The sequence below is a fragment of the Poseidonibacter lekithochrous genome, assembly GCF_018861145.1.
GTDB classification, from domain to species: domain Bacteria; phylum Campylobacterota; class Campylobacteria; order Campylobacterales; family Arcobacteraceae; genus Poseidonibacter; species Poseidonibacter lekithochrous_A.
Map to the genome: position 1 here is coordinate 1 of NZ_JAHKQT010000020.1, position 57017 is coordinate 57017.

The window sequence follows — 57017 nt, forward strand, 5'->3', positions numbered from 1 at the left end:
AAAATAGTGAGATGATTTCTAAGTCTAATTGTAAGAAGCACATGATGAAGAAGAGTATGACTATTTTCAAAGTCTTAAGAGATTTGAATTGATCTAAAGATCAAAGAGTGCAGGTTAAAGCAATTATGATGGAAAGTAAAAAGAATCGTAATTCATTAAATACTGTATTTACAAAAGATAGTTTTAACAAAGATGAATTTATCAAAAGAATGAGTGAAAAAAGACAGTATATGATTAAATCTAAAGCGGATATGATTGAAAAAGTTTATAATGTTTTAGATACTAAACAAAAAGAACAATTCAAAGTTCTTATTGACATTCAGTCTGAGAAAATGAATAATAGATTTAAATAAAGTATAAAAGTTTTAGATATAAAAAAAGGCCAATCATAAGATTGACCTTTTTTTTGGAAGATTAAGAATCTTACAGTCTAGACTCGTATCGTCTAAGCATGTATAATCTCTTAAGCATTTTCTTTCTAGCGTTAATTTTTTGTTTTTTTCTGATCTCTGTCATTGGTTCAAAAAATCGTCTAGCTCTAGTTTCAGTTACAATAAGATTTCTATCACATTGTTTCTTAAAACGTCTGTATGCTTCGTCGAAAGATTCACTATCTTTTACTTTAATGCCTGGCATGTAAAGTTCACCCACTTTCTTTTTAAAATTTTGTGTTGCATTATATTTAAATTTTACTTAATTCTAATTTAACTAAAACTTTTATATAATAAAAAGATTAAGATAAAGGTATTTTTATGGAATTAACACATTTAGATGATAATAATAGACCAAAGATGGTAGATGTTTCTCAAAAGATTGAAACACATAGAGTTGCTGTAGCTACAGGGCAAATTACCATGTCTTCGGATGCATATGATGCAATTATAGATAATACTACTAAAAAGGGTCCTGTAATACAAACTGCAGTAATTGCTGCTATTATGGGAGTTAAAAAGACTAGTGAGTTAATACCTATGTGTCATCCCTTATTATTAAGTGGAATTAATTGTGACGTGGAAGAGAAGCCCGAACTTCCAGGCTTTAAATTAATTGTAACAGCAAAGTTAAATGGACAGACTGGTGTTGAGATGGAAGCATTAACAGGTGTATCTGTAGGATTACTTACTATTTACGATATGGTTAAAGCTATTGATAAAGCAATGATTATCTCGAATGTTCAATTAGAGACTAAATCTGGTGGAAAAAGTGGCGATTTTAAAAGGGAGTAATAAATAATGATAGATTTAAGTAAAGAAAAATTAGAACTTGATTATCCATGTAATTGGACTTATAAATTAGTTGTAAAAGAACAAATAAATATTAAAACTACAGTAAAAGAAGTAGTATTTAAAAGAGAACATTCTATTGTTGAATCAAAAACAAGTAATAAAGGTAAATTTAAAAGTTATACTTTAGAATTGTTAGTTCATAATGAAGATGATAGAAAAACTTTATTTGAAGTTTTAGGTAAACATGATGACATTAAAATGGTACTTTAAATCGTGACACAAATAAATAGAAGAAAATTTCTTCAACTAACTACTTTTTGTACAATGAGTTTGTCTACTACTTCAAGTTTATTGGCAAATGATAATTCCCATACTAGTGAAGATTTATATATTACAAAAAATGATTATGAAGTTTTTCAATCTATTAGAAATAAATTAAAATTAGTTCAAAGACATATTGGATATGGAAATTTTAATGTTATAAGTTTTGATTCAATGTTAAGTATTTCAAGAAGAGCTTCAAATATTGAAGAATTTACTAAAAGCGAAATTGATTTTTTAGAGTTTATTTTTTATTATAATCCTGCGACTCACGGTTTTTTTGGTGATAGAATTAGCAAAAATATTACTGATACAATTGATAAAAAATTGATTACTAAAATACCTCGTACTGGGCATTATTTGTTTAAAGGTCATGCAGAAAAAACTTATTATGAAATGATAAAGGATGTAGGTGATTCTCTTACTTTAACATCAGGAATTAGAAGTATTGTAAAACAAACTAAACTATTTCTTGACAAAATTAATAGTACGAATGGGAATATTACACAAGCAGCTATTTCCTTAGCTCCACCTGCATTCACTTATCACTCTATTGGAGATTTTGATGTTGGTAAAAAAGGGTTTGGTTATGCAAACTTTACCTCAAAATTTGCAAATACTGATGAGTTTAGAAAAATACAACAATTAAAGTATGTTGACGTTCGATATACAATAAACAATAAGGATGGCGTTAGGTATGAACCTTGGCATATTACAACTATTTAGAATTTTATTAATATTTATATTTTTACAAAATTTAAATGCGAAAGTGAAAAGTTTTGATTTCGATTTTATTAAAAAAGGTGAACAAAACGAAAATACTCTACTAATAATTGGTGGAATCCAAGGTGATGAACCAGGAGCTTTTATGGCAGCTTCTTTAATTGCTACACATTATGATATCAAAAAAGGTTCAGTTTGGGTTATTCCAAATTTAAATTTTTATTCAATTATTAAAAGATCACGTGGTCCATATGGTGATATGAATAGAAAATTTGCAGCTTTATCAAAAGATGATCCTGATTATGATGCTGTTGAGAGAATTAAAAAATATATTAAAGATGATGAAGTTAAATTAATTTTAAACTTACATGATGGAAGTGGATTTTATAGAGAAAAGTATGTTAACAATAATATGTCTCCAAGACGTTGGGGGCAATGTTCAATTGTAGATCAATCTACAATAGATATAGATAAATATGGAAATCTTGAAGAGATATCAACAAAAGTTGTTGAGGGTATTAATACTAATCTTATTAGAGAACGTGATATGTATCATGTTAAGAATACTCAAACTAGACTTGGTGATAAAGAGATGGAGAAAACTCTTACATATTATGCTATCAATAATGGAAAAGCTGCATTTGCAAATGAAGCGAGTAAAGAGCTTAATCTGCAGGAAAGAGTTTATTATCATTTATTGGCAATTGAAGAATATATGAAGATTATGGGTATTGAGTTTGAAAGGAAATTTGATATTTCAACACCTGATATTAAAAATGTGATTGATCATGATATTTTTATATCTTTTTATGATGAGAAAATTAAATTGCCTCTTAGTAAAGTTAGAAAACTTTTAAAATATTTTCCAATTAACAAAGATGGAGATTTAAGTTTTACTGCTTCTAATCCATTAATGACAATTGTTAAAGAAGGTAAAGAGTATATTATTCACTATGGAAATAGAAAACTTGCTAAGCTTCATCCTGATTATATAAAGTTTATTGAAGATGAAAGATATATAAATATGTCTATTGATGGAATTACAAAGAGTGTTAAGTTTGGTGATATTATTTATGCTAAAGATAATTTTAATATTGAATCAATTCCTGATTTACGAGTAAATGTGATTGGTTATGTGAGTAAAACACATAAGAATGAAGTGGGAATAGATATAAATAGAAAAGAAATTGCTAAAAGATTTTCTATTGATAAAGATGGGAATCTATTTAGAATTGAATTTTATAATGGAGATAAGTTTGCAGGTATGATTCTTTTAGGATTTGAAAAATAGAGTATTTTTATACTCTATTTAAAAAAAACTAATTCTTTTTTTATTTTTTCTTGATTTAACTTTTTACAAGCTGTTTTGTAAATTTCATTAATTCTTTCGTCATCATCGTTTACTATAGTTTTTACTTCGTCTATAGATTTACCTTCTGAAAATGCTACAAATACTTTAAACTCTTTTTTTGTAAATTTCTTTTTTAACACTTCTTCTAGTTCATCTTCCTCTTTTAATGTTCCTACTAGTTTGTCTATGTTTAGTTCGATTGCTTCTGTAAAATTCATATGTTTCCTTTTAATTATTTAACCAATTTTCCATGTTATCAATATCTTCATAGGAAGTTAAATCTAACATTATTGGTGTTATTGAGATGTAATTAGCTTTTATTGCTTCAAAATCACAAGTCTTATCTTTTGACTCTTTCCAAATTAATGGATGAAGTCCAATCCAATAAAACTCCTCTCCTCTTGGGTTATGATGTCTATGGGTATCATTACCATACTCTCTATATCCAGCTTTTGTAATTCTAATACCATTACATTCTTCTGGTTTTATTGGTGGGATATTAACATTTAAAAACTTTCTTTCCTCTAATGGAAAGTTATTATTTAGTATTTTCTTTGCTAATGATGCAATTGTTTGACGTGCAAGTGCAAAATCCCAACCATTTTTAATATCTCCACAACCTTTCTTACATACTTGCGATACAGCAATAGCTGGCACTTTATGTAAAACAGCTTCCATAGCAGCTGCAGCTGTTCCACTATAAGTAATATCTTCACCCATATTTGCACCAATATTAATACCACTTATTACTAAATCAGGTTTATATCCTTCTTTAAAAAGATTATTTAAAGAGATAAAGATACAATCAGTTGGACTTCCATCATCAACTTTATAAAAATCATCATCTATACAGTCTAGTTTTAGTGGTCTATCTAATGTTAATGAATGTCCACATGCTGATTTATTACGAGCTGGTGCGACTACAACTATTTTTGCAATTGGTTTTAAAGCTTCAATTAACGCTTCTAATCCAACTGCATCAAAACCATCATCATTTGTTAATAAGATTTGTTTCATGCTACTACAAAAGCTCCTTCAATTTGGTGTACTAAGTTTTCTACATTTGAAGTAACTTTAAACCCACTTTCTAATTCTATATCGGCAAGCTTAGATTTTATTAAGATTTTTAAGTCTCTTTTTCCTTGATTATTTGCAACTATTTCAAATAATTTAAAAATACTAGTATCTTGATTCGCGAAAGGTATAGCAACTGTTAGTGGTGGCTCAATTACAGCTTGTTGCTTAGTTTTAATTTTCTCTTTTTTTGCAGCTTTTAAGTCTTCAATTTTTATAATATTCATTCTTGTAAAGTTTTCATCTTTAGATATTTTTACTTTAAAAGCAATAGGCTTATCTAAATCAAAATCATCTTCAAGCTCTTTAATTCTATCTTCAAATAATAAAAGTTCAATACTCCCATGTAAATCCATGATGGAAGCAATTCCGAATTTATTACCCTTTTTTGACATTTTAGTTACAATATTTTCAATTTTTCCTACAAATAAAGCTTGTGAACCATCTGCTAATTCATCAATTTGAGATGAAAGTGTATATTTTATTTGATCTAATTGTTCTCTATATTCATCAAGTGGATGTCCTGAAACATAAAAACCTAAAGATGCTTTTTCAAACTCCAAGATTTCTTTTGCTTCATATTCTTCAAGTGGTTCTAATTCAATATCAATTCTTGTAAGTTCTTGAGAATCACCAAAAAGTGAACCTGTTGCCATTTTTTTTGCTTTCATTGAGTTTGCAACACATTCTGATATCTTCTCAATCTGCTCTAGCATAGCTCGTCTTGAATATCCAAAGCTATCAAAAGCTCCAGTTTTTGTTAAAGATTCTATTACTCTTTTATTTACTTTACTTCCATCAATTCTTGAAATAAAATCAGAAAGGTCTGTAAAATCTCCCCCTTCATTTCTAGCTTCAATAATAGATTTAATTGCAACATCGCCAGCACCTTTAACAGCACCCATTCCAAACATTACAACTTCATTCTCTTTATCTTCAAGAGTAGTTGCTGAAAATACTAAGTCAGATTTATTTATATCAGGTGGGAATAAATCTAAACCTAATCTTTTTACTTCATCTACATATTTTACAACTTTATCAGTATTATCTTTTTCTAAAGTTAGTAGTGCTGCCATAAATTCTGATGGATAATAGTTTTTTAAATATGAAGTATAAAATGTTACAAGCGCATAAGCTGCTGAATGAGATTTATTAAATCCATATCCAGCAAACTTTACAATTAAATCAAATAGCTCTTCACAATGAGATCGCTGGTAACCTTTTTTAACTCCACCATCTGCAAACTCACCTTTTAATCTATCCATCTCTTCAACAATTTTTTTACCCATAGCTCTACGAACTAAATCGGCTCCACCAAGTGAAAATCCACCGATAGTCTGAACAATTTGCATAACTTGCTCTTGATAAACAATAACACCATAAGTTGGCTCTAAAATAGGCCGTAAAGGAGCATCGAATTCATCATAGAAATAATCAATTTTAGCACGACCATGTTTTCTATCAATAAAGTCATCAAGCATTCCTGATTCCATTGGACCTGGTCTATATAGTGCTAGAACGGCAATAATATCTTCAAAGTTATCTGGTTTAAGTCTTTTACATAAGTCTTGCATACCATCTGATTCTATTTGGAATAGTCCAATTGTATTTCCTGTTTGAATTAAATCATAAACACCTTTATCATTTACATCAGCAGTTAAGAAATCAATTCTTTTTCCATGTCTTTTTTCAATAAGTTTTAAAGCTTCTTCAATAACTGTTAAGGTCTTAAGCCCTAAGAAGTCAAACTTAATTAAATCTACATCTTCTACATATTTTCCATTATATTGAGTGGCTAGTGTATCAAGACCAGAAGGCTTAAATAAAGGAGTTTTGTTCCATAAAGGTTCATTTGAAATAACAACACCTGCTGCATGTGTTCCTGCATTTCTGTTTAATCCTTCTAGCGCTATTGCATATTCCCAAACTCTTGCAGCTTGTGGGTCTGCATCACAAAGCTCTTTTATTTTTGGTTCTTTTTCCCATGAGTTTGTTAAATCAATTCCTAATTCATCAGGTATTAGTTTTGCCATTGCATCAGCTTTTGAATAAGGCATATCTAAAACACGAGCTACATCTCTAATTACACCTTTTGCAAGTAGTTTACCAAAGGTAATGATTTGTGCAACGTTCGCTCGTCCGTATTGTTCAACAACATAATCAATAATTTCCCCACGTCTTGCTTGACAGAAATCCATATCAATATCAGGCATTGATATTCTTTCAGGATTTAAGAATCGCTCAAAAAGTAAACCATAAGGCATTGGGTCAATATCGGTAATTTCTAGTGAAAAGGCAACTAAACTTCCAGCAGCAGATCCTCGTCCTGGACCTACTGGAATTTTCATTTGTTTTGCAACAATAACAAAATCCCAAACAATTAGCATATATCCTGGGAATTTCATATTATTAATAATATCAATTTCAACTTGTAGTCTATCTTTGTATTCTTGATGCTTAGACTCATCAACAATTTTAAGTCTTTTTTCTAAACCTCTCCAACACTCATCAATAAATAAAACTTTATCATTTTCTAATGAGTATTCTAATTCCGGTTCTGGAAGAGTTAAATTATTTACTTCAGATTTTTGACGCGTAAATTTAAAATTAGGTGGTGTTGGGTCTCCTAATTTAATTTCTAAATTACATTTATCAGCAATTTCTTGAGTTGCTGTTATGGCTTCTGGAATATCTGCATATAGTTTTGCAATTTGTGCTGGTGTTTTTAAATAAAATTCATGAACACTATGTCTTAATCTATTTGGATCATCATAAAGTTTATTCATTGCAATACACATAAATGCTTCATGGGCATCGGCATCTTTTTGATTTAAATAGTGTGTGTCATTTGTAGCAACTACTTTGATATCAAGCTCATGTGCTAGTTTTAGAATTTGGTCATCAATAAAGTGTTGATCTCCAATACCATGTCTCATAATTTCTAGATAAAAATCATCACCAAAAATCTCTTTATATTCTAATGCAGCTTCACGTGCTCCTTCATATCCTCTTGCACCATTTTTAACATTTCTTTCATTTTGCAGATTTAAATGCCAGTTCACTTCACCTTGTAAACAAGCCGCAGAACAAACTAATCCTTCTGAATTTTCACGTAATAGCTTTTTATTTATTCTTGGATAGTAGTAAAACCCATGCATATAAGCTTGTGAACTTAAAAACATTAAGTTTTTATAACCCGTTTGGTTTTTTGCATATAAACATAAGTGAAATCTTTTTCTTGTAGTTTTATCTCCAATTTCTTCACTGTTATGAATATAAGCTTCCATTCCAATAATAGGTTTAATACCTTCTTTTCTCATTGCATTATAAAAATCAATTGCTCCAAATAGGTTTCCATGATCTGTCATTGCAACAGAAGTCATTCCCATTTCTTTTACTTTTTTAGCAAGAGGTTTGATTTTGTTTGCGCCATCAAGTAATGAATATTCTGTATGTAAATGTAGATGCGTAAATTGCGGTGTTGTAGACATATATAAATCTTTATAATAATTTTATTTTTTAATAGATTATAGTATATCTAAAAAATGATTTTTTGCCTCTTTAAAGCCTAGTTTAAAACACTCATGAAGTTCTTTAAAAGTGTACAAAGAAAAGTCTCTAATATGTTCACTTCCTATATAATAGTCAGTATTTTCATGTGTATAAGTGTTGTTTTCATAAAGTTGAGTAAAAAGTTTCTTTTTTAAAATTTTTATTGGATTTAATCTTAAAATAGGGTTTGAGTATTTTTTTGGAAATAAGTCAATAGTTAAAATATCATAGTTTTTGTTTTCTAATGGTTTAATTGGAATATTATCAAATAATCCACCATCAATTAAATACATATTTTTATATTTAATAGGTTTTAATAAAGGGATTAGAGCACTTGAAGCTAAACATAAACTTATTGTATCTCCATTGTTAAAAGAATGAAGTTCTCTTTTTTTTAAATCATAGGTATTTACAAAAACTGGTTTTGGAATATCTTCTATTTTTGAAATAGGAAGTAGATCTTTTATAATTTTATTAGATGTATCAATTTTTAGTAAACCATTTTTAAAATAGTTAAATTTTAAAGTTTCTTTTATATCTTTTGAGGCAAATATTTTTAGTTGCTCTTTTGAACTTACTCCACTTGCATGTGAACAAGAAATTATACTTCCAATAGATGACCCACTATAGGCTTGTATTTCTATCTTATTTTCTTCACAAAAATGTAAAACTCCTAAGTGGAAAGCTCCTCGTGCTGCTCCTCCACCTAATGCTAGTGCTAAATTCATTTGTCTAACCAATTTATTATTTTAAATTCACCTTCATATGTTTCAACAATTGCAGTACATGATTCTACCCAATCTCCACAATTTAAATATTCAATAGAGTCTATATTTCTTATTTCTGCTTTATGAATGTGTCCACAAATAATACCATCATATCCTTTATTTTTTGCATGCATTGATAATACGGTTTCAAAATCATTTATAAAAGAAACAGAAGTTTTGACACTATCTTTAACATATTTTGATAATGACCAATATTTTTGTATTCCAACTTTTCTTCTTAGAAAGTTTAATACTGAATTTAAATGAAGTAATAAATCATATCCATAGTCACCAAGTATTGCTAACCACTTTTTAGTCATTGTGATTGAATCAAAGAAGTCCCCATGCGTAATATAATATTTTTTACCATTTATCCCTAAATAATCTAATTCATTTGTTATGTTTAATGAGTCACCTAATATTAAAGGAACAAAGGGTCTAATAAACTCATCATGGTTACCAGTTATAAAGGTTACCGTTGTCCCTTTTCTAGCTTTCTTTAATATCTTTTGTATAACATCTGAATGAGTTTGTGGCCAAATAAACTTTCTCTTTATTGCCCAACCATCTATTATATCTCCAACTAATATTAAGTTCTCACTTTCATTGTATTTGAAAAAACTTATGAGTTCTTTTGTTTTAGAAAACTTCGTTCCAAGATGAATATCTGAGATAAATATGCTTTTATATTTCATGTTGACATAATATAAAAGTATGATTACAATTGAATTACAAAATTATTATATTTCAAGAGTATGTAAGTAAAGTTTAAATAAAATTTAAATAATTAGTAAAAGGGGATTTTAATGTTTAAAAGTATTTCTAAAGTAGGTCTAGCAGCTATTTTAATGGCATTTGTTATATCTGGTTGTACATATAAAAATGAGATTACAAGTACAACAGTTGATGGTGAAGTTTTAAAAGAGTACAACAAGGTACAAACTACAAAACAACATCTTGAAATTGCACAAGACAAGCAACGAAATGTTACTACACAAAAAACATTAGAAGGTACTATTTCCTCTTTAGCAACGCAAATGATGAGAAATCAAAAAATGAATACTAATAAGCCTGTACTTATTACTTCATTTGTAAGACTAGATGCTTTCAAAAAAACTTCTGAATTTGGTAGAATTGTAAGTGAAAGTATGATTGATGAATTATCGAATAGAGGTTATAATATTATTGAATTCAGAGGTCAAATGGCTGTTTCAGTGAATGATAATGGTGAATATTTTATAACAAGAAAATCAAATAGATTAAAAGATAAAGTTCCAGATACTTATGTAGTAGTTGGAACTTATTCAAGACAATATGGAAAAGTAATGTTAAATGCAAGGGTTATTGATAATATTACTGGGAAAATTATCTCAAGTTCGAGATCAACTTATGCTCATGGACAAAGAAATGATTGTATGTTATTTAAAGATTGTAGACCAGCTAGAACTATAAATATTATTAAAGAACGATAGTTAAATGACTTTTAACTTTTTAAAAATTATAAAGTATCTTACCTTTTCATGTTTTATAGTTTTGTCTTTTGCTTCATGTACTCATAAAAACCTTATAAATGGCACGAATGATTTTCATTCTCTAGTATCTCAATTAGTAGATGATTCTGCTAAAAAAATACAAAAAAATACAATGATTGATGATATTGTTTTAGTATCAGATTTTGTTAATCTTGATAAATTAAAAAATAGATCAGAATTGGGTTTTTTATTATCTGATATTTTAAAAGATAAATTAGTATCATTAAATATTCTTGTAAGAGAAGTTGAATTTGGTAAAGAGTTTGAATTAGGACCAACTGGATTTAATTTATTAACAAGAGACCAAAGTAAAATTGTTTCAAAAACGGTTACTGAAGAAAAATATGCAGTAGTTGGAACTTATTCAATTACAAGTAGAAGTTTGAATTTATTTATAAAATTAATTGATATAAGAACAGGTCATATTCTTGCATCATCATATGAAAGAACAGGTATTGATGAAGAAATATTACAACTTGAGGGAAGTGAGCAAGCTGTACTTCGTCCTCATGTTGTATTATAAAATTATTTCTTGAATTAAAAACTGAGGAGTAATTACTCCTCTAAACTCATTTTTATTTACTGAAACAATTAAATCAAAGCTATTTGGTAAATCAATATTTGAATCATTAAATTTAATAGCTTCAAATACAACACCTTCTGAATTTAATACTAATTTCATATGATTCTTATCTTTTCCCATTAATTCACTCTTTACAAGAGATACTTTTGAAACTTTAAAAATTGGCTTATGGTTTTCTAATCCATATGGCTCAAATCTGTCAATAATATCTAAAAATTCTAAATCAACTGATGCTACATCTAATTCACCTAAGGTTACGGGATCTATATGTAAATCATCTTTAAACTCTTCTAATTCCTGATTTATTAATGTTTTAAATTCTTCTAAATTTTCTTGTTTTAAAGATAATCCAGCGGCATTTTTATGTCCACCAAATCCTAGTAGTAAGTGAGATGCTTTTGTAATAATTGTATGAAGATTTATATTTGCATTAGCTCTTGCACTTCCTTTTGCTATTCCATTATTTAATGAAAAAATAAAAGCAGGTTTTTTAAAAGCATTTGATAATTTTGAAGCAACTATTCCAATTACTCCTTCATGCCAATCATCACCCCAAACGATAACTGCATTATCTTCTTTACTAGATTTACTTTGCGCTCTTTTTGTAATTTCTTCTTGTAAAGTTTTTCTGTAATTATTTAATTCTTCCAATTCTTGTAAAGACTCATTTGCTTGAAAAGAATTTTTTGAAAGTAAAAATTCTAAAGCTGTACTTGCATCTTGCATTCTTCCTGCACTGTTAATCTTAGGAGCTATAAAAAAGCCAATATCATCTGAAACTAAAGCTTGTTTGCCCATAACTTCATTTAGCTTTTTAAATGCCTCTCTAGGAGATGTTTTGATTCTTTTTAGACCAAGTTTAACTAATGTATAATTAAGTGCAGTCATAGGCATAATATCAGCAATAATAGCAACACAAAGTAAATCTAAAAAATCAGTCATTTTTACATCAAGATTTAACTCTTTTTTAATTGCAGCACATAAATACCAGGCAACTTGAGCTCCACAAATATCTTTGAATTCAAAAGTACAGTCTTCTTGTTTTGGATTAATTATTGCATAAGCATAAGGTATTTCATCTCCAACTGTATGATGGTCTGTGATGATCAAATCAATACCTTTTTCTTTTAATTTTAAAGCAGCAGGAACTGCTGAAATCCCATTATCAACAGTAATTACTAAACCAGAATCAATCATATCTACAATTTTTGGAGATAAGCCATATCCATGCTTAAATCGATTTGGAATTATATAGTCAATCTTTACATTAATTTTTTTAAAAAAATCAACCATAATAGTAGTTGAAACTACACCATCTACGTCATAATCTCCTACTATTGTAATAGTCTCATTATTTAGTATTGCAGTTTTAATTCTAGAGGTTGCTTTGTGAATATCTTTAAAATTATTGGGAGTTGGAATATCTGCAAGACGTGAATAAGGGCTATTCGAATGTCTTGCAGAAAGTAGTTCAAAAAGTCTATTTTTTGTAACTTTTGACATTAATCTTTTTTATTTGCTTGTTTTACAAATTCAAAGATAATTGGATTTGGAGTTTCTAAGTGTGAAGTAAACTCAGGATGGAATTGAACACCTACAAACCATGGGTGATCTTTAATTTCAACTGCTTCAATTAAACCATTTGATTCTCCAGATATTATCATACCTGCATCTTCTAATACTTCTTTATATTTTGGATTTGCTTCATATCTATGTCTATGTCTTTCAAAATATGTATCATTATTTCCATAAGCTTTTTTAAGCTTAGTCCCTGCTGCAGGAGTGAATGGATATTCTCCTAATCTCATAGTTCCACCCATAGGTGATTTATGAGTTCTTAACTGTTTTTGTCCACTTTGATCCATAAATTCATCAATTAAATAAATTAATGGATTTGAAGTTTCAGTATCAAATTCAATTGAGTTTGCATCTTCTATACCTAATACATTTCTAGCAAATTCAATAACTGCTAATTGCATACCAAGACAGATTCCTAAATATGGCACTTTATTTTCTCTAGCATATTTAATTGCTTCAAGTTTACCTTCAACACCTCTATGACCAAAACCACCAGCAACAAGTACTGCATCAGAATTTCCTATAATGTCGTAAGCACCATGTACTTCAATTTTCTCACTATCACACCAGTGAATATTTACTTTTGTATTTAAGTGTGCACCACTGTGAATTAGTGCTTCAGTTAATGATTTATATGATTCTTTTAATTCTAAGTATTTACCAACAAATGCAATTGTTAATTCATCTTTTGGTACTAAAATATTTTTAACTAAAGTATCCCATTTTTCCATATTTGGTTTGATTTTAATATTAAAATGTTCTGATAAAGGATTAATTATTCCTTCTTTAATAAAATGTAATGGAACTTGGTAAATAGATTGTGCATCACCAGCTTCAATTACTGCATTTCTATCAATATCACAAGACATTGCAAGTTTGTCTTTTAAATTTTTAGGTAAGGCTTTTTCTGTTCTACAAACTAACATATGTGGAGTTATACCAATTCTTCTTAATTCTTGAACAGAGTGTTGTGTTGGTTTAGTTTTTAGTTCACCAGCAGCTGCTATATAAGGAATTAAAGTTACATGAATATTCATTGTATTTGTTTTTGGAAGTTCATGTCTTATAGCACGAATTGATTCCATAAATGGTAAACCTTCAATATCTCCTACTGTTCCTCCAAGTTCAACTATTAAGAACTCATAACCTTCTGCTGCTGCATAAATTCTACCTTTAATTTCATCAACAACATGAGGAATTACTTGGATAGTCTTACCTAAGTATCCACCTTCTCTTTCTCTTTTTATAACACTTTGGTAAACTTGACCAGTTGTGAAGTTGTTTTGAGCAGTTAATGTTGTATCAATAAATCTTTCATAGTTTCCTAAATCTAAATCTGTTTCCGCTCCATCAGCAGTTACGAAAACTTCCCCATGTTCTAATGGACTCATAGTTCCTGGGTCTACGTTTAAATATGGATCTATTTTAAGCATAGATACTTTAAACCCAGATTGTTTTAATATTGTTGCAATTGATGCAGCAGTGATTCCTTTTCCTAAAGAACTTAGAACCCCACCTGTTACGAAGATGAATTTAGTCATTTTAAAATACTCCAATGAAATTTGTTAGATAGTTAATAATTATATTCGCGATTGTATCTAGTTTTTGTTGATAGATAAGTTAAGTAAAGTATATTTTTAAGTTAAGGGGAGAGACAAGTTTATATTTTTATAAACTTGTCTTATTTATAATTATTTTAATTTATCCATTCTTGGATAAATAAATACGGCTTTTCTAAATACTATAACTTTTTTAGGGTTTTCTTTTGCATAAGCTTTTAAAGTTACTGTAATTGGTGTATCTTTTGTTTCATCATTTACTAAGATTTTATCTGTTTCTAAAATAACAACTTTTTTAGCCATTTTTCCAGGACTAAGAGTAAAAGGTTTAAATCTTTTGATTTTAATTTCAGGATGATCAAGAATTTCTAAATCAAATGTTAATTTTTCAGATTCTGTATTTTGGAAAAGTAATAAAAAGTTATTTGTAACTACGTGATTTTCTTTAACCTTATATAACTGAGTTGTTTTATTTACATTTAACAACATATACTCTTTTTTCCCACCCATAACAACTAATAAACCAATTACAACTATTAATGCAATTGCGTACATGATAGTTTGTTTTCTTATGATCTTTGTAGGGATATCTTTTTTTATTGTATTTGTACTTGACCATTGAACTAGTGATGGTTTTCCAAGTTTCCCCATTACAGTTGTACATGCATCAACACATTCTAAACAGTTGATACACTCTAATTGTAAACCTTTTCTAATATCAATATGTGTAGGACAAACTGTAACACATGCTTCACATGTAGTACACTCGTTTGTATCCATTGGTAAATCTTTTGCTTTAAAGATAATTTTCTCTTTATCTTCATTATAAATTTCTCCACCTCTATTTGTTGAGTAAATTGCTTGATATGTATCATCATCATATAAAACAGATTGCACTCTTGAATATGGACAAATATAAATACAAAAATCTTCTTTTAACCAAACTGCATCATATATTATAAACGCGGCTATTCCTAAAATAAAACCAATCAAGACCATATGTTCAGTTGGATTTTGTAAGTAAGAGAAGAAATCTTCAGGAGGAACAAAGAACCACATAAAGTTTGAAGCTGCAAGTATTGCTAATGCTGACCAGATTAAAATAGCTATTACTCTTTTAGCAGCATTTTTTGGTTTTGAATAATCAGGATCTTTTTGTTTATTCTTAATTCTTCTTAAACCTAATAATTTTGTTTCAATCAAATCTCTATAAATAACTCTAAAAATTGTTTGTGGACAAGCCCACCCACACCATGCTCTACCTCCAAGAGAAGTAGCTGCAAAAATTCCTAAAAATAAAAGCATTAATAAAAACGGCATTAGATACAGTTCTTGCATATCAAAAGCAGTACCTAATAAGTGAAGTTGTTTTTTATCAAATGATAATAAGAATAAGTGGTTACCACCAATTGTAATAAATGGCATTGAAATTGAAAAAATAGTTGCAATTATATATCCATAATATCTTTTTATTCTATAAGGAATCCTATCTAAAAACTTATTTTTTTCTTTCATAAAAAAACCTTTTTTTTAATTTAGCATATTATATATAAAGCTAACTTATAATTAACATAAATTATTATAAGTAGAACTTATAGTATTAGTTTTTAATAATTAGCGCTAAGTCTATTATAACCATCTATTTCTGCTTTTATAGTATTTGTGATATTTTCCAAATCTATATTATTGAAATTTTTTATTTTTGGATAATTTTGAATAATATTTTCAAATTCTTTTACAATGTTGTCAAAATTCTTTGAATTAATACTAGGAATGTTTAACATAGATATTAATTCTTCATCATAAGTTTTATCTTCTCTTTTAAATAAGACCGGTTTATTTCCACAAGAAATAGATTCTAAAGCCGTTTGAAGTGATGCAGTTAAAAGATGCTTAGAATTTTGAATAGTTTGAACGTACTCTTCTTCATCTATAACATCAGTATTTACATATTTTTTTATACCTAATAAATCTTTTGCAAAAGCTCCCGCTCTAAAATCACTTGTACATAATACTGGCTCAAACTCTTTTAATGCATTTGCAATTGTTGCACATCTTTTTGTAGCTTCAAGTCCAATAGAATGTCCACTTCTTGCATATAGATACACTTGCATCTATTTTTCTTTTATATCTTTTTGCTTTAAATTTATATTTAAATGAATAATATCAATAGCAGAAGGTGTGATTCCAGAAATTTCACTTGCATTAAATAAAGTTGGTGGTTTAAATTTTTCTAGTTTTTCCACAACTTCATTTGATAATCCAGCGACACCTTTAAAATTAAAATCCTCAGGAATTTTTAGTTTTAACATTTTTTTCATTTTATCAATTTGTTTTTGTTGTTTTAAAATATATCTGTAATATTTTGCTTCAATAATAATTTGTTCTTTTAAATAAGATTCAGTATTAGCTAAACTTGGAACTAATTTATCAAACTTTTCACTATTTACAGTGTTTCTTCCAACAATATCAATTAAAAGTGATCTATCTCTAATTTTATCTTCACCAATTGATTCTAATAAGTCTAAGTTTTCTTTCTTTGAAGTGAACCATTCATTTGACATAAAATCAACAGCATCATTTAATACTTTTCTTTTATTTTCTACTTTACTCATAGTTTCATCATCAATAAGTCCTAAATCATGACCATATTTTGATAATCTTAAATCAGCATTTTCTTCTCTTAATAACAGTCTATACTCAGCTCGAGAAGTAAACATTCTATAAGGTTCAGTTGTACCTTTTGTAACTAAATCATCAATTAAAACACCAATATATCCTTCATCTCTTCTAAGAATAAATGGTTCTTTAGCATCAATTGCTAAACATGCATTAATACCTGCCATTAGCCCTTGAGATGCTGCTTCTTCATAACCTGTTGTTGCATTAATTTGTCCAGCATTATAAAGGTTTTTAATCTTTTTAGTTTCAAGTGTATGTTTTAGTTCCGTAGGATCTACATAATCATATTCGATTGCATATCCATATCGGATAATTTTTGCATTTTCTAAACCTGAGATTGAATGAATCATTTCTTTTTGAACATCAATAGGTAAAGAAGTACTAAGACCATTAATATAATATTCTGTACACATTGCAGTTTGAGGTTCTAAAAATAGTTGATGTCTATCACGTTCAGAAAATCTATTTACTTTATCTTCAATACTTGGACAATATCGTGGACCACTTCCTTGAATTTGACCTGTAAATAAAGGAGCTCTATCAAAGTTTGATCTAATTTTATCATGTGTTCCTAGATTTGTATAAGTAATATAACAAGGGTATTGTGTTGGACTAAACTTCGATTTATCAGTTCTAAATGAAAAAGGAGAAGGCATAACATCACCACCATGAGCTTCCATATTTTCAAAGTTTATTGATTTTCCATCAATTCTTGCAGGTGTTCCTGTTTTAAGTCTTCCAACGTTTAAACCTAACTCTTTTAATTGAGTAGATAATGTAGAAGATGGTAATTCCCAAGCACGACCTGCGTCATAAGTACTAGTACCTATATGAACTAAACCTTTCATAAAAGTTCCAGTTGTTATGATTACTTTAGAAGCTTCAAATTCTTCCCCTAGTTTTGTTTTTACACCATGAACTTCATTTTCATTTTTAACAAGTAGTGTAGATACTTCATCTTGGTAGATTTCTAAATTAGGAGTATTATGACAAACTTCTCTCATGTAAGCTCTGTATTTATCCATATCAATTTGAGCTCTGCTTCCTTGAACAGCTGCACCTTTTGATGCATTTAATATTCTAAATTGAATACCTGTAGCATCTGTACACAGACCCATTTCTCCACCAAGTGCATCAAGTTCTCTTACTAAATGTCCTTTAGCAAGTCCTCCCACCGCTGGATTACAAGATGCTGCTCCTATTTGCTCAACTAACATTGTTATTAATAGAGTATTTTTCCCCATCCTAGCAGCTGCTAAAGATGCTTCAATTCCTGCATGTCCACCACCAACTACAATTACATCATATTTCATTTTTTGCCTTTTAAAACACTTGGATTAGGTTTTAATAATCAAGTAGTTCTTTTTATTTTTTAGTCTGTATAATTTTTAATATTTTTTAATGTTTGAATTTTCAAAAATAGATTTTAGTTCAATGTCAAAATTAGCTTCTTAACATATTTTAGGTATTATACCTAAATTATATCAAAAGGTTTTTTAAGTGTTCACAGGTCTGATTCGAGAAATGGCAAAAGTTGTAAGTTTAAATAATAGTTTATTAACATTAAAAGCAGAGTATAGACCTAAAATAGGTGATTCAATTGCAATTAATGGAGCATGCTTAACTGCTGTAAAAGTTACAAAAGATACCTTTTCTGTACAAATTTCTCCTGAATCTCAAAAGATTTTAGCAATGGAAAACTATAAAAATGAAGTTCATATTGAACCTGCTATGATGATGGGGGATAGATTTGAAGGTCATATTGTTCAAGGTCATGTTGACTGTTTAGGAACAATAAGTGCAATTAAAAACAATGGTAATTCTACAGATTTCTTTATCTCACTACCTTGTGAATATACAAAGTTTATAATATCAAAAGGTTCAATTACAGTTGATGGTGTATCTCTTACAGTTAATGAAGTTTTAAAAGATTCTTTTAGGCTCACAGTTATTCCTCATACTATTAAAAATACATTATTTAAAACTTATAGTGTTGGCTCAAAAGTTAATTTAGAAACGGATATGTTTGCTAGATATGTGTATAATATGTTTAAAAATTCTAATGATTCAAAAATGTCATGGAGTGATGTAGATAGTATTATGGCTGCTTATTAAGAGTAGTTTATTTTTTAGTATTCTCTTCTTTTATATCATGTGAATAATGTTTATATGTGTAAAAATATTTCTTTTTTAATACATTTGCATAAGGTTTAATAATTGCAGTTTGCATATCAGGAAGAGTGTTTTCTTCAATAATTCTACCAACTTTTAATCCTTCAAAAAAGATATTATCCATTCCTGAAGTTATAACTTCATCTCCAATTTTTATATCTGCCCAAATTGGGATATATTGAATTTGTAAGTTTTTACCATCTTTTGAAGAGGTAATAATTCCGGGAACTTTATCTTCTCCTATAAAAACAGCGTATGAAGATTCCTTATTTCCATTTAAAAGTGCTACAGATTTCCCATTTTCATTTATTACAATTCCTGCGGCATACTCTTCTGTGATTAAACCCAAAATTGAATCATCTTCTTTTTTTTGGTCTAACCATACCTTTGTAAAGTCATTGAAATTTATATATGATAATACTTTTGCTAGTTTGATATTAGGTTTTGTTTCATCAACATCCATAGTAATTACAAACTCTTTTATAGTGTCTAGTTGTTTTTGTGTTGCTGTATATAAAATTTTATATTGTTTTAACTCATTATTTTCAATTTGTAATCGTTCAATATTGTTTACTTGGTTGAAATATTTCTCTACAGTTGTAGATATTCCAATTACTTTATTAATATATGAAAGTTTTAAGTCATTAAAAAAGGTAAAGTTTTTAATAATTAGCTTATCTACCTCGAAGAGATATAATAAGCTAACTAGTAGAAAAAGTGTTATAAATAAGAATTTACGCATTAGTGATTAATTTAAGTAAAGCATCCTCATCTAATACAGCGCTAGTTCCATAAGCAACTGCTAATAATGGATCTTCAGCAACTTTAACTGGAAGTTTAATAATATCAGCTAAATATATATCAAGCCCTCTAATTAAAGCACCTCCACCTGTTAAGATAACTCCGTTATCTACAACATCACCTGCTAAATCAGGAGGCATTTGCTCTAATACAGAACGAACAGCAGATGCTATTTCTTTAAGAGGTTCTTTAATTGCAGATCTAACACCTTCTGAACCTAATTCAATAGTTGAAAGTAATCCAGAGTTATCTCTACCTTTAACTTTAATTTTTAGTTCAGTTTCAAGTTTAATTGCAGTACCAATTTCAATTTTTATATTTTCAGCAGTTCTCTCACCTATATATAAATTGTAATTTTGTCTAACATGTTCAATAATTGATTTATCAAATTTATCACCAGCAATTTTTATAGATTTTGAAAGTACAAGTCCCCCAAGTGAAGTAACACCTATTTCAGTTGTACCCCCACCAATATCAACGATTACATATCCAGATGGATCTGATACAGGAATTCCTGCACCTATTGCTGCTGCCATTGGCTCTTCTACTAAGAATACTTCTCTAGCACCTGCACTCATAGCTGATTCTTCAACTGCTTTTCTTTCAACTTGAGTAATTCCATATGGAATACAAATGATAATTCTTGGACGAATAAAAGATTTTCTTGAATGAGCTTTTTCAATAAAATATCTAATCATTCTTTCAGTCATTTCAAAATCTGCAATTACACCATCTTGCATAGGACGTACAGCTTGAATATTTAAAGGAGTTTTTCCAATCATTTGTTTGGCTTCTTGTCCAACTGCTAAAATCTTGTCTCTACCATCTTTATCTTTCTGAACAGCAACAACTGAAGGTTCATTAATAATGATACCTTTTCCTTTTACTGAAACAATAGTATTAGCAGTCCCCAAGTCAATAGCCATATCACTTGAAAATAGACCTATTAATTTATCTAAAAACATGTTTCATCCTTTTTATGCAACTTTTGGTTCTTTTAATTTTAGAACCACATCTTTTGTTATTGTTATTGTTTTATTTTTATAATCAGGTAAATCAAACATAATATCAAGCATAATATCTTCTAAAATTGATCTTAATCCTCTTGCTCCTGTTTTTCTTTCAATTGCAAGTTTTGCAAGCTCTTTTAATGCTGTTTTCTCAAACTTTAGTGTTACATCATCCATCTCAAAAAGTTTGATATATTGTTTAATTAATGCATTTTTAGGCTCAGTTAAAATATGAACCATATCATCTTCTGTAATTTCATTTAAAGTTGCAAGCATATGAAGACGACCAATTAATTCTGGAATTAATCCATATTTAACTAAATCATCAGCTTCTACTTTTGTAATTAAGTTTTTATCATTCTTTATACTTTTTGCTTCTTGATTAAAACCTAAAACATTAGCACCTTCTTTTTTTCTGATGATATCTTCTAAACCATCGAATGCTCCACCACAAACAAATAAAATATTTGTAGTATCAACTTGAAGTGCCTCTTGTCCTGGGTGTTTTCTTCCACCTTTAGCAGGAACATTAACAGTAGCACCTTCTACAATTTTAAGAAGTGCTTGTTGTACACCTTCACCTGAAACGTCTCTAGTAATTGATCTATTTTCACTCATTCTTGCTACTTTATCAATTTCATCTATAAAGATAATACCTCTTTGGGCTTTTTCAATATCTCCATCAGCAGCTTGAACTAATCTTGTAATTACATTTTCAACATCATCACCAACATACCCAGCTTCAGTTAAAGATGTAGCATCTGCTATTGCTAAAGGAACATCTAAATACTTAGATATAGTTTGGGCTAACAATGTTTTACCAGAACCTGTTGGTCCTATTAGTAAAACATTTGATTTACTTAATTCTGTATCATCATCTATTTCATGATGTCTAAAGATTCTTTTATAGTGGTTATACACAGCAACTGATAAAACTTTTTTAGCTGTATCTTGTCCAATTACATACTCATCTAAAATTGCTTTTAATTGTGCAGGTGTTCTTAATACTACCTCTTCTTTTACAGAGTCACCTTGTTTTTCAACATTATTTTCTGTTGGAATACCGCCACTCATTATATCGTTCGCTGCAGTCACACAAGCTTTACAAATAGAAGCATTATCTCCTGCTATTACTGGATTATCTTTAGAGTCAGTTGCTCCACAAAAGTCACATATAATTTTACTCATTTTCTACCTATTTTTTATTTTCTATTGTAAGGAATACCACGTTTTGTATTAACTACAAAACTTGCTAATTCTTTTACATGTTGATTTTCACTAGTTTCTAGTAATTCTTTTGCTACATCTGCTAGTGGATTACCTGATTCAAATAGTGCTTTATATGCACTTTTAATTGCATTTATATCAGCTCTATCTTTAAATCTTCTTCTTAATCCATTTAGGTTAAGACCTCTTAAAACAGCTTTATTCCCTTCAACTAAACAATAGGGAGGGATATCTTGAGCAACTGCTGAAGCACCACCTACCATTACGTGAGCTCCAATTTTGCAAAATTGATGAATTGGAGTAAGTCCGCCAACAACTACAAAGTCATCAATCTCTACATGACCTGCTAGTGTTGCACCATTTGCAAATACACAGTTATTTCCAATAATTACATCATGAGCGACATGTGTGTATCCCATGAATAAATTGTTATCCCCAATTTTAGTGATTGAACCACCACCTATTGTTCCTGGATTAAATAGTGTAAATTCTCTAATTTTATTGTTATTACCAATAATTAGTTCTACATCTTCACCATTAAATTTAAGGTCTTGAGGTATTGTTCCAATTGCTGCATGAGAAAAGATATGATTATTCTTTCCTATTGTTGTTTTCCCATCAATTACTGTATGAGAATCTACAACTGTTCCATCACCAATTGATACATTACTTCCAATAATGACAAAAGCACCAATTGTGATATTATCACCTAACTTTGCACCTTCTTCAATTATTGCAGTTTTGTGTATATTATTCATAGTAAACCTATTTGTCCACTATCATTGCTTTAAATTCTGCTTCGGCAGTTAGTTTACCATCTACATAAGCTTTTCCACTTAACATCATCAAAGTGCTTTTCATTTTGATTACTTCTAAAACATAATCTAATCTATCACCTGGTTTAACAGGATTTCTAAATTTAGCTTTATCAATACTCATGAAGTAAATTACTTTATTTTTCATCTCTTCTTCACTTAAGTCAGAACTTTTTAATGCTAAAATTCCTCCAGCTTGAGCCATTCCTTCTAAGATTAATACACCAGGGTAAATTGGGTGACCTGGAAAATGTCCTTGAAATGCTGGTTCTGAAATAGAAATATTTTTAAAACCTTTGATTTCTTTTTTAAGTTCCATATCAGTGATTCTATCCACAAGAAGAAGTGGATATCTATGAGGTAGAATTTCTTGAATTTGTGTAATATCTAACATGTACAATCCTAATTTTTTTGATTAATGGTAAAGATTATATCTAAAAAAAAATTAGTTTTGAATTATGCTTGCTACATTTTTAGAACTTCCATTTTGTAAGTATTCTCTTAAAATTTGTGATTTCTCAAAAAATAATTTTTTATCCATAGTATTATAGTCATGTAATAAATTTTCAACGCTTACTTCTTCTTGTAAAAATTCTTTATGAATTTCTGATTTTCCCATTTTATCGAAGAAAATATTAGCAAGTCCGACATGAGATAATTTTACAAATCTACTACCAATAAAATAATCAATTTTCTTTGCAATATAAGATAAAGTAAAAGGAGTTCCAATTAAAGCAGCTTCTAAAGTTGCAGTTCCCGAACAGATAAATCCATATTCAGCTTCTTGAAGTGTTTTATGTGCTTTTGTAGATATTGTAAAAGCACTAATATCTCCATAGGTGTTTTCAATATACTCTTTATCAAATTTTTTTGGGATAATTAGAATATACTCTTTATTGGGTATTTTTTTTATAAGTTCTTTAAAAATAGGCATATGATTTTTGATTTCTGTTTTTCTACTTCCTGGCATAAAAGCTATTTTACCACTTGAAGTTAGTTCTTTTTTAAACTCTGTAATTTCATCTAAAAGTGGATGTCCTACATAAATAATTTTTTCTTTATCACTATACATTTCTTGCTCAAAAGGAATTATAGAACATAGTTTTGTACAATATTCCTCTAGCTTTTTCACACGTTTAGGTTTCCACGCCCAAGCTTGTGGTAAAATATAATAAATTATTTCTTTGTTTGGATAAGTTGCTTTTAATTTTTTTGCAAGTGGCAAGTTAAAACCTGATGAGTCCATTAGCAAAACTTTGTCACAATCACTTGCAAGTTCTACTAATTCGTCACGAAGTTTAAAGAAAAATCTTAACTTTTTTAATGCATCTACAATTCCCATAATAGCTAAAGCTGTTAAATCATAAAGAGGATTCCCTAGCTCTTTATCAAAAACTCCAAGCAACTCAATATCTTCACTAAAATATTTTTTTAATTCTCTTAAATGAATATTTGAAGAGGTTTCCATTGCACATACTAAAAGTTTCATACTAATTCTTCTCTAACATCATCATAAGTCTGTGCATTTAGTTCAATTTCATATTTTGCATCTGCAATTTCATCTAAGACAATAATCGTACTTAGGTTAAAAGCACTTTTTATAATCTTAGCTCTTACTTCTAATTCTTCTTCAAAAGAGGGTGGTAAGTACATAAGCTCTTTTACACTTGAATAACTTGTATTTGCAAGGGAATTAAACTTTTGGATGCTTATAATTTTTAATTCATCTCTATTTAAATAGTTTATTCCATCTTTTTCATATTCAATTCTGCCGTTTGTCTTGTCTCTGTTTATCATTGAATATGGTAAGATATATGAAGGTACTATTTGTTTAGCTACTTTTACTTTTGCAGAAAATAGTCTATAGTTTAAAAATCTATGTTTTACTATTTTATACTTTTCTCCGTTTGATTCAAGAGTATTTCTTCTTTTATAAAGTTCTAATCGCTCTTCAATTGACTCAGGTAAAACTTGATTTGAAATAGGATTAAACATCTCATCCATAATTTTATCTTGAGCTTCTCTTTGAGAAGATAATCCAAATAAACAACCACAATAGTTTTGTCTATATAAAGAATTTTCTTTTACTTTCTTACCTTGTATTTCAGCACCATTACCTGCTTTATAATCTCTATAAATAAATTCAACACCATGAAGTTTTTCTAAATTATGACCTATAATATCAAGTTTTTCTTGAGATTTTTTAGGAGAGATTAAAAGAGTTGTAGTAAATTTATCATGACCTAACTCTTTTGCTTTTGCAACTGTATTATCAAGTCTATCATCATAACAAACAGTACATCTATCCCCTTTTTCAGGAAGATGTTCCATTCCTTTTACTTTTTTAAGCCACTCTTCTAGATTGTAAGGACCTTCAATAAGCTCAATACCTAATTTTTGACACGAGTATTCTACATCTAAATATCTAAGTCTATATTCACTATATGGATGAATATTAGGATCATAAAAAAAACCTACTAAAGTTTCATTTGGATATTCTTCTTGAACTCTTTCTAAAAAATAATGACTATCGACTGCACAACATATATGAACTAACAAAAAATGACCTTTGGTTTATAATTTTAAAGATATTATAGTAAAATATTTTAAAACAAAGGATTATAAATTAAAAATATAATAAATTTTTTACTAGCAATTACTTTTATACTATTATTTTCAGCTTGTGCTACAAAACAAATACTTCAAAGTTCAAGTGCTACAATTCTAATTAAAACACCACAAATGAAGTTTTATGATAAAGGCTTTATAAATAAATATGATAACTATACACAAGTTCAAATATTTTCTGCAGGTACTGCTATTTTGGATATGAAAATTTACGATGACAGAGTTTGTAAAAGTACTTTTGAATGTCAAGATTTAAAAACATTTAATAAAAAGAATTTAAATGAGTCCTATGATGAAATGTTTTTAAAAAATTTATTCGATAGAAATGAAAAAGAAATTGTTCATAGAGATAGTGAGCATAAAATTTTAATTAAGATTAGAAGAGATTAATTAAAAGTTGAATATTATGTAACATAATAGAAATAATTATCTATTATGTTTTTAATTATTTACAATTTTTTTAACTTTTTATATCCAGATTTAATAAGTTTAAGTAAAGGTTTTCTATATGAAGAAAATACATACTTTTTAATCTCATAAGCTATTCTCCCCTCAACGTGAACTAAGTCATAAAGATTCCCAGCTGCATATTTACCACCAAGTGCTATTAGTATACCTTCAAGTTTTGGATCGCATGCTATAAGTTTTTTCTTATTTATATGTCTTAAAATATTTTGCCCAGCACATTTTCCACTAATTCTTGCAACTGTAACATTTGGAGGCATTATTTCGCCTTTTTTATTTTTAATTTCAGCAACATCTCCTACTGCAAAAATATTTTCATGACCTTCTGCTTGAAGGAATTCATTTACAAGGATTTGACCTCTTCCATTTTTCTCTACATCTAATTCAGAAGTAATTGTTGAAGCTTCAATTCCACCTGTAAATATAATAAAGGAATGATATATCTTAGTACCATTTGATAATACTAAATGATCATCATTACATTTTTGTAGTTTTGTATTAGTAATAACATTAATACCTAAAGATTTTAATCTTTTATGTGACATACTAATTAGTTGGGGACTTAGTCCAGGAAGAATAGTATCCGAACTACTTACAAGAGAAATTTTTAAATTATCACAAGAGAAATTACCACGTTTAAAAAACATCTTTGAGTTGTAAGCCATTTCTGCTGCAATTTCAACACCCGATAAACCAGCACCAACAACTACAATATGTGTGTCGTCGCATTGTTTTGCTTCATCTCTAATCTTTTTGAAAAGTTGATTTTCAAAACTTTGTTTAAAGAACATTGCCCAATGAAGTTTTTTGATATCATGAGCATTGTTAAGTCCTGGTATTTGTGGAGGGAAAAATGTTCTTGTCCCTGCTGCCATTACTAAATAATCATATTCAACTATTTCTTCTTCTTCTGTATATATTTTTCTTGTTTCTTTGTCAATATTTCGAACCTTAAGATTCTTATACTCTACATAATCATGGTTAATTCCCATACATAAAGTAGTTAAATCAATAGTAACATCTGCAATATTTGATTTATTTGCAATTAAATCATAAACTTCTGGTTGCAAGTTATGAAATGTGTGTTTATCTATTAAGGTTATTTGTATATTTTTGTTTTTTGCTAGTTCTTGTAGTGCATATATTCCAGAATATCCACCACCAATTATTACAACTTTCTCCATAAATTCGCTTCCTTTTTATATCTATTATTCTATCTATAATATTGCTCTGAACAATGTTTATAGCAATGTTTCTTTATAAAATGACACTTGCTTAGTAAATCTGTAACAGATAATGAGACAAAATAATGTAATGTTATGAGAATGATACTAAAAATTTATAGCTAGATTATAGCTACTCTTATCCTAAGATAAAAAATTGTAATATAAGAAAAATTAAAAACTATAGGAAATATTATGAAATATGTTGGAGCACATGTAAGTGCAAGTGGTGGAGTATATAATGCGCCAATTAACGCAAAAGCAATCGGAGCTAAAGCCTTTGCTTTATTTGTAAAAAATCAAAGGCAGTGGAAAGCTAAGGATTTAGAAACTAAAGTAATAGATAAATGGTTTGAAGAATTAGAGAAATCTGGAGTTCAAACAAAGCATATTTTACCTCATGACTCTTATCTTATTAATCTTGGACATCCAGTTATAGAAAATAGAGAAAAATCTCTTGATGGTTTTATACATGAATTAAAAAGATGCGAAATTTTAAAACTCGATAGATTGAATTTCCATCCAGGGTCACATCTTAGAAAGATTACAGAAGATGAGTGTTTAGATAATATTGGTGAATCTTTAAATAGAGCAATTGATGCAACAGCTAATACTGATATTAAACTAGTAATTGAAAACACTGCAGGACAAGGTTCAAATTTAGGTTATAAGTTTGAGCATTTAGCACATATTATTGATAAAATTGAAGATAAATCAAGAATTGGTGTTTGTATTGATACTTGTCATATGTTTACAGCAGGTTATGATATTAGAACAAGAGAAGCTTATGATAAAACATGGGGTGAGTTTGACTCGATTGTAGGACGAGAGTATTTAATGGGAATGCATATAAATGATTCAAAACCAGAACTAGGAAGCAGGGTTGATAGACATGATTCTTTAGGTGAGGGTAAAATTGGATGGGATGCTTTTAAATTTATTATGAATGATGATAGAATGGATGATATTCCACTTGTATTAGAAACAATAAATGAAGATATTTGGGCGCAAGAAATTCAAGCTTTATATGATTTAATAGAAAAGTAAATAGCTAATGTATTTACAAATATATATAAACTTTTAAAGTTTATATATATCAAATGTTTTATCTTCTTTATTGTTGTTAGCTTTTTCTTGCCAATACTTAGCTTTTTCTTCATCTTTTTTTATCTTATATAAACCTTTTGAATAAGCCATTGTAAGCTGCTTTTGTGCGACAAACATATTTTTATTTGCAGCTGATGTTAAATATTCTAGTCCTTTAGCCGTATCTTGCTCAATTCCTAAACCTTTTAAATAAAACTTAGATAATTGAAATGCTGCATTTGGATCTTTTAGTGCAGATTCTTTTAAAAGATTTAGAGACTTTTCGGAATTCTTTTCTACTCCTGTTCCTTGGAAATATAAATATGCTAAAGGAAGATTTGCATAATAGTTTCCTCTTTCTTTTGAAGAATTAAGATATTTAAATGCTTTGTCAAAATCTTTATTATTTGCATGAAAAATTCCAAGTTTTAAAGAAGCCATAGAATTATCATCACTTATATTTTTATAACAATCAATTCTTTCTTGTTTCTGTTCTACTTTTTTACATTTTTGTATTTCAATATCTTCATTATCTAGATTAAATTCTGGTTTTGAGAAAAAACATCCACTAAAAGAAATAGCTATTATCAAAGCTGAAAGTATTATTTTAAACATATCTTTTATATCCCGTAAATTTTTCTAAGTAAACTATTACTTTTATTTTCATATTGTTCATACCAAAATTTTGCTTTTTCTGGATTATCTTTTGTGATTATTCCATCTCTATAAATCTTAGATAATTCATATTGTGCTTTTTTAACATTTTTGTTTGCAGCAAATGTTAAAAGTTCTATAACTTCATCGTAATCTTTTTTATTCATATAATAAAATGAAAGTTTATAGGCAGCAATTCCATCAACATCCTCAACATCTTTTAAAAGGTCAAGTGCTTTTTCTTGGTTTTTAGGAACACCATTTCCTTTATTATAAAGGTCAGCTAAAAGAGAATTTGCATAGAAGTTACCTTTCTTTTGAGCAAGAGAATACTTTTGGAAAGCTTCTTCATATTTACCATTTGAATAAGCTATCACTCCTGAACGAAGCATTGCAATTGAATTTTTATATGAAATCAAATCATAACAATCTGCTTCAAACTCTTTATTATTACTTATGCATTCATTTGCTTGAGTAACCTCATTTGGAATAGTTTTTAAAGCAGCTTCATGATTACTACATCCTATAAATAATAAAGAACTAATACTAGCAAGTAGTAATACTCTAAGACTTTTTTTTATCATTGTTTCCCTTTTTTGTTTCTCTTGTTTAAATTTTGTAGTCATTTTACCTTTTTTTTTGTTCATAAATTGTTAAGAGATATTTATGTATTATTTAATCTATATAGGAGATAGAATGATTTTTATTGGACTTTTTGTATTTATAGCAATTGTTGTTGTTGGCTTGAATATGTATGATAATTACAATTTACAAAAAATTGAAGATTATATAAATAAAGAAAAATGTGAAAAATACATTTATTCTAAAGGTTCATATAAAGCATTATGTCAAGATAAAATTTTGGAAATATCAAATAGTTTTAGTATTGATATAAAACAAGATAAAATAGAGTATAACTATAAAGATATAGAAAGTATAGATAAAGAAAAGAAAAATATTCTAATTAATGATAGAGATAAAATATCTTTTTCAAAAGATGAAGAACTAGAAAATTTTTATATTCAGTTAGAAGAAAAATTAAACAAACAGGATTAAGATAAATAATGAAAGAATTAATTGATTTTATAAAGTCAAAAAATATAGAAGAGACAAATTTTTATACACAGTTAAAATGTACAAAAGAAGAAGCAATCGTATTACAATATATTACAAAAGAGTACACACAAGGAAGAGATAATCTAGTTGTTATTGATATATTAACTAGATTTTATGATATTGAGAAATTTGAGCACTTAGAAAAGCTAAATTTAATTAAATCATTACTTGAATTTGGGTGGTTAGTTCAAGTGTCTTTCGATCAAATTAAGTTAAACGAAATGTCAAAATTAGAGTTACTAAATGCAAGTGTATCTTTGTCAAGTTCATATTTAAAACTATTAGAAAATGGCTCAAGTGATTTTGTTTTACCAGAAATTAAAAACTATTCTGACCATTTAGAATACTTACAAGATCAGTTTTTTAAAATAGATTTAGCACAGCAGTTAAATGTTGTAAAAAAGAACTTTGCTATTAATTCACCTAGTTCTAATAGATTAAAGTCAAAATTACAATTATTAGAAAATAGAATAAAAGAGAGAATCAAAGTTACAAATAACTCTATCATGCTTGAAGATTTTTTTAAAGAAAATGATTTAAAAGAACAAGAACAAACACTATTCTTAGCACTTTTAAAAGAAGAATATTCAGGAGGAGATGGCTCAATTCGAGATATGAATGCTTTAATTGAATTAATCTCAAGTGATGATTATGAAAAGATTAAATATAGAAGTTTGTTAGAAGAGAGCTCAAATCTTGTATCAAATAACTTAATAGATTATGATGAGGTTCTAACACCTTTTGGTGGAATTAATAGAAACTTCTATATTCCAGATGAAGTATTATATAAAATCTCACATCCAACAAAGAAAAAAACAAGAAGTGCGAAAATTAAACTTGATTCTATTATTAAAGAACAAGATACATTTGAGCTTATTAATACTTCAAAAACTTTAGAAGATGTAGTTTTAAATGATAAAACTAGAGAAACGCTAAGTGCTTTATTAAAACAAGTTGATAAAGATGTAGTAGCTAGATTAAGACAATGGGGAATAAAAGATAAGAAAAAAGGGATTGAAGCAAAGATTATTTTTTATGGAGTAGCAGGAACTGGTAAAACCTTAACTGCTTTAGCTTTAGCAAAGTCCTTGAAAAAAGATGTACTTAGTTTTGACTGTTCAAAAATTCTATCTATGTATGTAGGTGAGAGTGAAAAAAATGTTAGAAGTATTTTTGATAAATATTATGAATTAAGAGAGCAAACAAAATCTGAGCCAGTATTGTTACTAAATGAAGCAGATCAGTTTTTAAGTGGAAGAAGTACGGGTGCTGGAAGTGGTAGTGATAAAATGCATAATCAAATGCAAAACATTTTCTTAGAGCAGATCGAAAAGTTTGATGGTATCTTGATTGCCACTACAAACTTACTTGAAAATTTAGATAAAGCATTCTCAAGAAGATTTAACTATAAAATTGAGTTTATTAAACCAAATAAAAAACAAAGAATTGAACTTTGGGAAAAGCTTTTACCTTCAAATCTTCCCTTAGATAAGGACTTTAATATTAATAAATTAGCAAGTCATGAATTAACAGGAGGACAAATCGAACTCGTTATTAAAAACACTGCTTATAAGATTGCAATTAGTGATGAGCCGATTTTTACTATTAAAGATTTTGAAGAGCAAATTACAAAAGAGCAAAAAGGTCAATTTGACAGTGAAAATAAAGTAGGTTTTTTCTAAAATTGATAAAAGTTCTTTTAATTAAAACAATAATAAAAGAGTGTTTCTTTTTGTGTCATTTTAAGAGTATCCTAAAAAAAACCTTAAAAAATAAGCTTGTTTTTAAAAGGTTAGATTATTATTTGCTTAAAATATTATAAGTGGCTATTTATTACAACTTAGATAAAATATTAGCATTTATAAAGAAACTTTTTTAGCTTTTAAAGGAAATATGATATGACACATATGGAGTTTGCCCATCCTTATTTTGGCGCATTTGTGATGTTTGTAGTAACGTTCACTGCATTTGGTGCTACAGTATGGCTTTCTAGGTATATTAGTAGAAAAATTGCAAGACTAGATACTGAGAAACTTAAGACAACACTATACGAATGTGGACCAGAAGTTACAAAACAACCTAATACTATATCAACACAGTTTTACTTAGTAGCTTTATTATTCATTCTATTTGATGTGGAGATAATTTTTATGTTTCCCTGGGCCGTTAACTTTAAGTTATTAGGATGGTTTGGATTTATTGAAATGTTACTATTTATCATACTATTATCGATTGGATTTTTATATGCATGGAAAAAAGGAGCCCTTGAATGGCACAGCATAAAGTAAATTATTTACAAGATGGTGGTGCACCAATTAAACTAACTACAATTGATAAGTTAGTTAACTTTGGTCGTTCCAACTCACTATGGCCAATGACCTATGGTCTGGCCTGTTGCGCCATTGAGATGATGGCAACCGGCGCATCTCGATATGATTTTGATCGGTTTGGTACAATTTTTAGAGCAAGTCCAAGGCAATCTGATGTATTAATAATTGCAGGAACTCTTACAAAAAAACATGCTGAATTTATGCGAAGATTATATGACCAAATGCCTGATCCGAAATGGGTAATATCAATGGGATCATGTGCAAATACTGGTGGAATGTTTAATACATATGCAACTGTTCAAGGTGCAGATAGAATTATTCCTGTTGATATATATCTTCCAGGTTGTGCTCCAAGACCAGAAACACTTCAATACGCTTTAATGACACTTCAAAGAAAAATCAGAAAAGAATCAATTTTTAGAGCTCATAAGAAAAAAAGGTTAGTGTAATGAGAAAATATACGCCAAAAGACAACGTTCAAAGACAAGCACCTTTTTCTGATAGATTTTTTGTTTCACCTACTGTTCCTCGGCTTGATATTTCAAGTGATGAAATCTTTTCAAATGATTATGAAGCTTTTTCTAAATTATTTAAAGTAACAGATGCATATATCGAGCATACTCATTTAGTTTTAAATATTGATAAAAATGATATTGTTGAAGTTATGAAATTTTTAAGTGAAGACTTAGAATATGACATGCTTATGGAAATGTCTGCTATTGATTATTTAGCACAAAAAGATGGTTATGAATTATTTTATGAAATGCTTTCACTTTCAAAACATAAAAGACTTAGAATCAAATGTTTCTTAAATAAAAATGATGCAATAGAATCTGTAACTTCAGTTTTTAATTCAGCAAATTGGTCTGAGAGAGAAATGTACGATATGTTAGGTGTTAAAGTTATAAATCATCCTAATATGAAAAGATTAATTATGCCAGATGATTGGTATGACTATCCTTTACGAAAAACTTATCCACTTCAAGGTGATGAGGCAGCTTCATGGTATGAAGTTGATAAAATTTTTGGAAAAGAAGCAAGAGATGTAATTGGACCAGAACAGCGAGATCCTGCTGCAATTGATAGATATGATACTACTAGATTTGCAAGATTAGGACATGAGGTTCCATATCAAACTGATATTACTGAGTTTGAACCTGAAACTCCAATAGCTTATCAAGAAGATGATTCATCAAAAATTATGAAAAAATTAAAACCTGAAGAATCAGTAGTTTTAAAAAGAAGAAGGTAATAGTATGCAACAACCAAATAGATTAAAACCTTTCTTTGAAAATATTAACTTCGAGAGAGAAGATAATACAATGATGGTGAACTTTGGACCACAACATCCATCTGCTCACGGACAATTAAGACTTATTCTTGAACTTCAAGGTGAAGAAGTTGTAAAATCAAGACCAATGATTGGATACCTTCATAGAGGTATGGAAAAAATGGCTGAGAATATGATTTATAATGAATTCTTACCTACTACAGACAGAATGGATTATATTGCAGCAACTTCAAATAACTATGGTTACGCCTTAGCTATTGAAAAACTTCTAGGTATTGAAGCTCCACGAAGAGCTGAGATTATTAGAACAATGCTTTTAGAATTAAATAGAATTACTTCACATCTTTTCTGGTTAGCAACTCACGCACTTGACGTTGGTGCTATGTCAATGTTCCTTTACTGCTTTAGAGAAAGAGAATATGCAATGGACTTAATAGAAGACTATTGTGGAGCAAGACTTACACACAGTGCTGTTAGAATTGGTGGAGTTCCTTTAGACTTACCATCTAATTGGATTGCTGATTGTTTATCATTCTTAGATATTTTAAATGAAGAAATTGCAAAATATGAGGGCTTATTAACAGAGAATAGAATCTGGAAGATGAGACTTGAAAATGTTGGTGTAATTACTCCTAAAATGGCAAAGTCTTGGGGATGTTCAGGTATCGCTTTAAGAGGTTCTGGTATTAAATGGGATTTAAGAAAAGAGATGCCTTATGGTATTTACGATGAACTAGATTTTGATGTTCCAATTGCTCATACTTGTGATTCATATGGAAGATATAAAATCTGTATTGAAGAGATGAGAGAATCGGCTAAGATTTTAAGACAATTAGTACCTATGTATGAAAAAAGTGATTCACAACTTATGGCTCATGCACCTAACTATATTTCAGCTCCAAAAGAGCAAATCATGACACAAAACTATTCTTTAATGCAACACTTTGTACTTGTAACTCAAGGTATGAGACCACCAAAAGGTGAAGTATATGTAGCAACTGAATCTCCAAAGGGTGAGTTAGGTTATTACGTTGTAAGTGATGGTACTCCATACGCATATAGAATGAAAATTAGAACACCAAGTTTCCAACATACTGCATTATTAGAAGAGATACTTGTTGGATTACAATTAGCTGATGTTGTTACTTTAATTGGTAACTTAAATATTGTATTTGGCGAAATCGATAGGTAAGGGGAAGCATATATGAAAAGATTTGATTTAAGACATTTAAAGAATGATTTCTATGGCAGAATGCTTGAACTTATGGACAAGCAAATAAAAGATGGTGAAAATGCGATTATTATATTTGAAATTGGAGATTTTGAAAATATTCAAAAATCTGCTGATGTAATATATGAAGCAGGGTATACATTAATGAACTCAATTAAATTCACAGAAGTTGATTGGACATTAGTTATAAAAAAAGTTGCACCAGAACCTAGAGTTGTTGAAGAAGAAGCAGCTAAAGAGGAAGTAAAATAATGAATAAGAAAGAGATAATCTCTAAAAGCGATTTCATTCTTTCTTTAGGAACTATGCTTTCTAATAATAAAGAAGATGTTAGAAATTCAATTATCGAATCAATTGCAAAAACAAATGCACAATTTGTATATATGCATCCAATTGATAATATTGATTTAAAACTTTATTATACTCAATTTATAAAGTATGAAGCGGGAAGTGAAGAGGGTATTTTAGCTTTAATTCTTGATGCTTTTGTAAAAGAATCTACAAGTGAAATTGAAAAATATATTTCTGATTTAGACCTAGGTTATATCTCAGCTGAAAGTTCTGCTGGAGAAGAAGAGTTTGAAGAAGCTTATGAAAATTCAAAAAACTCAAAGTTTAAAACTTTAATTATTGGTGATGATTTAATAGAACATCCAAGAGTAGAAAATATTGTAAAACTTCTTAGTATTATAAAAAAATACACAGACTTTAACTTAATTGTTTTAGACAATAATTTTGAAGATAAAATAAATTCATGTGTAAATTTTGATTTAGAAGAGATTGCAGAGCTAAAATCTTTTGATGGTACTGTAGTATACAGACTTATTGAAGATGAATCTACTGAAGATTTAATAGCTAGTAAGTCTTTTTCGCAAATTGCAAAAGTTTCTAATAATGATGAAGTGTACGTAATTTATAAAAGTTCAATAGTAAAAAAGACTATAAAAATTGATGAAAAATTAAATGGAACAATTGCTATTTCAAAAATAACAGGTTCAAATGAAGAAATTTTTAATGATTATAGATATAAACAAGTAAAAATACAAAAGGTTGATGCATAATGAGTGATATGATTACATTAACAATCGATGGAAAACAAGTAGAAGCAAAAGATGGTGAATCAATCTTAAACGTAGCTCGTGCAAATGATGTATTTGTTCCGGCAGTTTGCTATTTAACAAGATGTTCCCCAACACTTGCCTGTAGATTGTGTTTGGTTGAAGCTGATGGAAAACAAGTATATGGTTGTAATACAAAAGTAAAAGCTGATATGGAAGTAGTTACTGAAACTCCTGCAATTGCAAAAGAAAGACGTGCAATAATGGAGGTTTATGATGTAAATCATCCATTACAATGTGGTGTTTGTGACCAAAGTGGTGAGTGTGAATTACAAAACTATTCTTTATATATGAAAGTTGATTCTCAAAGCTATAGTATTAAAGATGTTCATAGACCAACAGCACATTGGGGTGTTATGAATTATGACCCAGGTTTATGTATTGTTTGTGAGCGATGTGTAACTGTATGTAAAGATATGGTTGGTTCAAATGCACTTAGTACTGTAAAAAGACCTTCTGATGCAATTGAGAAAACATTTAAGTCTGAAATGCCAAAAGATGCTTATGCAATGTGGAATAAACTAAATAAATCACTTATTGGTTATGATGCTGATGCCTGTACTGACTGTGGTGAATGTATCGCAGCCTGTCCCGTGGGAGCCTTAGTTTCTCATGATTTCCAATATACATCAAACTCTTGGGAACTTAAAAAAATACCAGCTGCAAATTCTCATTCAAGTGATTGTGCATTTATTTATTATGAAATAAAACAAGAATCAATTGATAATCATCGAACTAAGAAAATTTATAGAGTTACAAATGAACCACATTATTCTACTTTAAATGGTGCGGGAAGATTTGCTTATGATTTTGATAATAAAGTAGAGCAAAAAGATACAACTGCATTTATAGATGCAATAGAAGCATTTAAAAAAGCAAAAAATATTAAGTTTAATTCATTTATTACAAATGAAGAAGCTTTACTTTTACAAAAAATTGCTGATAAAACGGGTGCAAACTTAGTAAATGAAGATGCAAGATTATATCAAGAATTTTTAGCAAACTATTCAAGTACTGCAGGGACATCTTTATACTCGTCAACTTTAACAGCAGTTCATGATTCAAACTTTGTAATTTCTGTTGGTTCATATTTAAAATCAGACTTACCAAATGCAAGATATGCTCTTAATAACTCTGTTATTATGAACAAAGGTGCCGCTTTATACTTCCACCCCATTGCAGATCCTGTAATGGAAAAAATTGGTAAAAAAGGTAAAACTACTGAGTTTATATACCATGATGCATTAGCGCAAGAATCTATTTTATACTTTATTCTTTATAAATTTGGAAAAGACTTACCTGAAAATGTGAAAGTATATATTGACTCTTTAACTGAAAAAAGAACAAAAACAATAACTGAGACTATTAAAGAAAAAGTTGTTGAAATTGTAAAAGATGAAGAAACAGGTGAAGAAAAAGAAGTTTCTAAAATGGTTCCTAAAAAAGTTTCAAAAGAAGTAGAGTTTGAATATATCACTCTTTTGGAAGACTTTGGAAAAGATGAAACGTTTATTGAATTAATTGACACTATGCTAGCTAAAAAAGATACTTTCTCATTAATAGTTGGTGAAGATTTAATTACTCATCCAAATGCTAAAAATTTAGCAAAACTTTGTGGTTTAATTACTAAGTATACTGCTTTTGAAGTAGTAATTATTCCAACTTCTACAAATACTTTAGGTGTATCACAAATTTGTACACTTTCATGTGAACAAGAAGGATTTACTGTAGGTTACAATGAAAAAGCAGATTTCCAATTATCGGCTTTAGGTGATGGAGATTTAGATATTCCAGCACTTAATCAACAAGAAGGTACTTTTACAAATATTGATAAAAAAATCATTCCTACAAATGCAGCAGTTGGATTTAAAGGTTATGCTCTAAATAATGTTGCAAATATGATTTTAGATGTTGATGTTGAATACACAATTGATTATACATCATCTCTTCCAACATCAAAAGGTTATAAAGAAGTTGAGTTTGATGATTTACCAAATATGTTTGGAAATGATAGAGTTGAGTATAGAGGTTATGATTTAATTTCAAATAGTGTTGAAGTAAATGATGAAGTAAATGAAATAACTCTTAAAAGACTTGAAGTTAAAGAAGAAGAAATTGTGATTTATAAAGCTAATCCAATTAATCAATTTAATGAATTTACTGCAATATCTCATGAATTTAAAGATGAAATCCAAGCAGGTATTTTCTTCTCAACAGCAATGTTTGAAAAGTTAGGATTAGAAACTGGAAATGTAGTTAAAGTTAGTGCAAATAATCAAACTTTAGAATTAGAAGCATTTGTTGATATTCAAATTGAAGGTGAGATTGCTTATGTATCTACATTTGATAAAAACTCTGCATCTACAGCTTTATTTGATACCTTCAGATATAACACAGCAGTAGTAGAAAAGGTATAATATGGAAACAAGTATTATAATAGAAACAATTGTAAAAGTAATAATAGTTTTAGCAGTATTTTCAGCGCTTGCTGGTTTTACAACTTATATTGAAAGAAAAATATTAGCATTTATGCAAAGAAGACTTGGTCCCACAAATGTAGGTCCTTATGGCCTTTTACAAATTGCAGCAGATGGTATTAAACTTTTTACAAAAGAAGATTTTATTCCTGCAAATGCAAATAAACCTATTTTTATGGTTGCACCTTTAATTACAGCAGCAACTGCCTTTATTGCAATGAGTGCAATTCCATTTTTCCCAGAATTTGAAATGTTTGGATATACGGTTAGACCAATTATTAGTGATATTAATGTTGGTGTTTTATTTGTAATGTCTGTTGGAGCAATTGGGCTTTATGGACCATTATTAGCAGGTATGAGTTCTGCGAATAAATGGGCATTACTTGGAGGGGCTAGAACTGCAATTCAACTTTTATCTTATGAAGTAGTATCAGGTCTATCTTTATTAGCACCATTAATGATGGTTGGGTCTTTATCCTTAATTGATATAAATAACTACCAAGTAGGTGGAATTACAGAATGGATTATTTGGTCACAACCTTTAGCCTTTGTATTGTTTACAATTGCAGGTTTTGCTGAGACTAATAGAACACCATTTGATTTACTTGAGCATGAAGCTGAATTAGTTGCAGGTTATGCAACAGAGTATTCAGGAATGAGATGGGGGATGTTCTTTATTGGAGAATATGCAAACCTTTTTACAATTTCATTTTTAATTGCACTTATATTCTTAGGTGGTTTTGAGCCTTTATGGTTTATTCCAGGTGGTTTAGCAATTATCTTAAAAGTGATGTTCTTAATCTTTCTTTTCCTTTGGACAAGAGCATCTTGGCCACATATTAGACCTGATCAATTAATGTGGTTATGTTGGAAAATATTAATGCCTTTAGCACTTCTAAATATTTTAGTTACTGCTTTAGTGATAATGATTTAGGAGATAGTAATGGGATTTGAAGAATTTAAAAATAGAAATATATCAGAAGACTACGTTGTAGTTCAAGAAGATAATTATCCTAAAACATCTTGGGACTCATTTAAACAAGTAGTTAAAAGATCTGTTAAAGGTGAATTATTTACAGGTTTAAAAATTACTTTTAAGATGATGACAGGTGCACTTTTTAAAGGTGAAATGGCAACCGTACAATATCCAGCTGAAAAATTACCAATAGGTCCTAGATATAGAGCTGTACATAGATTACTTGTATTATTAGAATCTGGTGAAGAGAGATGTATTGGTTGTGGTTTATGTGAAAAGATTTGTATTGCAAATTGTATTAGAATGGAAACTAGAGTTGATGAAAACTCTAGGAAAGAAGTTTTAGAATATACAATTAATATGGGTAGATGTATTTTCTGTGGTTATTGTGCAGAAGTTTGTCCAGAGCTTGCAATTGTTCATGGAGGAAGATATGAAAACTCTTCAGAACAAAGAGCATCTTTTTCACTTAAAGAAGATATTTTAACACCATTTGATCAGTTAAACCAACAAACTGAGTTTGATGGTTTTGGTTCAGTATCAATAGATGCTGATGAAAAAATTAAAAAAACACCATTGTCGTACTAAGGAGTATAGATGTTTGAAATAGTAGCTTTTTGTCTGTTTTCAGTTTTAACTATAACTATGTTTAGTATTACAGTATTAACAAACAATGCCTTATATGCTTTAAGTTCATTAGCAGCTGGAATGATTTTTATATCAGCATTTTTCTTTTTATTAAATGCAGATTTCCTTGGAGCTGTACAAATTGTAGTTTATACAGGTGCCGTTATGTCTTTATATGCGTTTGGAATGATGTTCTTTGATACATTATCAGAAGTAAAAGAAAAGGTTAATAATCCAAGATTAGTATTTTTATTATCAGGAATGGTAGCTTTAATAGTTGTAGTTATTTTTGTATCTCCAATTTTAGGAGAAAATTTAGAAGCTAGTTTACCTATTAATCCAAATTATGGAAATACAGTAGATGTAGGTTTAGTTCTATTTACTAAGTATTTAGTTCCCTTTGAGTTAGCAGCAATTATGTTACTTGTTGCAATGATTGGTGGAATTGTTTTAGCAGGAAAGAAAATGGAAGTATCTTATTCTGATATGACTGAAGAAGAAATTGATGCGCATATTAAAGAAGAAGCCCAAAGTGAAGCTTCAAAAAAGGATGTTAAATGACACTTAACGCTTATTTGATACTATCAACAATTATATTTTCAATAGGATTAATTGGAGTATTAAGAAGAAAGAATGTTCTAATGCTTTTCTTTTCAACTGAGATTATGTTAAATGCAGTAAATATTGGGCTTGCAGCAATTTCTAAATTCCATGGAGATTTAACAGGTCAAATGTTTGCTTTCTTTATTATTGCAGTTGCTGCTAGTGAAGTTGCTATTGGATTAGGTCTTTTAATTCTTTGGTATAAAAGAACAGGTTCTATTAATTTAGATGATATCGCTAAGATGAAGGGGTAATAATGGAAAAATATGTATATATCGCACTTTTTGCCCCACTAGTTGGTTCTTTAATTGCAGCTTTATTTTCAATGAGAGGAAAAATAGCATTTACAGGATGGTTTACATCATTTATGTTAGCTGTTTCTATGTTTGCTTCTTTAAGCCTTTTATCTCATATTTATTCAACAGATACCGTTATAAATGTAACACTATTTGAATGGATTAAAACAGGTGATTTAGATATCCCTTTTGGATTTGTAGTAGATCATGTTAGTGTAATTATGATGAGTGTTGTAACAGTTGTTTCAACAATGGTTCATATTCACTCGATTGGATATATGGAAAATGATGAAGGTTTTAATAGATATTTCTCTTACCTTTCAGCATTTGTATTCTCAATGCTTGTTCTTGTAATGAGTGATAACTTTGCTGTTTTATTTATTGGATGGGAAGGTGTTGGAGTTTGTTCATGGCTATTAATTGGATTTTGGTATAAGAAAGAATCTGCTGCATGGGCTGCTAATGAAGCATTTATTATGAATAGAGTTGGAGATTTAGGTCTTCTTCTTGCTATGTTTTTAATTTATTGGAATTTAGGTTCATTACAATATTCAATCGTATTTGATAATATTGCCACTTTAGAAACTAGTACTATTACTTGGATTGGAATATTATTATTTGTTGGAGCTATGGGTAAATCAGCACAGTTTCCATTACATACATGGCTTGCAGATGCAATGGAAGGTCCAACTCCTGTTTCTGCATTAATTCATGCTGCTACTATGGTAACAGCTGGGGTTTACTTAGTTGTTAGATCAAATGAATTATACGTATTGGTTCCTGAAGTAGGTTATGGTATTGCATGTTTAGGTGCATTTGTTGCAATTTTTGCAGCATCAATGGCACTTGTTCATAATGATATGAAAAGAATTATTGCCTACTCAACACTATCACAACTTGGATATATGTTTGTTGCAGCTGGTCTTGGTGCTTATTGGGTAGCATTATTCCACCTTGTTACACATGCTTTCTTTAAATCAGTATTATTCTTAGGTGCGGGTAATGTTATGCATGCTATGAATGATGAACTTGATATTAGAAAAATGGGTGGCTTACATAATAAGATGAAGTCAACTTCAATTATTATGACAATTGCATCTGTTGCACTTGCTGGTATTTTCCCACTTGCAGGTTTCTTTTCAAAAGATAAAATTTTAGAAGCTGCATTTAATGGTGATGCTTATTTCTTATGGTTAATTTTATGGGTAACTGCAGGATTAACTGCATTTTATTCATTTAGATTAGTTATGAAAGTTTTCCATGGAGAGCAAAATTATTCAAATGAAGATTTCCATCCTCATGAAGCAAAAGGTTTTGTAATTGCTGCAATGATTCCATTAGCTATTTTAGCAGTAATTGCTGGATGGTTTGAGCATTCATTTGTAGATTTTACTACAAAAACTTTACCAACATGGGAAGCTAGTAATACAGCACATTCAACTGCATGGATTCTTATTATTGTGACAAGTGCAGTGGCACTTGCTGGGATTGCTTATGCTGTTATTAAATATAGAAATGGTGGATTTTCTAAAGACTGGGAGGATAAAGGGATTTATAAACTTTTATCTAACCAGTATTATATTCCACATTTTTATGAAAACTATATTACAAAACCATATCATCAACTTTCAGTTTGGGTATTTGAGGTTATTGAAATAAAACTGATTGATAATACAATTGAAGGTATTGCAAGACTGATTAATAAAGCAGGTGGAAAAGCAAGAGTTATTCAATCAGGTAATTTATCATCATCATTAAGACTTATGGTTTTAGGATTAATCTTAGGATTAGTTTTAGCTTTAGTGTTATCGTTATTTGGAGGAGTTAAGTAATGGAAAATATCTTATCTATGCTGATATTTTTTCCAGCAGTAGCTGCTACTGTAGGATTTATGATTCACAAAGATTCTATGAGACAGTTTGGAGTTGTAGTTACTATCGTTGAGTTTGTATTAGCTCTTTTATTATGGTATCACTTTGATAGTCAAGTTGCACAAATGCAGTTTGTTCAGACATTACCTCTTATTAGTTCGTATGGTATTAATTATGTAGTTGGAGTTGATGGTGTATCATTGTTCTTAGTTATTATGATTACTTTTATGACTATGATTGCAGTAATTGGACTTACAGAGAAAAAAGCAGTTAAAAACTTAATTATTACAATTCTTTACCTAGAAATGACAATGGTAGGAGTATTTGTATCTTTAGATTTAATTATGTTCTATATTTTCTGGGAACTAACACTTATTCCTATGTTTTATATTATTGGTTTTTGGGGAGCAGAAAGAAGATTCCATGCAGCTATTAAATTCTTTTTATATACATTTATAGGTTCTTTAATAATGCTTATTGGTATGTTATATTTTGGATATATTTACCATGAAACAACAGGTGTTTGGAGCTTTAATTTACTTGATTGGTATAGTGTTGTTTTACCCTTTGATGTTCAGTTATGGTTATTTATTGCATTCTTCTTTGGGTTTGCAGTAAAAGTACCAATGTTCCCATTCCATACTTGGTTACCTCTTGCTCATAGTCAGGCACCAACTATTGGTTCTATTGTATTAGCTGCAGTATTATTAAAAATGGAAACATATGGATTTATTAGATTTTCACTTCCATTATTTCCTGATGCGAGTGTTTACTTTATGCCATTTATGGCAACGTTAGGGATTATTGCAATTATTTATACTGCAATGGTAGCTTACGCACAAGAAGATATGAAGCAAATGATTGCTTACTCTTCAATTTCACATATGGGTGTAATTATTCTTGGAGTATTTGCTTTAAATACTGAAGGTATTTCAGGAGCAGTATTCTTAATGATTGGACATGGAGTTGTTTCAGGAGCACTGTTTATGAGTGTTGGTGTTCTTTATGATAGAAGAAAAACAAAGATGATAAAAGAGTTTGGTGGATTAGCAAAAAACATGCCAATGTTCGCACTTGTATATGGAATTGTTTTAATGGCTTCTATTGGATTACCTTTAACGGTTGGATTTGTAGGAGAGTTTTTATCTCTTCTTGGATTTTTTAAAGTTTCACCTCTTTTAACATTTGTAGCATCTCTTACAATTGTATTAAGTGCGGTTTATATGTTAGCAATGTATAAAAGAACATTTTTTGGTGAACTAATCAAAGATGAAAATAAAGCTATGAAAGATATTCATGGACGTGAACTTATCGCTTTAGGATCACTTGTGTTTTTAATTATATCTTTAGGTGTTTATCCAAAAGTTATTTTAGAACCATTAAATGTTTCTGTTGAAAAAGTCGTAAAAATTATGGATGTTAAATCTGTAGATGATAGAACAAAAGAAAGACTTCGTTCTTTAAATTCAATTGGGGAGGTTAAATAATGGAACCTATTTCAATTAATATTGAATCTTTAAATTTAGCTACATTAGCGCCAATGCTTATTACAATAATTGGTGCTATTAGTATTTTATTAACAGATCTTTTCAATAAAGAAAAACATAAATCATTATACGTAATTTTAGTAGTATTATTTTTAGTTTTTGATTTATTTACACTTCTTGCTCATACAGGAAATCCAAGTGGTATGTTTGATTTAATGCATCTTGATGGTATAGCAATATTATCTCAATGTATTATTATTGGTGGTGCGATTCTTTTTGTATTATTATCTTTATCAAAGTTAAGATTCCAAGAGTTTAGATACGCTGAATTTTTTGCTCTGTATTTATTTACTATTGCTGGTTTCCAGTTTATGGTAAGTTCAGATTCATTAATTTTAATTTTTATTGGATTAGAAACGGCATCATTATCTTTATACACAATGATTGCAATGCATAATAGAATGACATCAATTGAAGCTGCTGTTAAGTACTTTACAATGGGTGCTCTTGCAGCTGCGTTCTTTGCTTTTGGTGCTATGATTTTCTATGGATTAACAGGTTCTTTAGACTTATCAGAAATTTCACAAATTATTGTTCAAGAAAATTTCTTATCAAGTGAAAACTATGCAAACTATGTATTTGTATTGACAGGATTTGTATTTATGTTTGCAGCACTTGGATTTAAATTATCTTTATTCCCATATCATGTATGGGTTCCAGATGTTTATAGAGGTTCAAGTTCTGCAATGGCAGGATTCTTATCTGTAGTTCCTAAAATGGCAGGTTTTGTTGTTGCTATTAGATTCTTTGAAGTATTTATTGCAAGTGATGATATTATTATCAAAACGATGCTTTATACGACAATAGTTTTAACAATTACAGTTCCAAACTTGATAGCCTTACATCAAACTGATATTAAAAGAATGCTTGCATACTCTTCAATATCAAATGCTGGTATGGCAATGGCTGCTGTTTATATTGGAACGACACAAGCAACTACGGCACTATTTTTATACTGGATATTATTTACAATAACTAACTTTGGTGCTTTTGGTATGTTATGGTTAAATAGAGGAAAAGAACAAAGGGATTATGAATCACCATATACTTTTGAGAAATATTCAGGATTAGTTCAGATTTCACCATTTGCAGCTTCGATTCTTGCAATGTTCCTTTTTGCATTAACAGGACTTCCTCCATTTGCACTATTTTGGGGAAAAATGTATTTAGTTGCAAGTGCAGTAAATGCAGGTCAAATAGCACTTGCTGTTATTATTGTTTTAAACTCAGCAATTGCTGCATATTATTACTTAAGACCTATTTCTTATATGTTCTTAAAAGACCCAATTGAAGGTGCAAATAAAAAATTTATGCAAAATGCATCAACACCAATGAAATCAGTAATTGGTCTTTGTGTCTTCCTGGCAATTATCTCAGTATTAACTATTGAGCCATTACTTCAGGTTATAACTTACTACGTTACTAGCGCTGGATTTTAGATAGATATTCTAAGCATTTAAAAATAAATGATTAAATGCTTAGAATTATTGTAAAATCAACTTATGAAAAAAATATTCTTTATATTAATACTTTCCTTTTCTTTCCTTTTTTCTAACTCTTTAAATTTAACTCAAAATGATATTGTAATATTAAAAAAACTAAAATCTCTAACTGATGATAAAATGATGAAGTACTCCTTAATGGCTATTGCTATAAAAGAATCGTCTTTAGGTAAATATGTTATAAACTCAAAAAGTGAAGATTATGGCTTATTTCAAGCAAATATAAAAACAGTTTTAAAAAGACAAAAGGTAAAGGATAATTCTTTTAATAGAAGTATTTATGCTCAAAAATTAATTAATGATGTAGGTTTTGCAACTGCTAATGCAATTATTGAATTAAAATATTGGAGAAAAATACATAAAGGTAATTGGTTTAAAACTTGGTCAAGTTATAATACAGGATGGAACTATAATACTAAAGTAGGTATCAATTATGCTACTAATGTATTTGATATTATAAAAAAATTAAAGCTAGAGTACAAACTATAACCAAAAAATAAACCACAACCTGATACAATCACACTATTAAATTTTAAGGACTGCTTTTTGAAGACTATAAGTGTTGCACACTCACCCGATGCTGATGATATATTTATGTATTATGCTATTAAATTTGGTTGGGTAACTCCTAGTGATGCTAAATTTACTAATATTGCTGATGATATTGAAACATTAAATAAAGCTACACTAAAAGGTGAATATGACATCTGTGCAATATCTTTTGCTCTTTATCCTTTTGTTAAAGATGACTATGCACTTTTAAAAACTGCAGTTTCTTTTGGTGAGGGTTATGGACCAAAGCTTATAAAGAAAAAAGGCACTAGACTTAAAAAGAATTTCAAAGTAGCACTAAGTGGTGAATTTACTACAAATGGTCTTTTGTTTAAGATTGCTTATCCAAATGCAAGAATTACATATATGAATTTTTTAGATATAGAGCAAGCAGTAATTGATGGTACAGTTGATGCTGGTGTTTTAATTCATGAATCAATTCTAAATTTTAGTGATGAGCTTGAAGTAGAACGTGAGCTTTGGGATATTTGGGTTGAGTTAAGTGGCGGTGATTTACCTTTACCACTTGGTGGAATGTGTATACGACGTTCAATCCCACTTCATAGTGCAATTGATTATGAAAATACATTAATCAAAGCAGTTGATGTAGCAAATAAAAATAGAAAAGTATTAGCTCCTATGTTACTTGATAAAGGACTTATAAGAGTTGACGCGAATACTTTAGATACTTATTTAGACCTTTATGCAAATGATAACTCAGTTGAGTTAAGTGAAATTCAATATAAAGCTTTAGATAAGTTATTTGAACTTGGTTATAAAAATGGATTTTATGAAAACTTAGTAAAATCCCAAGACTTTTTAATCCCAAGTCTTTATAAAGAATTAAGAGCAAAATAAAAAAGAATGGAAAATTATTTTAAAGAGCTAGATTTTTCAAGATATTCATCAATTAAAATAGGACCAAAGGCAGATGTTTTAGTGATAAATGAGATAGGTGATTATCCTGAATATCAAATACTAGGTCGTGCCAATAATGTATTAATATCTCCAAATCATCCAAAATTTGCGATTTTAGGTGAAGAGTTTGATTATATAAAGAAAGTTGGTAATTTACTTTATGTTGGGTGTGCAACAACTTCAGGTAAACTTTTAACATATACACGAAATAATGATATTGCAGATTTAGAATTTTTAGCTAAGTTACCTGGAAATATGGGTGGTTTAGTTAAGATGAATGCAGGATTAAAATCTTGGGAAGTATTTAACTATGTTCATTCTATTAAAACAAAAGATGGATATATAAAAAAAGAAGATATTGAGTATTCATATAGACATACAAAAATAGATACTATTGTTTATGAAGTAGTATTTAATATTTCTTATGGATTTTCAAAAGATAAACTAAAACAGTTTAATAAAATGAGAGATAATCAACCTCATGTACCAAGTGCAGGCTCGTGTTTTGCTAATCCAGAGGGTGATTATGCAGGACGTTTAATAGAAGAAATAGGTTTAAAAGGTTTTAAAAAAGGGAGTATGTCTTTTTCAAGTGAACATGCAAACTTTTTAGTAAACAATGGCGATGGAACATATGAAGACGCTGTGTATTTAATTGATTTAGCAAAGAGCAAAATCAAAGAACAGTTTAATATAGATATAAAAGCAGAAGTAATAATTTATTAGTAATATCATTTAATTTATGATAGAATGCAAAAATTCAAAAATATATAAGGTTTTTTTTAGTGAAGAATTTAGTAATAGTGGAGTCACCCGCAAAAGCGAAAACAATATCAAAGTTTCTAGGAAGTGATTACGTAGTAATGGCTTCAATGGGACATGTAAGAGATTTACCAAAATCAAAATTAGGCTTTGATCCAGAAGATAACTTCAAACCTAAATATTTAATATCAACAGATAAAAAGAAAGTCATCACAGATTTAAAAAAACATATTAATAAAGACACTACGATCTACCTAGCGGCCGATGAGGATAGGGAAGGGGAAGCTATTGCATGGCATTTAATTCCTGCACTTAAAATAGAAAATAATCCTATTAAAAGAATTGTATTCCATGAGATTACAAAAGATGCAATTTTAAAAGCCTTAGAAAACCCAAGAGAAGTTGATCAACATTTAGTTGATGCTCAGCAAGCAAGAAGAATTCTTGATCGGGCAGTAGGATATGAGCTTTCTCCACTATTATGGAGAAAAGTTAGATATGGATTATCAGCAGGTCGTGTTCAAAGTGTTGCTGTTAAGATTATCGTAGATAGAGAAAATGAAATTAGAGCTTTTGTTCCTGAAGAGTACTGGAAGGTTAAATCTGAGTTTGCAAATCCAGAATTAAAATCAGAATTAGCAAAAATTAATGGAAAAACTGCAAAAGTTAAAAATGAAGCAGAGGCAAAAGAAATTGAAGCTTCAATTAATATGGGTAATTTTGTATTAAATGATATCGAAGAAAAAGATTCTAAAAGAAATCCTGCTGCTCCATTTACAACTTCAACACTACAACAAGAAGCAAGTAGAAAACTAGGTTATTCTGTTAAACAAACAATGGTAATAGCACAGCAACTTTATGAAGGAAATGTAGGTAATATCCCAAATCACACAGGTGGTTTAATCACATATATGAGAACAGATTCGTTAAATCTTTCTAAAGTTGCAACTAGTGCTGCTAAAGAAGTTATTGAAGCAGAGTATGGAAAAGATTATGCACTTAAAAACCCGCGAACTTACAAATCAAAAGCAAAGGGTGCTCAAGAAGCGCATGAAGCTATTAGACCTGTAGATTTAAGTTTAAAACCTACTGATATAAAAGCATATGTAGATAGTGCACAATATAAACTTTACTCATTAATTTGGAAAAGAACACTTGCAACTCAAATGGCAGCTGCTCAAATCGCAAATACTACTTATAAAATACAAGCAGGAAAAGATAAAGAGTATGAGTTCCAAACAAAGGGACAAAGAATAATCTTCGCAGGATTTATGAAAGCTTATACAGAAGGTAGTGATAATCCAGAAGGTGCTCTTGATAGTACTGAAAAAATTCTTCCTACTATTAAAAAAGGAACAGTTTTAGATTTAAAAAAATTAGATTTAGAACAATTATTTACAAAGCCACCAGCTCGATATACAGAAGCTTCACTAGTTAAAAAACTTGAAGCGGAAGGTATTGGACGTCCTTCTACTTATGCTCCAACAATTTCAACTATTCAGCAAAGAGAATATGTTGTAAAAACAGAAGATAAAAAACTTACACCAACACCAACGGGTGAAATAGTAAATAGCTTTTTAGCAGATCATTTCTCAGATATTATAAATCTTGGGTTTACTGCAAAAATTGAAGAAGAGTTTGATGAAATAGCAGAAGGTAAAATAGCTTGGGAACAAGTAATGCAAGAATTCTATGGTAGTTTTAAAAAGACTATTATTGAAAAAGAAGAAACAGTAAATAAAGAAGATTATTTACAAATTAGAGAAATAGGAACAGATCCAAAATCAGGAAAACCTATGAGTGCAAGAGTTGGAAGATTTGGACCGTTTGTTCAAATAGGAACAAAAGATGATGAGGAAAAACCATTATTTGTAGCAATTCCTAAGCATTTAAATATGGATACTATTACTATGGATGAAGCATTGTTTTTATTCACACTTCCAAGAGTTGTAGGACAAGATAAAGATGGTGAAGATATTAAGGCAAATATTGGAAGATTTGGTCCATATTTACAAGTAAAATCTTCATATTATTCTTTAAAAGAAGATGATCCATATAAAATAGAATTACCACGAGCATTAGAAGTAATTCAAGAGCTAAAAGAAGCAAAAGAAAAAGCAACTATTAAAGTTTTTGAAAAAGAAAAAATTCATGTTCTAATTGGAAGATATGGTGCATATATCAAGCAAGGTAGAAAAAACTATAAAATTCCAAAAGGAAAAATTGCAGAAGATTTAACACTAGAAGAGTGTCAAGAAATCATAGCAAAAGATCCAAAATCAAAAACAGCAGATAAAAAAGCACCTGCAAAAAAAGCAGCGGCAAAGAAAAAGCCTGCAGCTAAGAAAATAGCTACTAAAAAAGCACCTGCAAAGAAAACAACAGCAAAAAAAGCCGTTGCTAAAAAAACTACTGCAAAAAAAGAAGCAAAGTAAAAATAAATGAAAATTGGTATCCTTTCAGATAGTCACTTTAAAAGTGACTATACTAATGAAGTAATTGATTTACTTAAAGAGAAGAAGTGTGAATACTTAATTCATGCAGGGGATTTATGTATAGAAAAAAATCTTCAATTATTAGAAGAATCTAAACTTCCATATGTAAGTGTTTTTGGAAATAATGATATGGATTTATTTCCACTTGCAAATAAATATCTAATAAAACAAGAACCTTACTATTTTAAAATTAAAGAAAATAAGTTTAAATTAATGCATATGCCTTATCACTTAAGTCCTGATAGTGATATAGTGATTTTTGGTCATACACATATGTTTGAATGTGAATATAAGAATAAAACACTTTTTATAAATCCAGGTGAAGTTTGTGCAAGAGAAAAGCCACATATTGAATGTGCACTACTAGAAATTAATGAAAATGAGTATATAATCTCACACTATTTTAAAGATATAAATAAAAATAATTATGAAAAGAAAGAGTATAAATATGAACGATAAATTTAAAAATACAGATGAAATTTTTTTATGCGCGATATGTAATGTAGAAAGTGGTACATGCAATGAAGACTGTAAATTTTGTACACAAAGTGTAAGATATAAAGCAGATATTGAAAGATATACATTAAAAACTATTGAACAAATTTTAAAAGAAGCAAAAGCTGCTAGAGAAAATGGAGCAGTAGGATTTTGTTTAGTAACAGCAGGACTTGGTTTAACTGATAAAAAAACAAAGTTTATTGCAAAAGCTGCACGAGCTATCAAAGCAGAAGATTTAGGACTTAGATTGATTGCCTGTAATGGAACAGCTTCTGTTGAGCAATTGAAAGAATTAAAAGCTGCAGGTGTTGATAATTATAATCATAACTTAGAAACATCAAGAGAATTCTATCCTACTATTTGTACTACACATCCTTGGGATGATAGATATCAAACTTGTTTAAATGTAAAAGAAGCAGGATTACAACTTGTTTGTGGTGGAATTTTCGGAATGGGTGAAACTCAAGAAGATAGAATTTCTATGATTAAATCAATTGCATCATTAGATCCAATGAATGTGCCTTTAAACTTTTTCCATCCAAATGAAGCTTTACCAATTGTTGAAAATACAATTACAAGAGAAGAAGCATTTGATTTAGTTGAATTATCAAGAAAAATGATTCCAAATGCACATAAAATTATGGTAGCTGGTGGAAGAGAATTGATGTTTGGTGATGAGCAATATGAGATTTTTAACAGAGGCGCAAATGCTTTTGTAATTGGTGATTATTTAACAACTACTGGAAAAACTCCAAAAGATGATGTTGAAGCATTAGAAGCTTTAGGATTTAAAATAGCAAAACACGTAGTTAAAATGGAAAACGAGAAGTAGGGCTGCTTAATGAGTGAAGAAATATCAATAATTATTACCATATCTTTAATTATATTTACTTCACCCTTAATTGCTAAGATATTAAGACTTCCTACAATTACTGTAGAAATAATACTAGGTGCGGTTGCGGCTTATTTTGCTTTTATAATTGATCATGCAATTTTAGATCTAGCTGCTAAACTTGGATTTTTATATCTAATGTTTTTAGCCGGTCTAGAAGTTGATATGAAAAAAATTGTAAACATTTCACCTACAATTTTAAAAAAATCCCTTATTTATAATGTTATACTTTTTTCCTTATCTACATTAATTACTGTATATTTAGATATTGGATATATATTTATTGTTATATTACCTTTAATTTCAATAGGTTTATTAGCAGCATTAAAAAAAGAGTATGGAGATGTAGAATGGATTAGGCTTTCCATTTTAGTAGGTCTTATCGGTGAAATTGTATCTATCTTTGCGCTTACTACGGTAACAGCAGGTTTAGAGTTTGGGATTAACTTTGAGTTTTATAAGATTATGTTCCTATTTGTAATGTTCTTAATTTCAATGATAATTTTCTATAAAGTATTTCATAATCTTATTTGGTGGTTCCCTGAAATCAAAGCATACTTAATGCCTGAAAAAGATCATCAAGAGCAAGATATTAGAGTTTCTATGAGTATCTTCTTCTTAATGATTGCTATTATGATGATATTGCATTTAAAAGTAGCCTTTGGTGCATTTATTGCAGGAGCATTTATAACAACATTTTTTGAGCAACATAATAAGCAGCTACCTCATAAATTAGAGCATTTTGGCTTTGGTTGGCTGGTACCAATATTCTTTATTTCTGTTGGTGCTTCATTTGAATTAACAGCAGTATTTCAAGATGGATTATTTGTAAAAGCCATTTTAATAGTATTTGCAATGGTTGGGATAAGATTTATAGCTTCAATGTTATTTGTAAAAGAGATGGGTTGGAATAAGTTCTTTATGATTGGACTTTCACACTCGATGCCAATTACACTTTTAATTGCAGTAACAACAATAGCATATAATAACCACTCTATTACTCAGGAGTATTATTATGCATTTATTCTAGCAGCTATCTTAGAAGTATTAATAGTAATGATAGCTATTAGAATATTATCTTATTTTATTAATTCAAAGAAAATACAGTAATTATATTGTCTTTATATTCAACTTTATAATTACTTGGATTTTTAGATAGTAAAATTACTACCCTATAAAATTTCTCTTCTTTATGATTACCTACCGCAATCTTTTTAAAGTTTTTTGAATCTAAATCACTTCTTTTAGTATAAAAATTCTTTTTAGCTTTATAGTCAATTATAAGTTTATTTTCTTTATCTATATTAAATTTTTTTGATACTATATCTTTTGTATGGAGTATTAATTTATTATCATTGTATTCAACTTTAATAAAGTCTAAAAGTACTTTTGTTTTTGTTTGAGTATCTTCTTCAATAATATCTGTTCTAGGTTTTACATATACAACTTGTTCTAATTCTTGAGGTTTGTTTTTTTCTAACTCTTTTTTTACAAGTTTCTTTACTTTACTTTCTGATTGAACTTGTGCTTTTTTAATTAGTTTCTTAACTTCTTTTTTTGTATAAGTTTTTTCTACTTTTAAAGCAGGAGTTAGCTTTTTTATAGCTTCTTCCACTTTTTTCTTATTTTGATTATTGTCAGTTACATTTGACATTTTTTCTTGCATTTCTTGGATATAAGCTGCTTCATTGATAGAATTCTCATCTATTTCGTTTTGCTCTATTATTCTTGCTGCTTCTTCTTCATAAGCATTTGTAGCTTCAAATGGATTCTCTCTTGCATTTAAGGTAAATGCTAAAATAAGTGTTAATGTAAATAGAAATAAAGTTTTCATTCTTCAGGCTCCAGATTTTTTAATTCAAAATATTCTTTTTGCAGATAAGCATTGTCTTCTTGAAGTCTAGTAATCTCTTTTTCTAAGTAAATCTTTTTGTGTTTTAAAGAGTTATATACTTCTAGCGAATTATCTCCAAAAAGAGTATTAGCTACGTGGTAAGAAAGAAATATAGTAAGAGCAATAGAGACTATTGCAATTACTATAAATTTTCTATAATTACGTAAAAATTTTTTCATAAATTTACTATTTAGTAAAAGGTGTTCTTCCTAAATATTCTGCATAAGCAATTTCTGCACCAATTTCTAATAATCTATTGTATTTCGCGATTCTATCACTTCTTGCCGTAGAACCAGTTTTAATCTGACCACAATTTAAAGCAACAGCAAAATCAGCAATAAATGCATCTTCACTTTCTCCTGATCTATGAGACATTACACAATTGTAGTTGTTTCTTTGCGCTAATCTAATTGTTAGCATAGTTTCAGAAACAGTTCCAATTTGATTTGGTTTAATTAAAATTGAGTTTGCAATATTTTTATTAATACCTTCATTTAAAATAGAAGCATTCGTTACAAATAAATCATCTCCAACTAATTGTACTTTATCTCCTAAAGTTTCAGTTAATATTTTCCATCCATCCCAATCATCTTCACTTAAACCATCTTCGATTGAAACGATTGGATATTTAGCACATAAATCAGCATAATATTTTACTAATTCTTCAGCAGTGATTTCTCTATCTTCTGATTTTAATACATAAAGACCTTTATCATTTATAAGCTCAGAAGCAGCTACATCAAGAGCAAGTGCTATTTGTTCACCAGGAACATATCCCGCTTTTTTAATTGCTTTTACAATTACTTCTAAAGGTTCTTCATTTGATTTTAAGTTTGGAGCAAATCCACCTTCATCACCAACTGCAGTTGATTCACCCATTTCATCAATAACTTTTTTTAATGACTGATAAATTTCAGCAGTAGCTCTTAACCCTTCATTGAAGTTTTCAAAACCTACAGGCATAATCATGTATTCTTGGAAATCTACAGAGTTATTAGCATGTTCTCCACCGTTTATAATATTAAACATAGGTACAGGCATAGTCATAGCATTTGCACCTCCAAGATATCTATATAATGGAATATTTAATGAAGCAGCCGCAGCACGAGCTACTGCCATAGATACACCTAAAACAGCATTAGCTCCTAAGTTAGCATAATTGTTTGTACCATCAATATCTTTCATAGTAGCATCAATCTCTGCTTGATTATAAGGACTCATTCCTAATAATTCATCAGCAATAGTAGTGTTTACATTTTCAACTGCTTTTAAAACACCTTTTCCTAAGTATCTAGCATCGCCATCTCTTAGTTCTAAAGCTTCTCTTTTTCCAGTACTTGCACCACTTGGTACGATAGCACTTTCTTTTGTACCATCACTTAATACAACAGTGGCTCTTACTGTTGGGTTTCCTCTTGAATCTAATACTTCGTCTGCGTATACATTGTCAATAAATACCACGTAGTTCTCCTATTCTTTATAATTTGTATGATTATATCTAAAATTTGATTTTTGTTTGCTTTGCTAAAGTAGTTTTTGTGTGTTTAAAAAAAGTTATAAAAGAAGAATCAAAGAGAAAAATCTCTTTGATTTAAAGAAGAAATTAAATCTTAATCGTCTTCATTTTCATCTTCTTGAGGTATTGCGCCTTTTAAAATCTCATCATTAACACCCATTGCTTCTAGTATTTTATTTTCAATTTCAAGTGCAATTTCAGGATTATCTCTTAGGAATACTTTAGAGTTTTCTTTTCCTTGTCCGATTTTTGCATCGCCGTATGAGAACCATGAACCTGCTTTATCAACAATATCCAGTTTAACCCCATAATCTACAAGTTCTCCCATTTTTGAAATACCTTCACCAAACATGATATCAAATTCAGCTAGTTTAAATGGAGCAGCAACTTTGTTTTTTACAACTTTTACTTTTACTCTATTTCCTATTGAATTTTCACCTTGTTTAAGTGTAGCAATTCTTCTAATATCAAGTCTAACTGATGAGTAGAATTTAAGTGCATTTCCACCTGTTGTAGTTTCTGGACTACCATAACCTGTCATTCCAATTTTCATTCTAATTTGGTTAATAAAGATTACCGTACATTGCATTTTATTTAATAAACCAGTAATTTTTCTTAAGGCTTTAGACATAAGCCTAGCTTGAACACCAACTTGTTGATCATCCATATCACCGTCAATTTCTACTTTAGGAGTAAGCGCTGCAACTGAATCAATTACAACTAAATCAACAGCACCAGATCTAATAACAGTTTCCAAAATCTCCAAAGCTTGTTCACCATAATCAGGTTGTGAAACAAGTAAGTTATCAATATCAACACCTAAATTTTTAGCATAAGCGGTATCTAAAGCATGTTCCGCATCAATAAATGCACAAACACCACCAGCTTTTTGACACTCTGCAATTGCATGCAAGGTAAGTGTTGTTTTCCCAGAAGATTCAGGTCCATATATCTCAATAACTCTACCTTGAGGAAGACCTCCAACACCAAGAGCTAAATCAAGTCCTAGTGAACCCGTACTAATAGCTTCAGTTGCTACTACTTCTTTGTCTCCCAGTCTAATTAAAGTACCTTTTCCAAATGCTTTGTCAATTTGTTTTATAGCTAAGTCTAGTGATTTTTTTTGATTATCATCCATGTTATTTCCTAATTTTGATTCTATTATTTATTTATGAGAGAATTTTAGCAGATTTATTTTGAATTGTTGATTTATATTGCAAATTGTAAGATTTTTATTTTTCTTCTTGAATCTTTTCTACTGTTTCAATAGTTTTAATATGAGAATTAACTCTTTGTTTCATATTAAAAGATTTAATATGCTTTGCTAGAATTTTTGTATATTTTTTATAATTTCTTGAGTTTTTTTCAAATGTTACAAGTTTTTGTTGTATTTTTAATATATCTTTAGAAATAGTATTATTTTGCATGTCGTAAACCTTAAATAAAAATATGTAACATAATAACAAAAAACTATTT

General features: G+C 29.1%; 59 protein-coding genes. 33 read left to right on the top strand and 26 right to left on the bottom strand.

Features of this window, described 5'->3' with window-relative positions; all coding sequences use genetic code 11:
- The first annotated feature begins 107 nt into the window (after positions 1–107).
- A complete protein-coding gene (locus KO488_RS07715; RefSeq protein WP_216058224.1) occupies positions 108–353 on the top strand; it encodes a hypothetical protein in 246 nt (81 codons plus the stop codon).
- Between the two features lie 70 nt (positions 354–423).
- Here the strand turns inward: KO488_RS07715 and rpsU are convergent, their stop codons facing one another.
- Entirely contained in the window at positions 424–636 is a 213-nt protein-coding gene (gene rpsU / locus KO488_RS15445) for a 30S ribosomal protein S21 (RefSeq protein WP_071628030.1), read from the bottom strand.
- Positions 637–752: 116 nt separating this feature from the next.
- Here rpsU and moaC point away from each other — a divergent pair, with 116 nt between their 5' ends.
- The 4 genes from moaC to KO488_RS07740 are packed head-to-tail and all read left to right on the top strand — an operon-like array spanning position 753 to position 3561.
- Positions 753–1226, top strand: a complete 474-nt coding sequence (gene moaC, locus KO488_RS07725) for a cyclic pyranopterin monophosphate synthase MoaC (RefSeq protein ID WP_216058225.1) — start codon at positions 753–755, stop codon at positions 1224–1226.
- A 6-nt stretch (positions 1227–1232) separates the two neighbouring features.
- Complete coding sequence (locus KO488_RS07730; RefSeq protein WP_216058226.1) at positions 1233–1496, top strand: YbeD family protein; 264 nt, start codon at positions 1233–1235, stop codon at positions 1494–1496.
- Positions 1497–1499: 3 nt separating this feature from the next.
- The gene (locus KO488_RS15395; protein ID WP_216058227.1) at positions 1500–2273 is read left to right on the top strand and encodes a D-alanyl-D-alanine carboxypeptidase family protein; all 774 of its coding nucleotides are present in this window, start codon (positions 1500–1502) and stop codon (positions 2271–2273) included.
- Complete coding sequence (locus KO488_RS07740; protein WP_216058228.1) at positions 2245–3561, top strand: M99 family carboxypeptidase catalytic domain-containing protein; 1317 nt, start codon at positions 2245–2247, stop codon at positions 3559–3561. The genes KO488_RS15395 and KO488_RS07740 overlap by 29 nt, the downstream gene beginning before the upstream one ends.
- Before the next feature lie 14 nt (positions 3562–3575).
- Here KO488_RS07740 and KO488_RS07745 read toward each other — a convergent pair whose 3' ends face one another.
- From KO488_RS07745 to KO488_RS07765, 5 genes are read right to left on the bottom strand one after another with little or no spacing between them, the layout of a single operon-like run.
- Positions 3576–3839: a hypothetical protein gene (locus KO488_RS07745; protein ID WP_216058229.1), complete on the bottom strand. Its 264-nt coding sequence runs from the start codon at positions 3837–3839 to the stop codon at positions 3576–3578.
- 10 nt (positions 3840–3849) lie between these two features.
- On the bottom strand, positions 3850–4638 hold the full coding sequence (gene surE / locus KO488_RS07750; RefSeq protein ID WP_216058230.1) for a 5'/3'-nucleotidase SurE: 789 nt from the start codon (positions 4636–4638) through the stop codon (positions 3850–3852).
- Entirely contained in the window at positions 4635–8186 is a 3552-nt protein-coding gene (gene dnaE / locus KO488_RS07755; protein WP_216058231.1) for a DNA polymerase III subunit alpha, read from the bottom strand. The genes surE and dnaE overlap by 4 nt, the downstream gene beginning before the upstream one ends.
- 36 nt (positions 8187–8222) lie before the next feature.
- The gene (locus KO488_RS07760; RefSeq protein WP_216058232.1) at positions 8223–8975 is read right to left on the bottom strand and encodes a patatin-like phospholipase family protein; all 753 of its coding nucleotides are present in this window, start codon (positions 8973–8975) and stop codon (positions 8223–8225) included.
- Entirely contained in the window at positions 8972–9709 is a 738-nt protein-coding gene (locus KO488_RS07765) for a UDP-2,3-diacylglucosamine diphosphatase (protein WP_216058233.1), read from the bottom strand. Before KO488_RS07765 ends, KO488_RS07760 begins: the two co-directional genes overlap by 4 nt.
- 111 nt (positions 9710–9820) lie before the next feature.
- Here KO488_RS07765 and KO488_RS07770 point away from each other — a divergent pair, with 111 nt between their 5' ends.
- Positions 9821–10486: a FlgO family outer membrane protein gene (locus KO488_RS07770; RefSeq protein ID WP_216058234.1), complete on the top strand. Its 666-nt coding sequence runs from the start codon at positions 9821–9823 to the stop codon at positions 10484–10486.
- A 4-nt stretch (positions 10487–10490) separates the two neighbouring features.
- Entirely contained in the window at positions 10491–11069 is a 579-nt protein-coding gene (locus KO488_RS07775) for a FlgO family outer membrane protein (protein ID WP_216058235.1), read from the top strand.
- Here KO488_RS07775 and recJ read toward each other — a convergent pair.
- From recJ to mnmG, 5 genes are all read right to left on the bottom strand, one after another.
- Positions 11064–12632 (bottom strand): single-stranded-DNA-specific exonuclease RecJ, encoded by a 1569-nt coding sequence (gene recJ, locus KO488_RS07780; protein WP_216058236.1) that lies wholly within the window; start codon positions 12630–12632, stop codon positions 11064–11066. The two genes, KO488_RS07775 and recJ, sit on opposite strands and share 6 nt — an antisense overlap.
- A complete protein-coding gene (locus tag KO488_RS07785; protein ID WP_216058237.1) occupies positions 12632–14248 on the bottom strand; it encodes a CTP synthase in 1617 nt (538 codons plus the stop codon). Before KO488_RS07785 ends, recJ begins: the two co-directional genes overlap by 1 nt.
- 150 nt (positions 14249–14398) lie before the next feature.
- Positions 14399–15781 (bottom strand): cytochrome c oxidase accessory protein CcoG, encoded by a 1383-nt coding sequence (gene ccoG / locus KO488_RS07790; RefSeq protein ID WP_216058238.1) that lies wholly within the window; start codon positions 15779–15781, stop codon positions 14399–14401.
- 92 nt (positions 15782–15873) lie between these two features.
- Entirely contained in the window at positions 15874–16380 is a 507-nt protein-coding gene (locus tag KO488_RS07795; protein WP_216058239.1) for a hypothetical protein, read from the bottom strand.
- Positions 16381–18261 (bottom strand): tRNA uridine-5-carboxymethylaminomethyl(34) synthesis enzyme MnmG, encoded by a 1881-nt coding sequence (gene mnmG / locus KO488_RS07800; protein WP_216058240.1) that lies wholly within the window; start codon positions 18259–18261, stop codon positions 16381–16383. It abuts the gene before it with no gap.
- A gap of 187 nt (positions 18262–18448) precedes the next feature.
- Between mnmG and ribE the strand changes: the two genes are divergently transcribed.
- On the top strand, positions 18449–19063 hold the full coding sequence (gene ribE, locus KO488_RS07805) for a riboflavin synthase (protein WP_216058241.1): 615 nt from the start codon (positions 18449–18451) through the stop codon (positions 19061–19063).
- Between the two features lie 7 nt (positions 19064–19070).
- Here the strand turns inward: ribE and mreC are convergent, their stop codons facing one another.
- Genes mreC through KO488_RS07840 form a run of 7 tightly spaced genes read right to left on the bottom strand, consistent with a single transcriptional unit; the run spans position 19071 to position 25532 of the window.
- Positions 19071–19862: a rod shape-determining protein MreC gene (gene mreC, locus KO488_RS07810; protein ID WP_216058242.1), complete on the bottom strand. Its 792-nt coding sequence runs from the start codon at positions 19860–19862 to the stop codon at positions 19071–19073.
- Positions 19855–20886, bottom strand: a complete 1032-nt coding sequence (locus KO488_RS07815) for a rod shape-determining protein (protein WP_216058243.1) — start codon at positions 20884–20886, stop codon at positions 19855–19857. The genes mreC and KO488_RS07815 overlap by 8 nt, the downstream gene beginning before the upstream one ends.
- A gap of 12 nt (positions 20887–20898) precedes the next feature.
- Positions 20899–22119 carry an ATP-dependent Clp protease ATP-binding subunit ClpX gene (gene clpX / locus KO488_RS07820; protein WP_216058244.1) on the bottom strand — a complete coding sequence of 407 codons (1221 nt, stop codon included), beginning with the start codon at positions 22117–22119 and terminating at the stop codon, positions 20899–20901.
- A 14-nt stretch (positions 22120–22133) separates the two neighbouring features.
- Complete coding sequence (lpxA, locus tag KO488_RS07825) at positions 22134–22916, bottom strand: acyl-ACP--UDP-N-acetylglucosamine O-acyltransferase (protein WP_216058245.1); 783 nt, start codon at positions 22914–22916, stop codon at positions 22134–22136.
- Between the two features lie 7 nt (positions 22917–22923).
- Complete coding sequence (gene fabZ / locus KO488_RS07830) at positions 22924–23367, bottom strand: 3-hydroxyacyl-ACP dehydratase FabZ (protein WP_216058246.1); 444 nt, start codon at positions 23365–23367, stop codon at positions 22924–22926.
- Between the two features lie 51 nt (positions 23368–23418).
- Positions 23419–24462, bottom strand: coding sequence for a lipid-A-disaccharide synthase (lpxB, locus tag KO488_RS07835; protein WP_216058247.1), 1044 nt, complete (start codon positions 24460–24462; stop codon positions 23419–23421).
- Positions 24459–25532, bottom strand: a complete 1074-nt coding sequence (locus KO488_RS07840; protein ID WP_216058248.1) for an epoxyqueuosine reductase QueH — start codon at positions 25530–25532, stop codon at positions 24459–24461. Before KO488_RS07840 ends, lpxB begins: the two co-directional genes overlap by 4 nt.
- A 183-nt stretch (positions 25533–25715) precedes the next feature.
- On the opposite strand from KO488_RS07840, the gene KO488_RS07845 reads away from it, so the two are divergent.
- Entirely contained in the window at positions 25716–25991 is a 276-nt protein-coding gene (locus KO488_RS07845; protein WP_216058249.1) for a hypothetical protein, read from the top strand.
- Between the two features lie 59 nt (positions 25992–26050).
- Here KO488_RS07845 and KO488_RS07850 read toward each other — a convergent pair whose 3' ends face one another.
- Positions 26051–27250, bottom strand: a complete 1200-nt coding sequence (locus tag KO488_RS07850; RefSeq protein WP_216058250.1) for an NAD(P)/FAD-dependent oxidoreductase — start codon at positions 27248–27250, stop codon at positions 26051–26053.
- Between the two features lie 234 nt (positions 27251–27484).
- On the opposite strand from KO488_RS07850, the gene nfo reads away from it, so the two are divergent.
- A complete protein-coding gene (gene nfo / locus KO488_RS07855; RefSeq protein ID WP_216058251.1) occupies positions 27485–28336 on the top strand; it encodes a deoxyribonuclease IV in 852 nt (283 codons plus the stop codon).
- 33 nt (positions 28337–28369) lie between these two features.
- Here the strand turns inward: nfo and KO488_RS07860 are convergent, their stop codons facing one another.
- Positions 28370–28990, bottom strand: a complete 621-nt coding sequence (locus tag KO488_RS07860; protein WP_216058252.1) for a tetratricopeptide repeat protein — start codon at positions 28988–28990, stop codon at positions 28370–28372.
- Between the two features lie 5 nt (positions 28991–28995).
- Complete coding sequence (locus tag KO488_RS07865; protein WP_216058253.1) at positions 28996–29613, bottom strand: tetratricopeptide repeat protein; 618 nt, start codon at positions 29611–29613, stop codon at positions 28996–28998.
- A 112-nt stretch (positions 29614–29725) separates the two neighbouring features.
- Between KO488_RS07865 and KO488_RS07870 the strand changes: the two genes are divergently transcribed.
- The 23 genes from KO488_RS07870 to KO488_RS07980 all read left to right on the top strand — a co-directional run bounded on the left by KO488_RS07870 (position 29726) and on the right by KO488_RS07980 (position 53241).
- Positions 29726–30085, top strand: a complete 360-nt coding sequence (locus tag KO488_RS07870) for a hypothetical protein (protein ID WP_216058254.1) — start codon at positions 29726–29728, stop codon at positions 30083–30085.
- Positions 30086–30093: 8 nt separating this feature from the next.
- Positions 30094–31827, top strand: coding sequence for an ATP-binding protein (locus tag KO488_RS07875; protein WP_216058255.1), 1734 nt, complete (start codon positions 30094–30096; stop codon positions 31825–31827).
- A gap of 216 nt (positions 31828–32043) precedes the next feature.
- Positions 32044–32433, top strand: coding sequence for an NAD(P)H-quinone oxidoreductase subunit 3 (locus KO488_RS07880; protein ID WP_216058256.1), 390 nt, complete (start codon positions 32044–32046; stop codon positions 32431–32433).
- Positions 32415–32924, top strand: a complete 510-nt coding sequence (locus KO488_RS07885; RefSeq protein WP_076088921.1) for a NuoB/complex I 20 kDa subunit family protein — start codon at positions 32415–32417, stop codon at positions 32922–32924. Before KO488_RS07880 ends, KO488_RS07885 begins: the two co-directional genes overlap by 19 nt.
- The gene (locus KO488_RS07890; RefSeq protein WP_216058257.1) at positions 32924–33727 is read left to right on the top strand and encodes an NADH-quinone oxidoreductase subunit C; all 804 of its coding nucleotides are present in this window, start codon (positions 32924–32926) and stop codon (positions 33725–33727) included. Before KO488_RS07885 ends, KO488_RS07890 begins: the two co-directional genes overlap by 1 nt.
- 4 nt (positions 33728–33731) lie before the next feature.
- A complete protein-coding gene (nuoD, locus tag KO488_RS07895; protein ID WP_216058258.1) occupies positions 33732–34958 on the top strand; it encodes an NADH dehydrogenase (quinone) subunit D in 1227 nt (408 codons plus the stop codon).
- Between the two features lie 12 nt (positions 34959–34970).
- Positions 34971–35249 (top strand): NADH-ubiquinone oxidoreductase subunit E family protein, encoded by a 279-nt coding sequence (locus KO488_RS07900; protein ID WP_216058259.1) that lies wholly within the window; start codon positions 34971–34973, stop codon positions 35247–35249.
- Positions 35249–36058 carry a hypothetical protein gene (locus KO488_RS07905; RefSeq protein ID WP_216058260.1) on the top strand — a complete coding sequence of 270 codons (810 nt, stop codon included), beginning with the start codon at positions 35249–35251 and terminating at the stop codon, positions 36056–36058. The genes KO488_RS07900 and KO488_RS07905 overlap by 1 nt, the downstream gene beginning before the upstream one ends.
- Entirely contained in the window at positions 36058–38532 is a 2475-nt protein-coding gene (locus KO488_RS07910) for an NADH-quinone oxidoreductase subunit G (RefSeq protein WP_216058261.1), read from the top strand. Before KO488_RS07905 ends, KO488_RS07910 begins: the two co-directional genes overlap by 1 nt.
- A 1-nt stretch (position 38533) precedes the next feature.
- On the top strand, positions 38534–39526 hold the full coding sequence (gene nuoH, locus KO488_RS07915; protein WP_216058262.1) for an NADH-quinone oxidoreductase subunit NuoH: 993 nt from the start codon (positions 38534–38536) through the stop codon (positions 39524–39526).
- A 9-nt stretch (positions 39527–39535) separates the two neighbouring features.
- Positions 39536–40156 (top strand): NADH-quinone oxidoreductase subunit NuoI, encoded by a 621-nt coding sequence (nuoI, locus tag KO488_RS07920; RefSeq protein ID WP_216058263.1) that lies wholly within the window; start codon positions 39536–39538, stop codon positions 40154–40156.
- Between the two features lie 9 nt (positions 40157–40165).
- The gene (locus KO488_RS07925; protein WP_216058264.1) at positions 40166–40756 is read left to right on the top strand and encodes an NADH-quinone oxidoreductase subunit J; all 591 of its coding nucleotides are present in this window, start codon (positions 40166–40168) and stop codon (positions 40754–40756) included.
- On the top strand, positions 40753–41052 hold the full coding sequence (gene nuoK, locus KO488_RS07930; protein ID WP_216058265.1) for an NADH-quinone oxidoreductase subunit NuoK: 300 nt from the start codon (positions 40753–40755) through the stop codon (positions 41050–41052). The genes KO488_RS07925 and nuoK overlap by 4 nt, the downstream gene beginning before the upstream one ends.
- Before the next feature lie 2 nt (positions 41053–41054).
- On the top strand, positions 41055–42926 hold the full coding sequence (gene nuoL / locus KO488_RS07935) for an NADH-quinone oxidoreductase subunit L (protein ID WP_216058266.1): 1872 nt from the start codon (positions 41055–41057) through the stop codon (positions 42924–42926).
- Complete coding sequence (locus KO488_RS07940) at positions 42926–44452, top strand: NADH-quinone oxidoreductase subunit M (protein ID WP_216058267.1); 1527 nt, start codon at positions 42926–42928, stop codon at positions 44450–44452. Before nuoL ends, KO488_RS07940 begins: the two co-directional genes overlap by 1 nt.
- Positions 44449–45951: an NADH-quinone oxidoreductase subunit NuoN gene (gene nuoN / locus KO488_RS07945; RefSeq protein WP_216058286.1), complete on the top strand. Its 1503-nt coding sequence runs from the start codon at positions 44449–44451 to the stop codon at positions 45949–45951. Before KO488_RS07940 ends, nuoN begins: the two co-directional genes overlap by 4 nt.
- A 63-nt stretch (positions 45952–46014) precedes the next feature.
- On the top strand, positions 46015–46503 hold the full coding sequence (locus tag KO488_RS07950; RefSeq protein ID WP_216058268.1) for a transglycosylase SLT domain-containing protein: 489 nt from the start codon (positions 46015–46017) through the stop codon (positions 46501–46503).
- A 57-nt stretch (positions 46504–46560) separates the two neighbouring features.
- Positions 46561–47424 (top strand): menaquinone biosynthesis family protein, encoded by an 864-nt coding sequence (locus KO488_RS07955; protein ID WP_216058269.1) that lies wholly within the window; start codon positions 46561–46563, stop codon positions 47422–47424.
- A gap of 6 nt (positions 47425–47430) precedes the next feature.
- Positions 47431–48210: a UDP-N-acetylmuramate dehydrogenase gene (locus KO488_RS07960; protein WP_216058270.1), complete on the top strand. Its 780-nt coding sequence runs from the start codon at positions 47431–47433 to the stop codon at positions 48208–48210.
- A gap of 59 nt (positions 48211–48269) precedes the next feature.
- The gene (gene topA / locus KO488_RS07965) at positions 48270–50681 is read left to right on the top strand and encodes a type I DNA topoisomerase (RefSeq protein WP_216058271.1); all 2412 of its coding nucleotides are present in this window, start codon (positions 48270–48272) and stop codon (positions 50679–50681) included.
- A gap of 6 nt (positions 50682–50687) precedes the next feature.
- Positions 50688–51200, top strand: coding sequence for a metallophosphoesterase family protein (locus tag KO488_RS07970; protein ID WP_216058272.1), 513 nt, complete (start codon positions 50688–50690; stop codon positions 51198–51200).
- Positions 51190–52071, top strand: coding sequence for a biotin synthase (locus KO488_RS07975; RefSeq protein WP_216058273.1), 882 nt, complete (start codon positions 51190–51192; stop codon positions 52069–52071). The genes KO488_RS07970 and KO488_RS07975 overlap by 11 nt, the downstream gene beginning before the upstream one ends.
- A gap of 9 nt (positions 52072–52080) precedes the next feature.
- Positions 52081–53241, top strand: a complete 1161-nt coding sequence (locus KO488_RS07980) for a cation:proton antiporter (RefSeq protein WP_216058274.1) — start codon at positions 52081–52083, stop codon at positions 53239–53241.
- Here KO488_RS07980 and KO488_RS07985 read toward each other — a convergent pair.
- The 5 genes from KO488_RS07985 to KO488_RS08005 form a co-directional block, all read right to left on the bottom strand.
- Positions 53219–53965 carry an AMIN domain-containing protein gene (locus KO488_RS07985; RefSeq protein WP_216058275.1) on the bottom strand — a complete coding sequence of 249 codons (747 nt, stop codon included), beginning with the start codon at positions 53963–53965 and terminating at the stop codon, positions 53219–53221. The two genes, KO488_RS07980 and KO488_RS07985, sit on opposite strands and share 23 nt — an antisense overlap.
- Positions 53962–54204, bottom strand: coding sequence for an FtsB family cell division protein (locus tag KO488_RS07990; protein WP_216058276.1), 243 nt, complete (start codon positions 54202–54204; stop codon positions 53962–53964). The genes KO488_RS07985 and KO488_RS07990 overlap by 4 nt, the downstream gene beginning before the upstream one ends.
- A 7-nt stretch (positions 54205–54211) precedes the next feature.
- A complete protein-coding gene (gene eno, locus KO488_RS07995; protein WP_216058277.1) occupies positions 54212–55486 on the bottom strand; it encodes a phosphopyruvate hydratase in 1275 nt (424 codons plus the stop codon).
- Between the two features lie 149 nt (positions 55487–55635).
- On the bottom strand, positions 55636–56679 hold the full coding sequence (gene recA, locus KO488_RS08000; RefSeq protein WP_216058278.1) for a recombinase RecA: 1044 nt from the start codon (positions 56677–56679) through the stop codon (positions 55636–55638).
- Between the two features lie 94 nt (positions 56680–56773).
- On the bottom strand, positions 56774–56968 hold the full coding sequence (locus tag KO488_RS08005; protein WP_216058279.1) for a hypothetical protein: 195 nt from the start codon (positions 56966–56968) through the stop codon (positions 56774–56776).
- Positions 56969–57017 lie beyond the last annotated feature (49 nt).

Excerpts from the sequence above, each read along its gene's own strand:
- rpsU (WP_071628030.1), bottom strand. The coding sequence starts at position 636 with ATGCCAGGCATTAAAGTAAAAGATAGTGAATCTTTCGACGAAGCATAC.
- moaC (WP_216058225.1), top strand. The coding sequence starts at position 753 with ATGGAATTAACACATTTAGATGATAATAATAGACCAAAGATGGTAGAT.
- KO488_RS07730 (WP_216058226.1), top strand. The coding sequence starts at position 1,233 with ATGATAGATTTAAGTAAAGAAAAATTAGAACTTGATTATCCATGTAAT.
- KO488_RS07740 (WP_216058228.1), top strand. The coding sequence starts at position 2,245 with ATGAACCTTGGCATATTACAACTATTTAGAATTTTATTAATATTTATA.
- KO488_RS07745 (WP_216058229.1), bottom strand. The coding sequence starts at position 3,839 with ATGAATTTTACAGAAGCAATCGAACTAAACATAGACAAACTAGTAGGA.
- surE (WP_216058230.1), bottom strand. The coding sequence starts at position 4,638 with ATGAAACAAATCTTATTAACAAATGATGATGGTTTTGATGCAGTTGGA.
- dnaE (WP_216058231.1), bottom strand. The coding sequence starts at position 8,186 with ATGTCTACAACACCGCAATTTACGCATCTACATTTACATACAGAATAT.
- KO488_RS07760 (WP_216058232.1), bottom strand. The coding sequence starts at position 8,975 with ATGAATTTAGCACTAGCATTAGGTGGAGGAGCAGCACGAGGAGCTTTC.
- KO488_RS07765 (WP_216058233.1), bottom strand. The coding sequence starts at position 9,709 with ATGAAATATAAAAGCATATTTATCTCAGATATTCATCTTGGAACGAAG.
- KO488_RS07770 (WP_216058234.1), top strand. The coding sequence starts at position 9,821 with ATGTTTAAAAGTATTTCTAAAGTAGGTCTAGCAGCTATTTTAATGGCA.
- KO488_RS07775 (WP_216058235.1), top strand. The coding sequence starts at position 10,491 with ATGACTTTTAACTTTTTAAAAATTATAAAGTATCTTACCTTTTCATGT.
- recJ (WP_216058236.1), bottom strand. The coding sequence starts at position 12,632 with ATGTCAAAAGTTACAAAAAATAGACTTTTTGAACTACTTTCTGCAAGA.
- KO488_RS07785 (WP_216058237.1), bottom strand. The coding sequence starts at position 14,248 with ATGACTAAATTCATCTTCGTAACAGGTGGGGTTCTAAGTTCTTTAGGA.
- ccoG (WP_216058238.1), bottom strand. The coding sequence starts at position 15,781 with ATGAAAGAAAAAAATAAGTTTTTAGATAGGATTCCTTATAGAATAAAA.
- KO488_RS07795 (WP_216058239.1), bottom strand. The coding sequence starts at position 16,380 with ATGCAAGTGTATCTATATGCAAGAAGTGGACATTCTATTGGACTTGAA.
- mnmG (WP_216058240.1), bottom strand. The coding sequence starts at position 18,261 with ATGAAATATGATGTAATTGTAGTTGGTGGTGGACATGCAGGAATTGAA.
- mreC (WP_216058242.1), bottom strand. The coding sequence starts at position 19,862 with ATGCGTAAATTCTTATTTATAACACTTTTTCTACTAGTTAGCTTATTA.
- KO488_RS07815 (WP_216058243.1), bottom strand. The coding sequence starts at position 20,886 with ATGTTTTTAGATAAATTAATAGGTCTATTTTCAAGTGATATGGCTATT.
- clpX (WP_216058244.1), bottom strand. The coding sequence starts at position 22,119 with ATGAGTAAAATTATATGTGACTTTTGTGGAGCAACTGACTCTAAAGAT.
- lpxA (WP_216058245.1), bottom strand. The coding sequence starts at position 22,916 with ATGAATAATATACACAAAACTGCAATAATTGAAGAAGGTGCAAAGTTA.
- fabZ (WP_216058246.1), bottom strand. The coding sequence starts at position 23,367 with ATGTTAGATATTACACAAATTCAAGAAATTCTACCTCATAGATATCCA.
- lpxB (WP_216058247.1), bottom strand. The coding sequence starts at position 24,462 with ATGAAACTTTTAGTATGTGCAATGGAAACCTCTTCAAATATTCATTTA.
- KO488_RS07845 (WP_216058249.1), top strand. The coding sequence starts at position 25,716 with ATGAAGTTTTATGATAAAGGCTTTATAAATAAATATGATAACTATACA.
- KO488_RS07850 (WP_216058250.1), bottom strand. The coding sequence starts at position 27,250 with ATGGAGAAAGTTGTAATAATTGGTGGTGGATATTCTGGAATATATGCA.
- nfo (WP_216058251.1), top strand. The coding sequence starts at position 27,485 with ATGAAATATGTTGGAGCACATGTAAGTGCAAGTGGTGGAGTATATAAT.
- KO488_RS07860 (WP_216058252.1), bottom strand. The coding sequence starts at position 28,990 with ATGTTTAAAATAATACTTTCAGCTTTGATAATAGCTATTTCTTTTAGT.
- KO488_RS07865 (WP_216058253.1), bottom strand. The coding sequence starts at position 29,613 with ATGATAAAAAAAAGTCTTAGAGTATTACTACTTGCTAGTATTAGTTCT.
- KO488_RS07870 (WP_216058254.1), top strand. The coding sequence starts at position 29,726 with ATGATTTTTATTGGACTTTTTGTATTTATAGCAATTGTTGTTGTTGGC.
- KO488_RS07875 (WP_216058255.1), top strand. The coding sequence starts at position 30,094 with ATGAAAGAATTAATTGATTTTATAAAGTCAAAAAATATAGAAGAGACA.
- KO488_RS07880 (WP_216058256.1), top strand. The coding sequence starts at position 32,044 with ATGACACATATGGAGTTTGCCCATCCTTATTTTGGCGCATTTGTGATG.
- KO488_RS07885 (WP_076088921.1), top strand. The coding sequence starts at position 32,415 with ATGGCACAGCATAAAGTAAATTATTTACAAGATGGTGGTGCACCAATT.
- KO488_RS07890 (WP_216058257.1), top strand. The coding sequence starts at position 32,924 with ATGAGAAAATATACGCCAAAAGACAACGTTCAAAGACAAGCACCTTTT.
- nuoD (WP_216058258.1), top strand. The coding sequence starts at position 33,732 with ATGCAACAACCAAATAGATTAAAACCTTTCTTTGAAAATATTAACTTC.
- KO488_RS07900 (WP_216058259.1), top strand. The coding sequence starts at position 34,971 with ATGAAAAGATTTGATTTAAGACATTTAAAGAATGATTTCTATGGCAGA.
- KO488_RS07905 (WP_216058260.1), top strand. The coding sequence starts at position 35,249 with ATGAATAAGAAAGAGATAATCTCTAAAAGCGATTTCATTCTTTCTTTA.
- KO488_RS07910 (WP_216058261.1), top strand. The coding sequence starts at position 36,058 with ATGAGTGATATGATTACATTAACAATCGATGGAAAACAAGTAGAAGCA.
- nuoH (WP_216058262.1), top strand. The coding sequence starts at position 38,534 with ATGGAAACAAGTATTATAATAGAAACAATTGTAAAAGTAATAATAGTT.
- nuoI (WP_216058263.1), top strand. The coding sequence starts at position 39,536 with ATGGGATTTGAAGAATTTAAAAATAGAAATATATCAGAAGACTACGTT.
- KO488_RS07925 (WP_216058264.1), top strand. The coding sequence starts at position 40,166 with ATGTTTGAAATAGTAGCTTTTTGTCTGTTTTCAGTTTTAACTATAACT.
- nuoK (WP_216058265.1), top strand. The coding sequence starts at position 40,753 with ATGACACTTAACGCTTATTTGATACTATCAACAATTATATTTTCAATA.
- nuoL (WP_216058266.1), top strand. The coding sequence starts at position 41,055 with ATGGAAAAATATGTATATATCGCACTTTTTGCCCCACTAGTTGGTTCT.
- KO488_RS07940 (WP_216058267.1), top strand. The coding sequence starts at position 42,926 with ATGGAAAATATCTTATCTATGCTGATATTTTTTCCAGCAGTAGCTGCT.
- KO488_RS07950 (WP_216058268.1), top strand. The coding sequence starts at position 46,015 with ATGAAAAAAATATTCTTTATATTAATACTTTCCTTTTCTTTCCTTTTT.
- KO488_RS07960 (WP_216058270.1), top strand. The coding sequence starts at position 47,431 with ATGGAAAATTATTTTAAAGAGCTAGATTTTTCAAGATATTCATCAATT.
- KO488_RS07970 (WP_216058272.1), top strand. The coding sequence starts at position 50,688 with ATGAAAATTGGTATCCTTTCAGATAGTCACTTTAAAAGTGACTATACT.
- KO488_RS07975 (WP_216058273.1), top strand. The coding sequence starts at position 51,190 with ATGAACGATAAATTTAAAAATACAGATGAAATTTTTTTATGCGCGATA.
- KO488_RS07980 (WP_216058274.1), top strand. The coding sequence starts at position 52,081 with ATGAGTGAAGAAATATCAATAATTATTACCATATCTTTAATTATATTT.
- KO488_RS07985 (WP_216058275.1), bottom strand. The coding sequence starts at position 53,965 with ATGAAAACTTTATTTCTATTTACATTAACACTTATTTTAGCATTTACC.
- KO488_RS07990 (WP_216058276.1), bottom strand. The coding sequence starts at position 54,204 with ATGAAAAAATTTTTACGTAATTATAGAAAATTTATAGTAATTGCAATA.
- recA (WP_216058278.1), bottom strand. The coding sequence starts at position 56,679 with ATGGATGATAATCAAAAAAAATCACTAGACTTAGCTATAAAACAAATT.
- KO488_RS08005 (WP_216058279.1), bottom strand. The coding sequence starts at position 56,968 with ATGCAAAATAATACTATTTCTAAAGATATATTAAAAATACAACAAAAA.